This window comes from Sphingobacterium sp. UBA6320, from assembly GCF_002440335.1.
In the GTDB taxonomy this organism is placed as follows: Bacteria; Bacteroidota; Bacteroidia; order Sphingobacteriales; family Sphingobacteriaceae; genus Sphingobacterium.
The window spans coordinates 57,672-115,342 of record NZ_DJTA01000020.1 but is presented as its reverse complement, the minus strand read 5'-3'; the positions used below and the strand labels follow the sequence as shown (position 1 = coordinate 115,342).

The window sequence follows — 57,671 nt, the reverse complement described above, 5'->3', positions numbered from 1 at the left end:
AAAGATTCCAAGCCCGTCGATGTGCTATATAATTCTGGTGGAGGAGCCCTTTGGGAAGGAAATAAAGGTTATCGTATTACAAATAATGATTTTTATGATGTCATCAATCCTTTAACGATGGAATCTCAACCCTTCTTCAAACAAGGAACAAATCAATTATTTCTAAAGTACAATACGGCAGATGTGGGTTATTTCGTAAGTTTGGGAGGTGAATATAATCTAACATTAGGACGCTGGACAGTAGCTCGTAATCAAAATAATGTAGAGATGAGCAAGACCTCGACCATTACGGAAATAGAGCATGAAAAAGCGACAAAACTGGTGGAGCAATAGCTGATTATAGAATATTAAATAACAAAAGGCTTGAACAATCTGTTCAAGCCTTTTGTTATTTATAAGGAATTTTCTAAACTAACTTTAGGTGGAAAGTTTTTATGTTTTCTTTTGCTTATTTTTTCGATATTAACAGGTTGAGGTATTTTCACATAATAACCTGTACCATCATACGGACGCTTTAGTGGATCTTCTTGACAAGCTGTTGAACAACAGCCTTCTAGTTTTTCTCCGCATTCGTCGCATTGTGTAAAGTGCTCATTACAACTTGGACTAGCACAATTGATCATCTTGGGAGTTTGTTTACCGCAATTTTTGCAAGTAGATACAACCACTGGATTTATCGAGTTAACATCAACGGTCACTCTATTATCAAATACATAGCACTTCCCATCAAAATCTTTACCACCCGCTTCTTTACCATATTTGATAATTCCGCCATGTAGTTGGTAAACATCTTCAAAACCCTCGGCTAATAATAGCGCTGAAGCTTTTTCACATTTTATACCACCAGTACAATAGGTTAAGATTTTTTTTCCTTTGTATTGTTCCAGTTCTTTTACTTTTTCTGGAAATTCTCTGAAATTTTCAATATCCAATGTCACCGCATTTTTAAAGCGACCCACATTGTGTTCGTAATTCGAGCGAACATCGAGCACAACAACATCATCACGATCTTTCATTTCCATGAAGTCTTTCGGTTCAAGATGAATCCCTGTTTTCAGTGTTGGATCGATTATTTTTGGATCACGTAAACCCGAGTGTACAATTTCAGTTTTGTAACGGCAGTGCATCTTGATAAAAGACGGTTCTGTTACATCATCAATCTTGAATTCGGTATGATTAAATCTACCATCGGCATAGATAGCATCCATGTAGGCTTGACAAGACTCAGGTGAGCCCGAAACCGTACCATTTAGACCTTCGTCAGCAACAATAATACGTCCAACTAGGTTTAATGATTTACAAAATTCTAAGTGATCCGCCGCAAATTTTTCTGCGTCAGCAATGGGACTGTAGCAATAGTACAGTAATGTTTGATAGTGTGCCATAGTTTTCATTGATACCGCTGCAAACGGCGTTTAATGCAAATGAATTATAGCGCAAACTTAGTTAAAAATTGGAAATTATGCAATTTTTAACATTTTCTCATCAGTCCATGAAGAACAAATACCATGATAAAATAAAAAAATATGATTGAAATAAATGATATTCGTTACCTTTTCTTCAAAGGGTCCAATAGATATTCCAATCCATTTAATTTTATCTCATAAAGAGTGCCCAATTGAATTCCCAACTTTCCTGCTGGAAAACCCTTTTGGTGAAACCACACTAGATAAGGTTCGGGAAGATTACATAACGTATAGCCTTGGTATTTTCCAAAAGGCATTTTTACTGTTACGAGTTCTGTTAATATTTCAGGATTCATCATTAGTCTGCGGGATTACCATTTTTGATACGATATACAATCATTTTGAAAGCAATGACAAGGTGATTAAATAGATTGGGAATCGTACCATAATATTTTTGAAAGATTTCAAAACGTTCCTTTAAAGATTCTCGATGCCTTTGTTTGGACATGCCTCCGACCAGATAGCGAGCGACATGCTGATTGGCATTAACACATATATTAGCTTTCTTAGCAGCTTTTATTACCCAATCAATATCTGCACATAAGGTATACCGGAGATCATAGGGTTCGGCAATGGTACGCTTGACATAAATTGCTTGATGACAGATGTTCATGCCGTAACGAAAACTTTTCCAATTAAAATGTGCAGGAACTTGATGTCTACGTTCACCAATGATTTCACGTTGATCGTTTATCAAAAAGGTTTCACCGTATAAGATATCAGCACCTTCACTTACTTCAGCGATATTAGCCAATGTTTCTTTGCTGTACAGTTCGTCCCCCGAATTTAAAAAAAGAACATAATCCCCAGTTGCACGTGCTAGACCCTTATTCATCGCATCATAAATTCCTTTATCTTTTTCGGACACAAGAATAGCGATATTTGATTTGTATTTTTCGATCACATCCAAGGTACCATCGGTAGAGACGCCATCAATGACAATGTATTCGAGATGTTTATACGTTTGGTTAACAACGGATTTGATGGTATGTTCGATATCCCGTACATTGTTATAAACGACTGTAATGATGGAAAACGTAGGATTGTTATACATACTATTTTTTTAGTTCGTTGATTTTCTTTTTGGCAAAACGGATTCCTCTTTGCAAGAGTGAACCTTTTCTATGGGCATAAAAATACTTAATTGATTCATAAGCTTGTGTATGCTCTTTTATTTCTAGTGGAAATTCCGTTATTTTTTTATCAGCAAGTACCACCCTGTAGGTATTCTCGGCTGCGGTATGTGTACCAGAACCATCATTGCCAATATTTTGGGTTAATGAATTTCTGGGATAGAGTACCAAACCATTCTTTTTAAAAACAGAGGCATACCAGCGGATTGCCCAAGAATTAATCTTTCCCGCTTTAAATTCCTGCACCTGTTTCCAGAAATTCTCCTTTCCTTCTATACTGAATTGATGAATTTGTTCTATCGTAAAGTCATCGGTCAACTGATGAATATCGGCGTTGAAATGTTTCCAAGCACGATCCCATGTGGCCCATCCCCAACTATTTGCCACCCTGAAGAAAAATGTTTCAGGTAGATTCTCTAAATCTTTCAAGGGGTAGCCGTATCCTGATATTTGCATCACACGCTCTTCATCCTGATAACGATCCAGAGCATCGTTAAAATAGCTGAGCGCGAATGGGGAAGTGGTGAGATCATCCTCTAGAACGATAATCCGACCATACTGCTTGACAATCTTGGAGACGCCATCAATTACATTGGCTGCCAGCCCGCAATTTGTATCGCGGAAAATGAGGTGTATTTTTTTAAACTTCCAATCGCTATTGATGATCTCCCTCACCTGATCTACGGCAGGTTTTGATTTTTCATTCTTTGGAGCATCCGAATAGATAAACAGTTCGGAAGAAGAAGCTAAATCATTCTTCTCTAGAGCCTCTAAGGTACGTAATGTGTGATCCGGTCGATTGTATACAAATAAGATAATAGGTGCTGTTGACATTCTTATATTCCTAAGCAGTTATTTTCTTTATAAAATAGAGAGGTTACCTTTCTATGGATTGCACCTATTGCAATTCCTGAGAAGGGGATGTGTTTAAATCCTTGTTGTAGCAGATAGTCTATAGCGGGCTGATAGTGTTTTCTTTCCGCATCGTCTAATATGAGGACACCGGTATCATTTAATCTCTTAATAGCGTTTCTGCAACAAGATATTCGTTTCCTGCCATCAACAATAACGATGTCAAAAAGCTGATCTTGTTGTAGGATTGCATGCACATAATCATCTGCCTCTAAGTCAATATTTTTTATTGTTACATTTGCAGGCATTTGATTTTTAATACGTTCAAACCAATTTTCATCATGTTCGACAGCGGTCACATTTTTGACATGCTTTGCATAAAATAAGGTGGAATTACCTGCACCATATTCAAAAAGTAATAATTCTTTATTTAATCTACCATCGATAAAGTCTAAGAAAGAATAGGTTAACCAAGGAATAGGATTACCGTTGGGATCTAATGATTCTTTTTTTAAATAGGAGTTTGTCCAGCCTGTTTCTACGAAATATCCTTTAAAAGCCAAAGAGAGCAGGCCTTTTATGAGTTTGCTATTCAGTAAGGATCGATAACTACCTGTTTTTTCCATATTTTTAAGTTTATAGTAGAAATAAACTTAACGATTTATTTTTAAAAATTTATCTTTTACAGTAGATAATAATCCCAGTAAAAAAAGTGATCTGATCATCAGAATCGCATTTGGCCGAGTTCTCTTAATGAATAGTAAGAAAAAAGTAGAAGCAAAATAAGCGATTAAAGTAGCATAAGCCGCGCCAATAATTCCAAATTTAGGAATTAAGAAGTAGTTCAATACAACATTGATAAGCGCTCCGAATGCCGTGCGGTAGAGGGTGATTTTGGTAAGCCCTTCAGCAATGAGAAACTGTGCGCTCGCTGTGCCTAAGAATGTAAATACACCTGCCCAAATATGCACTTGGAGCGTATGTAATCCTTCTCCATACTCTGGAGCATAATAATATTTAAAAAGAAAAGGTGCAAGTAATGTAACTACCAAAGCAACTGATAAACTGATAAATACCATGAGCTCGTATAAGTTACCCAATCTTTTCTGGTATAATTCAGGGCTTCCTTTCCTGGCGTTCATAATAGCAGGAAATAAGGATGTAGAAATTGCTACAGGCATGAAATACCAACTTTCACTGAGACTTACTACAATAGAATAAACCCCTAATGCCGATTTTCCCAATAGAGCGTCGATCATGAGTTGATCTATCTTCATATAAAAGGTGATAAACAAGGACGAAAATGCTAGTGGCCAACCTAGTTTGATCAGCTCTCTAGCAGTCGCTTTATCATATTTCCAGGATGAAATACGATGACCAAGTTTACGGTAAAGCGCTAGATAGCCAATCTGTAAAATAATGACATCAAAAACTAGTGTCCAGATGAAAGCATCTAAAGGAGCTTTTACGAGGATGAGTATCAATTTTATTGCAGCAGAAAGTACATTACCTCCAACTTGTACCATCATAATCATTTTTCCCTTTACCTGTGCCTGAAAAAAGCTATCGATGATCTGTACGGCTTGAATAATACAGATTAATGATACAAGTGCAACCTGTTTGAAAGAGGCCGCAGGAGCTTCTGGTGCAAAATGAGCGATGAGGAAATAGGTGAGGTAAACAAGTGGCAAAACTAAAAAACCAGTTATGATCCGAATGCGTAGGGCAGAGCCCAAGAGTACATCTTCTCTTTCTGGATGCTGTAATAGTTGCCTCGTGATCAATCCATCGGTACCCATGGTGGCGATTCCAGTAAAAAAGGCCAATAAGACCAGAGGATAATTGTAAGTACCAAAGTTTGCACTTCCAAGATAGGAGGGCAAGGCAAATGAGGTCACCAACATTTTGACAAAAAGAGATCCAACACGGGCTAACAACAGCCAACCTGTGTTTTTGAAATATTTTTCGAATGCTTCTGGATTAAATCCTGGTAATGCTGGTATTTTCATTATGATGCAAACCTACTGATTTTTTTTAGAGGTTTGCAGGAGAATATAGTCGTAAATGATTAGAGTACATTAATAGCACTCTTGAATTCAGATAGACTAGGATGTTCTGGATCTAGATCTGTGACAAGATAATTGACATCATGAAGGGGTACCACTTTCATCTTTTGAACCGAGTTCAATTTTTCTGCAATACTGAGGATCACTAATTTACTGGAACATTTAATCATTGCTTTTTTGATCTGTACAACTTCCCAATCCGAATCTGTTACGCCATCCTGCGTGGAAAGGCTATTTGTTCCTAATAAACAAATGTCAACTTTAATATCAGACAATTCGTTTGTTACTTGGGATCCTGATACAATATTCGTATTTCTGGATAATTTGCCACCAATTAAAATAACCTCTAAATTTGGCTTTTCTGCTAGCTCTAAGGCCACTAAGGGGCTGATGGTGAAAATAGTACATTGAAGACTATCTGGAACAAGTCGAGCCAACTCGATCATAGTTGTTCCACCCCCAGCAAGAATTGTCATTCCATTTTGAAGTAGAGAAATGGCTTTTCTTGCAATTTCTTTTTTAGCTTCTTTTGCATATACATTTCCATCTTGAAATGGAAATTGAAAAGACTTTGATAATGCACCTCCATATACCTTTAGTACTTTTCCATTTTCTGCCAATTCATTTAAATCACGACGGATTGTATCTTCAGAAACATTGAGCTGAATGCTTAAGTCTGACGATAATACTTTATTATGTAAATTGATTTGGTGTATAATGAAAGCTTGTCTTTCCTCTTTTAACATGACAGATAGTTTATATAGTCGAAATTATTTATATACAAATGTAATTAAATGAAGGTATAAAAAATAAATGTTTTTTTAATCCGTATCCTTATTTTTTAATTTCGTCACCCCAGCTTTAAAACGAGGCTTAAATCCGGCAGGTTTGCTGCTTGGTTCTGTCGGAAGATCAGCTGCTGTTTCTTGTGCTGCGGTATTGGATGCATCAGTTGGATCAGGTTGTGCTTCGGCCTGTTGACCAACAGATGTTGTATCCTGTGCTGCTGTCGCCGGTTTGGTTACTCCAGCTTTAAAACGAGGCCTAAATCCAGCAGGTTTGCTGCTTGGTTCTGTCGGAAGATCAGCTGCTGTTTCTTGTGCTGCGGTATTGGATGCATCAGTTGGATCAGGTTGTGCTTCGGCCTGTTGACCAACAGGTGTTGTATCCTGTGCTACTGTCGCCGGTTTCGTTACTCCAGCTTTAAAGCGAGGCCTAAATCCAGCAGGTTTGCTGCTTGGTTCTGTCGGAAGATCAGCTGCTGTTGCTTGTGCTGCGGTATTGGATACAGCAGTTGGATCAGCTTGTGCTTCGGCCTGTTGACCAACAGGTGTTATATCCTGTGCTGCTGTCGCCGGTTTCGTTACTCCAACTTTAAAACGGGGCTTAAATCCGGCAGGTTTGCTGCTTGGTTCTGTCGGAAGATCAGCTGCTGTTGCTTGTGCTGCATTATTGGATGCAGCAGTAGGATCAGGTTGTGCTTCGGCCTGTTGACCAACAAGTGTTGTATCCTGTGCTGCTGTGGCCGGTTTGGTCACCCCAGCTTTAAAACGGGGCTTAAATCCGGCAGGTTTGCTGCTTGGTTCTGTCGGAAGATTAGCTGCTGTTGCTTGTGCTGCATTATTGGATGCAGCAGTAGGATCAGGTTGTGCTTCGGCCTGTTGACCAACAGGTGTTGTTTCCAGTGCTGCTGTCGCCGGTTTCGTTACTCCAGCTTTAAAACGAGGCTTAAATCCGGCAGGTTTGCTGCTTGGTTCTGTCGAAAGATCAGCTGCTGTTGCTTGTGCTGCGGTATTGGATGCATCAGTAGGATCAGCTTGTGCTTCGGCCTGTTGACCAACAGGTGTTGTATCCTGTGCTGTTGTGGCCGGTTTGGTCACCCCAGCTTTAAAACGGGGCTTAAATCCAGCAGGTTTAGCTATGTCCTCTTTAGTGGTTGTCGATTCATTAGCTTTTTCAAGAGTACGTTCTGGATTTTCAAGTTCTTGAGGTATGCTATCCTTTGCTGTTACGGGAGCTTTAAAACGAGGTTTAAAGCCTGTAGCTGTAGTAGTTGCAGGACTGGCTTCTGCTTTCACAGACTGCTGTTCTTTCTCACTAGCTGGTTGCACTTCTTTTTTTTCGACAATCGTTTCTGCTAGATGATAACTTTTACGGAGCCTATTAAACCAAAATTTCTTGGTATGATCAAAACTTTTGGCCCCCATAGCAACATAATGTTTTTTAAATTCTTCATATAGTGATTGATCTGCTTTTTGTAAAGCAGCTAAGTCAATCTTTTTTTTAGCGAAAAATTCTTCAAAAGTCATCCTGAAAACATTTAGTCTACTACAAATGTATAGTATTTTATTAATCTTTAATAGCCTCAAAAGGATTAAAGCTAAATTTTTGGCATAAAAAAAGAGCTTTACGCTCTTCTTTGTATTATAATAAGTTTGTACTTATGCCATGTTGTGGTAGACCGCTTGAACATCATCATCCTCTTCGATTTTGTCTATCAATTTTAACACATCAGCCGCATCTTCTTCCGAAATATCAGTGTGTGATAAAGCGATGCGTTCTAACTTGGCAGAAGAAACCGCAATACCTTTTTCTTCCAATAAGCGTTGCATATTTCCAAAATCTTCAAATGAAGTTTGAACAACTACAACATCATTTCCTTCCTCATCGGCCTCTAGATATAATTCTTCAAGACCACCATCGATAAGTTCTAGCTCCAGCTCTTCAATATCCACATCCTCAGTTGCGGGGAATCTGAACAAAGATTTACGGTTAAAAATAAAATCCAAAGATCCAGTTTTACCCAAGGTGCCACCAGCTTTGGTGAAGTAGCTGCGTATATTGGCAACAGTTCTATTGGTATTGTCAGTTGCTGTTTCAATTAAGATCGGTACACCGTGTGGACCGTATCCCTCATATACATATTCTTCATAGCCTTTAGAATCTTTTTCAGAAGCTCTTTTGATAGCCGCTTCTACGCGATCTTTAGGCATATTTACAGCTTTCGCATTGTTTATCGCTGTACGTAATCTAGAATTTGACTCTGGGTGAGGACCACCTTCCTTCACCGAAATTGCAATTTCTTTACCTAAACGCGTAAATTGGATGGCCATTTTGGCCCAGCGTTTAAATTTACGTTCTTTTCTAAATTCGAAAGCTCTTCCCATGTTATAGTTTGTTTGTTTTAAGATTCTCAATCATATCGGCAGTAAGCTTTGCTAAATCAAAAGCAGGCTTCCAATTCCAATCCGCTCTCGCTGGAGAATCTTCAATACTAGCAGGCCATGAATCTGCAATCGCCTGTCTAGGATCATTCTCCGAGTAAGTGATTGCAAAATTAGGAAGAATTTTTTTAATTTCTTCAGCAAGTTCTTTTGGAGTGAAACTTACTCCAGTAAGATTGTAACTTGAACGAATCGTTAAACTTTCCTTTGGAGCATCCATCAGTTGCAAAGTGCCACGAATCGCGTCATCCATATACAGCATCGGTAAAGCAGTATCTTCCGATAGAAAACATTCATAACTACCTTTCTTCAATGCATCATAAAAAATATGTACAGCATAATCGGTCGTTCCACCTCCTGGTTCCGCTTTCCATGAAATAATACCTGGATAGCGAATACTGCGGATATCCAATCCACGGTGCTCTTGATACCATTCGACAAGTCTTTCGCCTGCCAATTTACTAATACCGTAGATCGTGTTTGGATCCATGATACAATATTGATCTGTATCTGTTTTCGGAGAATGTGGTCCGAATACTGCGATTGAACTTGGCCAAAAGATTTTTTCGATCTTATATTCAACAGCTAGGTCTAACACGTTCAAAAGACCGTTCATATTGAGATCCCAAGCTTTTTTTGGATATATTTCACCAGTTGCCGATAGCATTGCGGCCAATAGATATACTTGTGTGGGTTTATATTTTTGAAATAAGGATTCTATCGCACTTTTATCAAGTACATTTAGGGGCTCGAAAATTTCCCCGTCCTTTAAATTTTGAGGTTCCCTAATGTCGGAAGTAACGACACTTTCAGTACCAAATTTTTCTCTTAAAGCTGTAGCCAATTCAGTTCCGATTTGGCCATTTGCACCGATTATAATAATGCTTTCTTTCATCGATGCAAATATAGTATTTTTATTATCCTAATCAATGTTTCAAAAGTAGCTTATAATCTTCTTTTTCCAATACTAATTGTTTGGTAAAGTATTTATTATCAAACTGTTCTTGTGCTGTTGTTTGATGTTTTACACCCGTTTTCCGGACCTTTTTTTAATCGAATTTATTGATATTTTTTTCATTTTCTTTCTTGACATTACAAAGCAATCGATTGCTTTTTTTTCATTAAACTTGACCAGATTTATCAAATCAATTTATTTCGTTTTTAAATCTCCGATTTTACCTTATTGTTATACAACTTTAATAGTGTGTTGGATGCATTTTTTATGAATTTTTTTTGGACCTCTTATTTGTGATCATAATTCTCATACCATTACTACCCCGGGTCAAAAGATGATATCCGTTAAGAAGCTCTTTGAAGTGTTGCTCCTCTTGATGAGCGCGATGCCTATATATCCGCTCTTAAAGGAGCTTTGTTGATTACTAGTTTGACTTTTAAATACCGCATTGTTTTAAGATATTTTATTAAAATCGTTTTAACTTATTGATATTAATATCTATTTCCCTATTTTTTTGCAATAATCATCAAATATTTAGCTCGAATTTCGTAAGTTTGAGAAATAACAATATTCTATTTAGAATATTTATAGAAAAATTTCATAACAAATTAAAGAAAAAGTAACAAGATGAAAATCGCAGTAGTCGGCGCAACAGGCCTTGTAGGTACTGAGATGCTAACAGTGTTAGCAGCGCGCAATTTCCCAGTTTCAGAATTAATTCCAGTAGCTTCAGAGCGTAGTAAGGGTAAGGAAATTGATTTTAAGGGAAAGAAGTATAAGGTGGTTACACCATCTGAAGCTATTGCTTTAAAACCTGATGTTGCTTTATTCTCGGCAGGAGGTGGTACATCTCTTGAGTATGCGCCATTATTTGCCGCTGCTGGAATAACAGTTATTGATAATTCATCTGCTTGGCGTATGGATCCGACTAAGAAATTAGTCGTTCCCGAAGTGAATGCACATGTCTTAACTGCCGAAGATAAAATTATTGCAAATCCTAATTGCTCTACAATCCAGATGGTCGTTGCATTAAAGCCGCTTCATGATAAATATAAAATTAAACGTGTTGTTGTTTCTACATACCAATCTGTAACCGGTACGGGTGTAAAAGCAGTTGATCAATTGATGAACGAGCGTGCTGGTATAAAGGATGGCGAGAAAGCATATGCATATGAGATCGATTTAAATGTCATTCCTCAAATTGATGTATTTCAAGAAAATGGATATACCAAAGAAGAAATGAAGATGATTTTGGAAACAAACAAAATCATGGGAGATGATTCGATAAAAGTAACGGCAACCACAGTGCGTATTCCAGTAATTGGAGGACACTCAGAATCTTTAAACATTGAGTTTGAAAATGATTTTGATCTAGCAGATGTTCGTGCAGCTTTATCCGCGCAAAGCGGTGTCATTGTAGTAGATGATCCATCTAATTTGCAATATCCAATGCCAAAGGATGCACATGGAAAAGACGAAGTTTTTGTCGGACGTATACGTCGTGACGAATCACAGGCAAATACATTAAACATGTGGGTGGTTGCGGATAATCTTCGTAAAGGTGCTGCTACGAATACCATTCAAATTGCAGAAACACTGATAGAAAAAGGATTAATTTAATTCTTAATGGATATAAGAAAAGGAGCTGTAACACCTGTTATAGCTCCTTTTTGTTTTCTCATCTTCCAGTCGATCGGATGCTGAACGGTGCCCTGGGTTTCTCGTTGCTCAAGCTGTTGCTGATCTTTTGACGACTTATAGCTTCGTTCCCAGTTTTTATGATGACGAGTATATACTAGTAGACCATGATTGCGGTTTACCAAAGTTTGTAAGTAAAAAAGGGTTTGTACCATATGATACAAACCCTTTTTTACGTTTAATAAACGTGAATTATTTTACTGGAACAAATTTCCAAGTATCATAGTATTTGTTTGATCCGTTTTGACCTGTAGTTACATAGCCAACATTGTCGATTCCGAATCCAACAGCATCTTGTCTAGCCTGACCTTGGAATACTTGATTGTCAGCATTCCAAACATCAGTTGTAGGGTTATATTCCCAGATTGTGTTTATAACCGTTTGTTTTACACCACCTACGACATAAGCTAAATTGTTTAATACAAAAGTAGCTGTATTAGAACGTGTTAGATTGTATGTGTATGAGTTGTCATTGCGGTTTAAATTATTTAATTTAGTCCATTTAATACCGTCATATTTGAAGAAGTCTTCAGGATATGAGCTATTATCAACACCACCACCTACATAAGCAATGTTATTGATGACAAAAGCAAAACCATATCTTCTGTTCGATTCTAATGGGCTATCTACAGCTGACCATTCATTTGTAGTAGGATTATATTTGTAGAAAGATTTTACATTATTATCAGTATTATTTCTAGAGCCTGTACCTACGTATCCAAATCCTCCAATTGAAAATGCAACAGCACCAAATCGTGCTTCAGCAGGAAGATCTGCAATTTTCGTCCAAGTATTATTTTTAGTATCATACTTATAAAAGTCAGATAAAGCATTAGATCCATCATAACCTGTACCTACATAACCATTGTCACCAATAGCAAAAGCAACAGCGTTGTTACGCGGTGCACCTGGAAACGCAGCCTTTTGAGACCAAGTTCCTGCAGATGGGCTGTAGGCCCAAGTATCTGTTTTACGAACATCTACTTGTCCTTCTTTTGAAAGACCTGTAGTTACGTAAGCAATATTGTTAACTAAGAAAGATACTGCTCCACTTCTTGCATCACCATCGAAAGCAGACGCTCTTGTCCATTCTACTACTTCGTCTGCATCATTTTTATCTTTCGATTTACAAGAGTAAGTAGAGAAAGTTACGACGCACGCTAATATGATAAGTAGCCAATTTTTCTTGTTCATAAACTGTTAAAATTTAGTATATAAGATGTTTAATTTTATTTTTGGTTTGTTATTTGCATCTTTTGCCACAATAAGTCGATCTGTATTTGAGAATAATCCTGTTGTCGGTAAACTCAAAAATAGTGAAGATTTATAATAGCTGTCTTTTTTAATATTATTTAGATATTCGATCAAATTGAACGTATATTTTGCATTTGCTCCAAAGTCATTAGCTCCAATATAGGTCGCTTGTTGTACTGTTGTTGAAAATGGTGAATTTACTATACTCATCGGATTGCCATATCCATTGGCCACCATTAATATCACACTTGATGGTGAGTTAAAAAATGAGTTATGGTATTTACTTTCTGTCTCTATAACGAGTTCTGCCTTATTGATTGCTACAGTTGGATCATTAACTAAAGCCAAAAGTGTCGGAAAAGTTATTTTGACCACAGCTCCTGTGCTACCTTCCAAGAAGACATCACCATCTGTCACACTACTAGTGAGTTCTGGATTTGCGATACTTAAAGCGCTGAAAGCTGTTCCTGTGCGGTCTGCTTCGATATTATTAAATTGATAAGCCTTATCTGCTAAATTAAATTTAGCAACGCCATTCACTTTAAAACCTTGCGCATTTACAAAATTATAATGGATTTGCATGCTTACCGTATCTTTATAACCGATAATGGCTGTATTATTTTCTCCTGGTACAATTGCAATACCTTTAAAATAATCAATAAAATTTTGATTTGAAGAAATTGTTGATCTTCCTTCTTTTATCATGGAAAATAAAGTACTACCTAAGTTATCGTCCAATCTAACGGCTAATGAATCTAATCTTTTAACAAAAGGTCTGAACGATAAGGTTCCTAATGCATTAGGATTATAGGCAAACTTTTGATTATTGTAAATAGCTGCACCACTTACAAACACAGGTCTTTCATTGATATCAGAACCCGAGTTGATCTCTTTCAACGTAATTTGCTCTTTTACTTCGTGAACAGCTATTGTCTGCGTTTTCGTGGTATCTCCGTAAAAATATTTATTGGGTTTTAAAACAAACGTGATGGAGTCGTATTGCGCTGCAGTTGGAATAGAAGCAGTCGTAATATTTCCAATTCCAAGACGCATATAAGAAGTTGAACGAACTGATCCCGTAGTTGTATTGCTGTTTTTTCCAACGAGGATCACTCCAGTTCCTGATGTGGGTACATCATCGAGTTGATAAGTAGATGCATTCACTTGAATCGAATCAACAGGAACGATGCCCATAGATTCATCTCTTGAATTGTCTAAAGAGAGCGAAATATCTTTATTACAAGCTGAAATGCCTATCAGTAATAACGCTGAGAATAAAAATTGAACACTACGTCTCTTAAAGTTTCTTATCATGCTTAAAAATTGAATAATGCAAATGTAATCAATGCGCATTGTTAATCAGTGTTATATTTTGTTAAATATGGTTAATTACCAAGGCGAATGCAAATCTAGTAATTTAAATTTGTTTTTAATTATGGCAAATAAGTTTAAATTATTGATAACACTTTCGGTATTAACCGGTATCGGAATGATTAGCATTCTGGCGATCTGGTTATACGGAAGCTATAATAATCGCCTTGAGCTCTTTCTTTCTTCAGCGGAAAGAAGCATGTTTAATGTAGTTCAAGATGTCTATCAAGCGCATAGCAACGATATCAAAAGGGAGCAAGGAGGGGCATTAGGTACTTTGCGCAAAAATCTGAGATCAAAATATACGGATGCTGAAATTGATACCCTTTTTAAAGATTTGGTTTCTAGCTATAAAGGTCGTCCATTGCGCGGAGATGCTGACATGCACCAGGATTATAAGCAAAAGCACCTCAATGGTAAATCTGGCGGCGAACTGATGGCTCCTTATTTATTTTCACAAATTAAGATCTCTGATGCTTTGATTGCTGAGATAAAAGAAAAGTTTCATTCGGCACTTGAAGCGAAGGGGGTGCGTGCCGATTATGAAATTACCACTGAGTTATTTCCGCGTGATAGCCTTTTCGCTATTCGGAAGGAATATAGAGCCAAAAAATTATCTTGGACACGGCCCATCATGATCGACGCGGTCGAAAGTAAATTTTTGATCGTCAAATTTAAGCACGTTTGGAAAAATCTCCTGTTTGATCTTGGCTGGCAATTGGGTATTGCTATTCTTTTGGTCAGTATTTTTATAGGTTCTTTTATCTATCTTTTTAAGACCATCTTTCGGCAGAATAGACTGGCAGAGATGCAAAAAGCATTTGTTAACAATATGACACACGAATTAAAGACACCTGTTTCTACCGTGATGACCGCTATTGAGGCAATACAACTGTACGGCGTAAGGCATGATCATGAAAAGATGGACCGCTATTTGGCGATTTCCAGAAATGAGCTTGATCACCTCTCTGATATGATTGATCGTGTTTTACAGTTAGATGTAGACGAACATACTGGGCTGAAATTGGATAAAAGTCAAGTGGATCTGATTCAAGTTTTGAAAGATGCGGCAAACACTTTTGGAATTAATGTCAATAAACAAGTGCTCATATCTTTGGATCTGGATATCCCGTTTTTATCGATCAATGCCGATATCTCCCACTTGAGAAATGTCATTAATAATTTATTAGAGAATGCCGTTAAATATTCTGGAGATCCTGTCGATATTAAAATTGCCGTGCAAGAATATGCTGATCATGTTGAATTTACAGTTTCTGATCAGGGTAAAGGCATCGCTCCAGAATATCAGAAAGAGATTTTCGAGATGTTTTTTCGAGTACCCGAAGGAAATTTACATCAGGTAAAGGGGTTTGGGATAGGCTTGGCCTATGTGCGTCAGGTTATTGTGCAACATGGAGGAAAAATATCCGTGAAAAGCAGTTTAAATAAAGGTAGTACCTTTATCATTAAATTACCAAAATAATAGCATTATGATTGATATCTTATATGTAGAAGATGAACCTAGTTTAGCTCTTATTGTTACAGATAGTTTGGAAATGAATGGCTTTTCTGTCAGACATTGTCAGGAAGGGCAGACTGCTTTACGATCATTCGAAAAGGAAAAGCCTGATATTTTGTTGATTGATGTGATGATGCCAGTTATGGACGGTTTTACACTGGCGACTCATATTCGAGAGCGCGATAGTCAAATTCCGATTATTTTTCTAACTGCTCGCGTACAAACGGATGATGTGGTAAAAGGCTTTCATCTAGGAGCAAATGATTATGTGAAAAAACCTTTTCGCATCGAAGAGCTTGTTGTGCGTATTCAATCGTTATTGAAAAATAGTCCAAAAATGCAGTTTAGCCAAAATTTGATGATTGGCGATTATGTGCTGGACAGTCTCAAGCAGACATTGAGTTACCATGGAGAAGCGATTAAATTGTCTTACCGAGAAAGTGAATTATTGCGAAGCTTATATGAAAATAGAAATCAAGTCGTACCAAGAGAAGATATCATGAAAACGTATTGGAGTTATGATAAATATTTTTCGGGTAGAAGTTTGGATGTTTTTATCAGTAGGATCCGTAAATATCTAAATAAAGATGCCCGCATCAAGATTACGAATATAAGAGGTATCGGTTATATGCTATCTGTCGATTAGGAAAGATTTATAACTTATTTTTTTAAATAAATTGCTCGTTTATAGTGGTTTAAAATGTTTTTATATTCAACTTAGATAAATTGGATATAAAATACAATTTATCTAAGTTTGTATGCAGTAAAAGAATTGTAAAATGAAAGATAGTGTATTGAGTAGAAAAGAGAAAATTATTCGTGAGGCTTTGAATTTATTTTCTGAGCAAGGATATGCAGATACCTCTACCAAAGCTATCGCTCAAAATGCTGGTGTGTCTGAAGCCTTGATTTTTAAACATTTTGGCAATAAAGATGCCCTATTGGTGCACCTGATTAAGGCTGGTTATCGCAAAGTGCTTACTCATCACAAAGGGATGATGACTTATGTTGATTCTAAAGATTTTTTGCGTAAGATGATCAATCTCCCTAGTAAATTGGTTGCGGATGAACCTATTTTTTGGAAACTTCAGGAACGCCTTTCTCATCATCCTTTTTCGAAACAGCAACATGAGCAGTTCATGAAGCCTGTTCAGGCCATTATTGTACGCGCTTTTAAAGAACTGGGGTATAAAAACCCAGATTTAGAAACGGAACTCCTATTAATAGTCATCGATACCCTTTGGAAAAAAGAAGCTAATGGGGAACTTGATCATGCCATGGAGTTGGCTATTCTCCTCGAAGAAAAATACGATTTGATGTAATTTTTGATCTGTTTTTTTGAACGATCGTTGCAAGTTTGTGCATGTTTTATCAAATTTGTTGCACAAACTGTTTTTTATTGTGTAAAAAATGTCCGTTCTTAGTACTCTATTTTATACAAACTAATTATGTTAAAAAAACTAGCTCTAGTTGTCGTCACATTGACATCATCTATCTCTTTTTCACAAGCACAGGACAAAAAAGACTTTGTCAAGTATATCAATTCACCCCACAGTTGGGTAGATTCTGTATTTAATACATTGACTCCCAAAGAGCGTATAGCACAATTATTTTTGGTACGTGCACATACCAATCTTGGGCAGCGTTACATAGACTCTGTTGCTCAGGTGGTTAAAAATGAGCAATTGGGAGGTCTTGTTGTTTTTCAAGGAGGACCCGTTCGTCACGTCGATATGTTTAACCAATATCAAAAACTTTCTAAAGTACCGTTATTGATTACATTTGATGGGGAGTGGGGGCTAGGGATGCGTTTACCGGATTCGACCTTATCTTATCCTTACCAAATGACATTAGGAGCCGTTCAAAATGATCAGTTGATTTATCAAATGGGGCAAGAAGTTGCAAAAGATTTTCACCGCATAGGTATGCATTTTAATTTTGCTCCGGTAGTGGATATTAATAATAATCCCAAAAATCCAGTGATCGGTTTTCGTTCCTTTGGTGACAATAAAGAGAATGTAACCCGAAAAGCGAAAGCGTATATGGATGGAATGATGAATGGTGGTATTATTTCGTCCTTGAAGCATTTTCCTGGACATGGCGATACGGATGTGGATTCGCACCATGATTTGCCTCAGCTTACTTTTAGCAAAGATCGATTAGAAGCTCTTGAAATGTTTCCATTCAAAGAATTGATCAAAGCGGGCGCACCTGCGATCATGGTCGCGCACATGAATATTCCGAGTTTAGATCCAGCACCTAATATTCCTTCTTCTATATCAAGACCTATTGTGACCGGTATATTGCGTGAAGAATTAGGTTTTCGTGGTCTTACAGTTACAGATGCTATGGACATGAACGGTGTCAAGAAATTTTTCCCTAATGGTGAAGCTGATGTTATGGCTATAATAGCTGGACATGATTTATTGGAAGTATCTGAAAATAGTAATCGTGCTATTGATCTCATCCTAAAAGCTATTCAAGAAGGTCGGATTAATCAAGCAGATGTAGATGCACGCGTTAAAAAAGTACTTGCCTCTAAATTATGGTTAGGTTTAGATCAATATCAAGCTGTCCATCCGACCAACCTTTATGGTGATCTGAATAGAACTTCTGCAAAGCAATTGATCGATCAGTTGGCTGAAGCCTCGGTTACTGTATTAAAATCAACAGATAAAATAAGAGCATTTAAAAAATCAGAAAAAACAGCAATTGTTAATATTGGATTAAAATCTCCAGCTGCTTTTCAACAGATTATGGCAGATGCTCTATCGGATGAGACAACGTATTATGTGACCGATGAAACAAGTCAGGATGAATTGAAAAAGATCATCAAAGAAGTTAAGAAAAATAAGCAAATCATTTTGGCAATTCATGATACACGTTCGCGCCCTCGTCCCCAATTGCCTGTCAATAAGGAAGTGGAAAATCTCGTTAAAAAGTTAGCTAAAAAATCGATTGTGACGTTCTTTACCAATCCATATGCGATCGATGGTTTTAAAGGTGTACACAAGAGTAAAACCATACTAGTGGCTTATCAGAATGATGAGTTTATGCAAAGAGCTGTTGCCAAAGCAATACTTGGGCAGTATGTGACAACAGGTAAATTACCAGTCACTATCAACAAATATTTCAAGTACGCTGCCGGAAAATAAGTCCTTAATCTACCTTTAATATATAAGAAAGGGGCTGATCAGTATTGATCAGCCCCTTCTTTTTCTTTATTCGATTTCTTACTTCTTCTCTTGTATGATGAAGTCTGTCATCACTTTAGCACTTTCCTCCTGTACAAAGTCAAACTCCATCTTAGGTTGAGGTTTTCCTTCTTCCCATAGCGGTAAGCCTCTTTGTTTCAATAATGCATTTACACGATCTCTATTTTTCTTTTGATTATCGTCACGTTCTTTTTTAAATTTATCAAGTTGCAATGGTATTTTGGTTTCTTCGTCACGTTTTTCAAACGTAGCAATATCTTCCAGTAAAAACTTGTACTCGGTTGAGTTTTTCATTCTTGCTTCATGCTCTTGCTCCAATTTTTTATTGATCTGCGTTAGATCGGCTACTTTTTTATAGGTACTTGATTTAATTTGATCCCATGGTAAAGCGGATGGTTCCGAACTTTCGCCAAATTTCTCTGCAGAATATTGTGTTGGAAAAGTCACATCAGGACTTACTCCTTTATGTTGCGTGCTGCTGCCATTTACACGGTAAAATTTACCTAACGTAATATTGATCTGACCGTATTCAGGTGCTCCATTTGGGGTGTCCGGATCTTTCTCTTGTTGTGCTTTCAATAATAATTTACTTGTAGGGCTGATCACGCGCGACATATCGACCGCAGACTGTACGGTACCTTTACCGTATGATTGCGAACCTAAGATGACTCCACGGCCATAATCCTGTATAGCACCTGCAAAAATTTCGGAAGCAGAAGCTGAAAAACGATTGATCATAACACCTAATGGACCATCCCATGATACACCTGCATTGCGATCCTCTTCAACATCAATTGAATTGCGGACATCACGTACTTGTACGACTGGTCCTTTGTCAATGAATAAACCGGTCAGGTCGATCGCCTCTGGTAGAGATCCACCCCCGTTAAATCGCAAGTCGATCAATACTGCATCTACTTTTTCTTGTTTCAGCGTATCCAATAATAACCGCACATCACGAGTTGTACTTTTGTAGTTTGGATCACGTTTGCGGTATGCCTCAAAATCCATATAGAACTTTGGAATATTGATGACACCAACACGATAAGTTTTACCATCTACTCCTTTTACATTTAAGATCTCTTTTTTAGCAGACTCCTCAGCCACGACGATGCGTTCCCTGGTTAGCGATACTATTTTAGGATGTGCGCCTATTGGTTGGCCAGCAGGTATAATTTTCAATCGTACAAGAGTTCCTGCAGGACCTTTGATTTTTGCTACAGCAGCATCCAATCTCCACCCAATGATATCTTCAAATTCACCGTCTTTTCCCTGTGCTACACCTACGATCTTATCATCTATGGCTAAGCTTTTATCTTTAAAGATAGGACCTCCAGGTATAATTTCACTGATAGTCACCATTTCATTGTCAATCGTCAATCGTGCACCAATTCCTTCAAACGTATTGGCCATGCCTTCATTAAAAGCTTGTGCAAAAGAAGGGTTGAAGTATGAGGTGTGCGGATCTACAGCATCTGTCAATGCAGTCATGATTAACTGAAATGCATCATTTGAATTTGTTTTTTTACCCTGAGAGATCAAATTGTTATAACGTTTACGCAAGGTCTCTCTTTGTTTGGTTTCCGTGCTATCTGTTTTTTTAGCAGTGGTCATTTCCAGATTCAACAAATCATATTTCACACGATGCTTCCATTGCGTGTCAGCTTCCGCCGTGTTTTTGAACCAGCCTAATTTCTCTCTGCTCGGAAGGAAATATTCATCCAATGTAAAATCTTGTTTAACATCCACTTGTTTGAGCGCATACTGCATGCGTTCCAAATAGCGCTTAGAGTACACATTGAAAATATGAAACGGAGCAGATAGATCACCATTTCTAAAATCTTGGGCGATCGTATTGCGATATTGTTGAAATTCATCGATATCGGATTGTAATAGGTAGTTTTTTCCTTGATCCAATGTCTTTATTAAATTGTCAAAAACAATCTTTGAAATGGAATCATTCAGTTGTACTTTTTTATAACTGGTAGATTCTAAGAGTCCTGCAACTTCTTTTGCGATGACTTCGTGTTGTGCGCTAGGCTTTAAACCTCCTTCTACTTCGGTTAGATTAACTCTCGGCTTCGAGCCACAGGAGACGATCGAAATAACAAAAAGGGTGAATATTAGCTTTTTAAACATATTTTCTATAATTTTAATAGTCATTTTTAATATATGAGATAGCGCTTTAAATCCAAAGAGCTAAATTTAAAGAATTTCAGTTCATAATTTTAACAAATCAACAAATTTATTTGATACTTTATCTGAAAAATCTCCACTATTTATATTTCTTGTAATAATAACTCATTTTAGTGAATTTAAGTATCTTTATCCAGTAAGCAATTTATGCTGTAATAATAATGTTATAAGAGGATCACAAGCTTCAGCTGGCTTATAATTCAATCGTATATGTGCCTAAAAGCATCTTCTGCTTACGACCAAAAAATGAATCAGAGTGATCTCCGTAGTCGTTATTTATGGGTCATAGCAGCAGTAAGGAATAGCTAATAGCAACACATGATCGGTTTAGAATCAAGATCGATACATGAACTAAACAAAATTGGATGTAAGATGTTCATTTCATACCACGATAAGGAATTCATACCTAATATAATCATATGAAAAATTTAATAATGACAATTCTATGTTTTTGCGTCACAGAGGCGAGTTTCGGACAGCTTAAAAACGTTCGATATCAAGATGGAGATCAAGTCTTAACCGGATTGCTCAATACCGATGCGGGCGAAGGTGCTCCTGGTGTCTTAATTCTTCCAGCTTGGATGGGTATCGATGACGAAGCTACTCAAGCTGCCGTTCAATTGAGCAAGGAGGGGTACATGACCTTTGTTGCTGATATCTATGGCGAAGGTAATAAACCGACTAATGCAGCTGAAGCAGGGCAGCAGGCAGGTAAATATAAGCAGGACTATCAAGCCTATCAAAGAAGGATTCGTCTCGCTTTGGAGCAGCTGTTGAAGGCTGGAGCAAGTCCACGTCGTCTAGCTGTTATGGGCTACTGTTTTGGTGGAACGGGAGCCTTAGAGGCTGCAAGAGCGGGCTTAGAAGTGCAGGGTGTTATTTCTGTTCATGGCAACCTGGGCAAAGGTAGCCGTCCAGATGGAGCACTTAACACTAAAATATTAGTACTTCATGGTGCAGCAGATCCCCATGTTTCCGATCAAGAAATTTCAAATTTTAGAAAGGAAGTGGAAACAGCTCATGCAGATTGGCAAATGATTTATTATGCCGATGCTAAACATGCTTTTACTAATCCTGCCAGTGCTGATTTTCATCCCTTAGCAGCACAGCGCTCATGGAAACATCTAATCGTTTTCTTGGAAGAAGTTTTGAAGTAAAGAGCTCTTCATCAAGCTGTAGTTCACTAATCTATAGCTTGATGAAAAGATGTCTTCAGTTTTGTAAAATCTTCATACGTATTTTCTGCTTCTTTATAGTCTTTTAGACGAATGTACACCTCCCCAAGTTTATCTAAAACAGCAAGTTCAAGATGTATATCCTTTCTTTCCCGTGCCATTAAAAGTGCTGACAAGAATTCTTTTTTTGCAATTTTGATATTGTTGTCTAAAAGTTTGGACGAAGCCAATACATATTCTATTGCAGCTAATTCATTGGTGAATTTTTTACTTTCTGCGAGTTGTTGCGCCTGCAGTAAAAACCATTGCGCTTCGGTAAATTTATTTTGATCAAAGTATACTTGTGCGAGTTGCTGCCAAGCCACGATCTTACCTTCATAAGCCTTTGATTTATTGTAAAGGGGTATGGCTTTTCTAATGATATCCTGTTCTGCGCCATCATAGTTTTTCATCCCACCTTTGGCCAAAGCAATTTGCATCCACGCATTTGCTTGATCATGATAATTTTTTGATAGGACAGCAGACTTCAGATTTTCCTGTGCAGTACGTTCCGCTTTTTCAAATTTTCCTGCATAAAGTAAGACAACAGCTAAATTCTGATTCAGTATCGTTTTATCTTGTTTATTGTTTGCTTTTGCCGCGATTTGGATCGCATTTTCAAAATAAGCGATTGCTTGATCAGTTAAATTTTTATTCACCGCAAATAAGCCAGCCTCATTGAGCAGTGTATAGTTTGCGATATCATCATATTGCACTTTGATCCGCGCCAATAGTTCATTCCATTTGTCTATATCTGCAGGGACTGGATGAATTAAGTACTGAAATTGTGCTTGATCTGTCACACTTTTGATTTGTTTGAGCAATGTTTTATACCGCAGTTCCTGAGCTATTTTTTTTGCAAAATCTTTTCTGGTACTACTGTCAAATAGCTCTATTAATTGTTCTGTTTTGCTCTTAGGAGGAGGGAGAATATAGACCTTCGGGCCTATACCTTTAAAATCACGATTATACTTGATGGTGGCATTCGTATTATCTGCGATTGATTCCTGAGCATACGACATGAAGCAACCTATCAAAAGGTAGGTACTGGTAAGAAAAGTAATTTTCCAATATTTCTTTTTAATCATGTATATCCCTGCTGTTAGTGAGGTTATTGCAAATATGGAGAAAAAATGTGTAAAATATCGTTAAAGGGATAACTAGAACGCTGAGTGTACCTGTTTTTTACGAAAAAATTAAATTTTCAAGATTTTACAGTGGGTTATAATAGACCAGTTTACGAGTCGGTCATAATCTTAAATCTCATATAAAGCTCATCTTGATATCCCGATTTGCTCCAAATCAGTGGATGAACTGGTACATGTCCGTATAGTTTTCTCCACACACTGTAACTTTTTTATCGTAGCAACTGATTTGCTTCCATTAAGTTCTAACTTTTCATATATCTTCTTTATTTTAGCTGCTGATCAATTTTCTAAACTTTATCTTTTTGTAAAATGCCATCAAAGAGCAATCTATAAATTTTTTTATATAATATCTTCATCCTAATAATAATTTTGGAAATCTATTCTCAATGATGCTTAAATCTTTGTGTACTTATTTCAACTATTTTTAATTTACAAGAGTAACAAACCATTAAAATGAAAAAACCAGCACTATTTGCGTTGTTTTTTGCGTTGAGCAGCATCGCAATAGCACAAAAGAAAAGCGATCGACCCAACATTGTCTTTATCATGGCCGATGATTTGGGATATGGTGATCTAGGAGCTTATGGGCAAAAGATCATGGAAACAAAACATCTGGATGCTTTAGCAAAAGAGGGCATGCGTTTTGATAATTTTTATGCCGGCACCTCTGTTTGTGCTCCATCCCGATCCGCTCTGATGACGGGTCAACATACGGGACATACGCCAGTCCGCGGCAATAAAGAATTAGAACCCGAGGGACAGCAACCTTTAGCAGACTCGGTGCAGACGATCGCGATGCTCTTGCAAAAGGCGGGGTACGCGACAGGTGCATTTGGCAAATGGGGATTAGGGATGGTGGATACTTACGGGTCTCCAAGCCGCAAGGGATTCGACGAATTCTATGGTTATAACTGTCAGCGACAATCTCATCGTTATTATCCTACTCATTTGTGGCACAATCAAGAGCGCATCGAGCTACAGGGAAATCATGGTCTGATGGCCAAAGGGCAGTATGCTCCAGAGCTAATCCAAGAAAAAACATTAGAATTTATTGAAAACAATAAGGATCGCCCTTTTTTCCTATATGTTCCGACAGTATTGCCTCATGCCGAATTATCAGGTCCTGATGATCAGTTTTATGCCCAATATGCCGATAAATTTGAAGAAAAAGGGCACAAGGGCAATGATTATGGTCCTGCAGCAACCATTCCAGGATATGCCTCTGTAGCTAAGCCACGTGCTACTTATGCCAGTATGGTCAGCCGCATGGATGCACAGGTGGGACAAATTGTTGCTAAGCTCAAAGCGTTGGATTTATTGGACAATACCATTATTGTTTTTACCAGTGACAACGGAGCACATCGTGAAGGAGGTGCTGATCCAGATTTCTTCAATAGTTCAGCTGGATTGCGCGGATACAAAAGAGACCTCTATGAAGGAGGCGTAAAAACTCCTTTTATCGTCTATTGGTCCGGAAAGGTGACTCCCGGATCCACTTCCAATTACTTAGGCGCATTTTGGGATGTGATGCCCACTCTAGCAGAAGTTGCGCAGGCAGGAAAACCGCAATATACAGACGGTATTTCGTTTGTTCCGACATTACTTGGAAAACCTAAAAAGCAAAAGCAGCATGATTACTTATATTGGGAGTTTCATGAAGATGGCGGCCGTCAAGCGGTGCGTCAAGGTGATTGGAAATTGATTTTGCAAAAAGTCAGAAGTGGAAATCCTGTTGCTGAACTGTATAATCTAAAGCAAGACCCTAAGGAACAAAATAATGTGGCAGCTAGTCATCCTCAAAAAGTGATAGCGTTGCGCAAAATTATAGTAAAAGCACATGTAGAAACGAGTGATTTTCCTTTGCTTAATAAGTAATGGAGTAAAAATAGTGACGGAGTAACGAAGTAGATCATTACTTCGTTACTTTTTACTAGTCACTACGTAACTGGTTACTATTTTACTATCTAATCATCACATGTGGCTGATTGTGATAGGTGTCGCTTTTGTAAAAGCGAATGAGAAAATCCAATGTTTCGCGCGTTAATGGATAGAAAAACTGCTCATTGATTTCCTTTTCGTACAATTCATAATAATGCTGTACCAATCCAACTGAGAAAAACTTCTGCACCAAGAGCTGCAGTAAGTTTTGCGCATAATTTGTTGGTTCATTTGGCTCTTCCACAAAAAATGGATTATTTTTCAAGGGAAAGATGTTTTCGATGCCACCAAAAAATTCTAGACCTATTTTCGGATTATAGAATGCGGTCACCGGAGTATCTTTTGATGCATTTGGATTCGTTACCTCTTCGATTAGCGGTAGCCCTACTTGCTCGCGGTATGCTGTGGTGAGTTCATGGATGTAACCCGCAATTTCAGCTTCCGTCATAAATGCCAGAAGACCCTCATGCTTTTCATTAAACAATGCTTTTACATCCTCCACTTGTTGTTCTGCCTTTTCGATATGCGTCCTTTTGCCCTTTAGTGCTTCCACCAAATACGCTTGATCTATTTCTTGATCAGCCGTCAGATCGATCTGATCAGCTTCAACAGCAGACATCATTCCTGATAGGTTCCAGGCATCTTGCCAAGGTACGATCTCCATATAGAATAATTGAGCAGCTTGGGGCTCTTGAAAGTTTTGAATCGAATTTTGATTGACAAAAAAGATTTCACCTGTTGTCAAGTGCTTCAATTGTAGACGCTCTTTCTCCAATTTTTCAAATTCAAAAAAGCTATCGATCCGTTTTCCGATATCGCGCACCTGCTCATATCGCGGATGTGCAGGTGATAGAGTCGAGGCAACAAATTCGCAAGATTTTAAGCCCAATAGATGTAAGCGGAAGAAAACAAAGTGATTGTCCCGCACACGGAAAGTCATTTGATTTAAGTACGCCGGGTCATGTTGATAGCGACCCAAGTCGGCGATATCCATATGTTGCATCAAACTGTTGTAGTAATAGCCTCCCGTGATATAATTGGTTGCGATCACCTTTTCAGCAAAATTGCGAACTTCCAGATAATTAGCATCCGCTGCCAGAGCGTATTCCTTTTGTAGTAAGGAGTTTTCCGGAGCGACCTCATAATGTTCCTCCAATACCGCATAAGCAAGATCTGTAACTAGGGCAAGTAAACGCCCTTCTTTATCTAAGAAAAGATGCGGATTACGTTCGCTGAAAAATAACCATGAAAGCACCAGTACATCCTGTGGATTGATATCTTCTGGATAATAATCTGTTAATTCCTGATCCTCAAAAAATGGAAGCATCTTGCCATATAGCGCTTTGTGCTCTGTCCTAAAGGCATCAAAAAGCTTTGTTCCAGATACGACATCCTCGAGGTAGCAGGTCAAATAAACGCTGAGCGTTTTTATAATTTCAGGTCTGATCAGAGCATCCGTTTCTTCTTCGTCAAACCATAATGTGCTTAGCGCATCGTGTATGTCATTGGCTACTTGTAAATAATAACGATCGGCATCCGATCTCCCTTGATAAGGATGTTGTCCTAGCCAATCTTGTATATAAATTCGTTTTTTGTTCATCAAAATAAATCGTTAATGAGTTTAAGTTCTTATTTCTATCCATGAGCTCTTTTTAGTCGGTTTTTATGAGTAAGGCGATGATACCGCCAGCAGGAATGCTGCTCATCTGGTTTCAAAGAGTAAGGTTACTGTTGAAGGTCTCCTATATAAAATGCTCATCCAAAAATAGCCAAATTTTTGAATTCCATAAATTGATTGTGAAGTAAATGAACAATTGCTAATATCTTCTTACTTTTGATGTATGGCTACACGAATTCCACTGGCAGAGCGCATGCGTCCCAAGAAATTGGAAGATTATGTTGGACAGCAACATATTATCGGTCACGATGCGGTTTTATATCATGCCATTCAACAAAAAAATATTCCTTCTATGTTACTCTGGGGCCCTCCCGGGGTTGGAAAAACGAGTTTGGCACTTTTGATGGCCAAAGAGCTGGGGCGCCCATTTTTTTCTTTAAGTGCGATTCAGTCTGGAGTCAAAGATATTCGTGACGTCATTGAAAAAGCGGAAAAGCTGATGAATATCAATCAGGAGCAACCTCTGATGGATTTTAATCAAGAACAGCCCATTTTGTTTATTGATGAGATTCATCGTTTTTCCAAATCACAGCAGGACTCGTTGTTGGGTGCTGTGGAAAGGGGACTGGTTACCCTTATCGGAGCCACCACAGAAAATCCATCATTCGAAGTGATATCGGCTCTATTGTCTCGGTGTCAAGTCTACGTGCTTGAACATTTAAGCAGCGAAGATCTGATCGGCCTGATCGAAAAAGCATTAAATGAAGACGAATACCTCAAAACATTAAACATTGAGATTGAAGAATACGAGGCCATTTTAAGATTATCTGGGGGAGATGCACGTAAGCTTCTCAATGTACTCGAATTGGTCAGTAATGCCGCAGTCCTGCATCATGAACCCATTACCAATGCGTTCGTATTGAAACAGGTGCAGCAGAATATGGCTATTTACGATAAGACAGGCGAGCAGCATTACGATATCATATCTGCTTTTATCAAATCGATCCGCGGATCAGATCCCAATGCCGCTATTTATTGGCTGGCACGTATGATCGAAGGGGGGGAAGATCCTTCTTTTATTGCTAGGCGATTGCTGATTCTAGCATCTGAAGACATCGGCAATGCCAATCCCAACGCCTTGTTATTGGCCAATACTTGCTTTCAGGCCGTAAATGTCATCGGCTGGCCCGAGTCGCGGATTATCCTGGCGCAAGCAGTAACTTATTTGGCAAGTTCACCTAAAAGCAATGCCTCTTACGAAGCCATTAATAAAGCTCAGGGAGTGGTGAAGCAAACGGGCGATCTTTCTGTACCTCTTCATTTGCGCAATGCACCTACAAAATTGATGAAACAGCTGAATTATGGTGCGGAATACAAGTATGCACATGCATACCCAGGTAATTTTGTGATCCAAGAATTTTTACCGGATGAACTGAGCGGTATGACCTTGTACGAGCCCGGTAAAAATCCGCAGGAAGAAAAGTTAAGGCAGGGCTTACGCGACAAGTGGAAGGAGAAGTACAGGTATTGATTTCATTTTAAATCTCAAGGGATATTGTTTACCTTTGCTGGGATAGGAGTAAGGCATGACATCAGATTTAACATTTACAGCGATAGATTTTGAAACAGCAACAGGGCATCAAAATAGTGCCTGTGCAGTTGGTATCGTGACCGTTGAATCGGGTATCATTACCAATGAATTTTATTCCTTGATCCAGCCTCCACGTAATGAGTATATGTGGCAGACGACACGTGTCCATGGTATCAAACCTCGAGATACGCAACATGCACCAACATTTAAGGAATTGTTTCCATCCATCAAAGCTTTATTGGCAAATAAATTAATGATTGCGCACAATGAGCTGTTCGACCGCAATGTCCTGCGTAAGACGATGCTTTATTATGGGCTATCTTATGAAGAACTCCAATTGGCCGAAATGTGGGAGTGTACCTACAAGATCTATCGTAATAAAGGTTTTAAACCTGCCCGTCTAAACGCTTGCTGTGAAGTGTTGGGCATCACGCTCAATCATCATGAGGCATTATCCGATGCCAAAGCTTGTGCCGAACTTTATCTGCGCCACCCCCATGTGGCAACGCTGGTAGAGAAATTGGGGGAATAAAAAATTAACCAACGAAGAGATCTGCCTATTACTCGATTACTGAGTCATTGACCAGTCCTTGTCACATCACTGCCCACCGTATTGCTGAGCTCTGTATTTAATCTTCTATAGTCAATTTTTAATCTTTAGGTTAAGAGATCATCAGCGTAATTGTGTGTTTTTTTTCTTATGCTTGCATATGACATTATATTGTCCTATTTTCTTTATAAAGCTTTTGATCATTCGTTTTTATACTGTTAAACCAGCTATTTGCCACGTTGTCTCTTTTTTGTCCCCCTTTTGTCCCCTTTGTAAAATTGGTACTCGATTACGTAAAAATTATATTTGCCTTCGAGTTTTTAGAAGTTTGATCATCTTCTAAGGAATTAAATATCTGTATTTTTTATTTTAAATTAATATGTTTTACATCTTTGTTTCTATTGCTGTTTTGATTCTTTTTGCTGGTTTTTATTTTTGGAAGAGATTCAACCTATCCCGACAATTTTTAGATCGTGCTTCATTGACATTGCAATATCGATTTTATCCTCTAGAAAGTGATAGCTCCCCATCGGGCAAATCAAAGAATGGTGCACTTTTATTTTTAGTGAAAAGAATAAGTCTAGATACACGTCATATTGTGATCAAAGAAGTAAAGCTGGATCATGCTGTTATCCATGTGAGTTTAGATCAGTTGATCATGATTACATTTCCCGCAGAATCAAATCAAGCTTACGAAGCTTCAATTCGTTTTCGCATTCGAGGACAATCGCGCCCATCTGATTTGATGAACCAGCGTCATGCTACCGTCGTAGGTTATATCACTTCCGAGTCAGCAGGTCGTATTCCTTTTAGTATTCAGATTCCTGTTTCACAATTTATAGAGCAAAGTGAGCAGGTTAGAGGATAAATCGCGGTGTCCAACGATTCGCTCGGAATGTTTTAGCAGTTTACTGCATGAGTGATTAGCTTGTATTGTTTTATGTTATATTCCTAGTTAGGATAAGGCTTATTCACCATCTACCCAAGTTTTATTCTTCATGCCCTGATTCGTCAGGGCATTTTTTATGCTAGATTACTTCTATTTCCATTTGCTTTTAACTAGATCTTGCAGGAAATTATCTACCACGCTTATTTCTTTTAGAAACAATCGTCACATAGACAGGTCATCACCTATTAAGTTCTATTTTATGCATTTTGCGATCAATATCAACCCTAGATTGCAATCAGGTGTCATATTGAGGATCAAATTTGCGACATACGCTTGTTGCATATAAGCTTCTATTTATATAAGTTTGTATATCTTATAGATTTAAATATGAAATTATTTTCAATGCAAATTTTAGAGAAAGGATTATTTTTTTCTCTGGTTGCACTTTTTTTTATTAGCTGTAAAAAGAATAATCCACAGCCAGAGCCCGAACCAGAGCCCGTAGTACGTACGAGCGATCAAATGATTCGGGACAGTATCTACTACTACTATAAGCTATACTCGTTATGGGCAGATCAGTATATTCCCCAATATGATAATACTTTTGAATTTACAGATCAATATACGTCTGCCGATGCTGTTTTACTCGGACTGAAGAGCTTGACCCCTGCTTATCCCAATTATGCTAGTTATGGTGGTTTTCTCGATCGTTTTTCCTTTCTCGATGGGCTCAATAATTATCATACCGGAACACAGTCGCGATTGAGAATGGATAGAAATAGCGGCTATGGTTTGTATATTTCTATGGGTACTGCCGACTCCAAAGTCGCCAGACCTGTTATTTATTTTGTTGAAGGGGGATCACCTGCAGATAAAGCGGGTTTAAAACGTTCAGATATGATTACCTCCATTAATGGAGATAATGACTTTGCTGTTGCAGTTACCTGTGATGCTTCAGGATGTAAACCCGTTGATCAAAACGCGCTTAACCAGATGAGAACTCGGGTATTAAATGCATTGGAGGGCGGTGGGCTTCAACTTGAATTGTTGCGTCAGGATCAGTCCACCTATAGTCAAAAGCTCGCCTATACTTCTTATATTATTGATCCACTTTATCGCGACACTGTGTACCAATACTCAACTAAGAATGTCGGTTATCTTGCCCTATCTTCTTTTGAAGAAATAGAAAATAATAATGACAATCAGCAAAAAATTGATGCTGCATTTCAGGGTTTTGAAAACAAACATATTGAGGACCTGATTGTCGATTTACGCTATAATACTGGCGGATATGTCGATGCAGCCGTATATGTGGCCAATAAAATCGGCGGATCGGTTGCAGCAGGAGAGCTGATGTTGACCTATATTTGCAATGCCTATATGGACAAAACACATAAGGGAACGAACGGCATGTTTAGCGATACCTATTATAGAAAGACAAGTAATCTGAACCTGCGTAAAGTTTATTTTTTAGTGAGTGAGACAACTGCCTCAGCAGCAGAAATGCTTATTAATGTACTGAAGCCTTATCTTGATGTCCAGATTATCGCTACAGGTACACATACCTACGGCAAACCAGTTGGTTTCTTTGAGCAAATTATTGAAAATAAGGTATCTTTTTGGCCAGCCTCTTTTCAGTTGAAAAATGCCGCTGGCTTTTCAGATTATTGGGACGGTCTTCTGGCAGACAGAAGAGATGTCACCGATTATATCTTTTTAGAATCCGGAGATACGCAAGAAACCATGTTAGAGACTGCTTTGGAAGATGCTGTACCAGGCAGTAAAAAGAAGGCTAATGCTCGAAAATCGACCAATCAAATTGCACCTCGCATGCTGCAGGATCAGCAACAGATCAATCGAATCCCCGAAAAAGGGTTATTGAAGAGTCAATAAGAACGTATTCCTCTAGCAGATCCTTTGCCATCGTGATTTTCTGTACGCTGTTCACCATTAGAAATTGAGCGAGCTGTAGGCAAAGTCTGGGCTAGCCTCTAGAATAAAAGATCAAAAAAAGCTAGGAGCTTTTGTCTTTGCTTTATTGTTGAGGGCAACACTTCTTTACTAGACAGCGCTATCAAAAATACGTTCGTGACACAGCTCAGCTGCAGCCTGATCCGGTAAGCATTTCAGAAAACCCACTTGTACTTTGCTTATTACTTTTTCGAGCGTTGTATTCATTTCGGCAAAAAGATCTTTGTTCCATCGGATTGCTGTACAGCTGGGCAATACCGCAATGAAACCCTTAATGCCTGGCATTAGGTCGAATTTATTTTCAGGAGCCTGCTGCAGTCGTACAAAAGCTTTTAATACAATACTTTCATTTTTATAACAGGGTGTCTTACCGCTCCAAGGTGTTCCGTAGATCAAGACACCATCCTCCTTGATCCGTATCGCAGGATTATCATCGTTGAGCAACGAGGTTTCCGGGATATGCGATAGCCAAAGGCGACTATGGGTACTTTTGCCTGTTCCGCTCTTCCCCAAGAAAACAATACCCTGCCCATTTAGATTAATAACCGACCCATGGATCATGATGACCTCATGCAATAGAGCAGCCTGACCAAATAGCATCATTAACATCCAGCAGATCACCGTACTTTGCTCGTACGCGCTACTTTGAGGAATATAAATAGTCGATTGTGCAAAATCGCGGTCGCTATAGAGATACCACATGCCATCCCCCTGTTCATTTACGATGGTGGTGATATAGCCTTTTTCCTTTTCATAAAAACAGAAGCGGTCGCCCCAGGAAATGGACAAGTCACTGCGAAGAACCCCCAGATCTGCGACCTCCGGAGCTTTATCTGTACTCAAATTAACTTGGATTGCGGCCTGATCTCCCTGCTTGTACCACTCAAAATCTCGGAATGTCGGCAAGAGCTTCTCCAGATCCAGATCCGTTGTATAATTGATCTGCAGGGTCAGATCTGCTATTTTATATTGTTTTTTTATAGTTTCAGTTGATGTTGTCAAAGTCATAGCGTGTTCTTTAGTCCAAGTATAGGCGTTGTTTGCATATATTGGCCAAGGTTAAGTCATGTGTTACAAAAAGGCATAATTTATTTTCCCCATAGTCCAGCAGCCTATGGATCAGCGTATCGGCTGTTTTACGATCTAATGCAGAGGTTACTTCATCAAATAACCAGATATCCCCGTCGTGCATGAGCGCACGTGCAATAGCAATGCGCTGTGCTTGTCCTTCCGATAGGCCCATTCCAGACTCGCCCACGACCGTATCGATCCCCTCAGGCAGTTCCATCACAAATTCGGCACAGGCCACCCACAATGCCTTTTGGATATCGATATGTTCAGCCTTTTGCACATGCAGCATCAGGTTTTCCCGAATAGTGCCACTAAAGAGGGAGTTGCCTTGTGGTATATAGGCAAAATTGATGCGGTGAGCAGCAGAGAGCGGTCGCGTACCCGCTCGATCTGTTAATAAGATCTGCCCCTTTTCCGCTTTGATCAGCGCTAGCAGCAAGCGGATCAGGGTGGTTTTTCCTTTTCCGCTAGGTCCTACGACAGCAACGGGTTCGCCAGCACGTAAAGATAGATTAAGGTGATCCAAGACCCATTTATCCTCATATCGAAAAGACAAATTCTGGATTTCTAGAGCAGCTATACCCCGCAGGCGTTGCTGATCCATCTGAGATTCAATTTCCCCAGACTTCAGTTCCAATAGCCGATCTGCCGCAACCCGGAATCGCACGAAACCAGGGATAAAGGTGATGAGCGCTAAGATCGGTGTCTGGATCCGGGCGACCAATTGAAGAAAAGCAGTCATGGTACCAAAGGAGATCTGCCCACTCTGCAGTCGGTAGATTCCCCAGATAAAGGTCAGTAGATAGCCCGCATTGATGCTGACTTTCATGACACTCTGTGTATAAGTCGAAAAGTTGAGCTGTTTCATTTTAAGTCCAAAGAGGTCCCGTTGGCTGTCGGTCAGTTTTTTTCTTCTCTTTGGGAATATGCCCATTGCGCGGATCAGCAAGCGAAACCGCAGGTTTTCTTGCAGGATATTGGAAAAATTACTTTCTTCACCCTTAACTTCCTGACTGAGCTTGCGCATTTTCTGAAAATAGATTTTTGAAAAAAGGAAGAGCGGCGACAGTGCCAATATCATCAGCGCCAACATCGGATCCATGTACCACAGAAAAACCATCGATGCCAGCAGCTGTATAGCTGTGAGTATAAATGAAAGCAAAGTCTTCGCTATCATATTGGCCACTTCCTCACAGTCCGTTTGAATACGGACCTGTATATCACCAGTATGCCAGTTTTTGATGAGTCTCCATACCGATAGCATTTGTGCATCCAGCATATTGCGCTGCAGTTCGAACGTGAGCATCATTTTAATGCGTTCATTGAGCCAGCCCGTATAAGCACGTATACCAAGGCCAACACCTACAGTTGCCACAATCCCGATCAAGGTCCATCTGAGCGGAATATCTGTCGGAGAGATCGCCATATCCACCGCTTTTTTGGAGAGGTACACAAATAGCAGCGAGAGCGCAATAGCAAGCAACTCCAATACAAAATAGAGGAGGAGTTTAGATCGGTATCCCTGGCTGATGGACCAGGCCCAGCGGATATGATGTTTCAGGTTGTTATGCGTCATCAAAATAGCGGACTCTTGTGGTCTTTATTTCTCCAATAATCCCTGCTGTTCGAAATCCTGGATAAGGATCTGAGCATCTTTATGTGCTTGTTCGGCAGTCACATCATATTCTTCACAAAGAAGATCGACCACTGTCGCTTGAGAAAATGCGGTTCCCTGTAATTGTTCCCAAAGCCATGCTGCCGAATCATTAAGGGTATATACAGTAGAGAGGTCAACCATATCCTGACCTGGATCCACAATCATGTGATCCGAACCAATTGTTCTTAATACTAAATCTGCTCTTAATTTCATGCTGTAAGGTTTAAAAAATAATTACTATTAGGTTTAAAAAATAAGTATAATCAAAGTTAATCATTCATATTCAGTATAGAAAATCAGCTTAAAATCCTTCGTTTTAAGCTGGCAAATAGGCGTCTTACCATGCGCAAGTGATACCATATCATTCCTCTTAATCGAGGCCAGCGGCTGTTGATATTTCGCGTGGTATCACTGTTATTAGGGTAGTGTAAAGTCGCAATCGCCAAGATATGCGGAGCAGATACATATTCTTTCAAGACCAGATTGCCATCTCCAGCAAGAACAAATTTCCCATTTTTTTTTCCCACATATCGGTGAAAAACAAATTTCCCCTCATATTGAGCTAAAATAGGAGATCCCAATGGTAAAACAGTGCCAAGATGAGCTACCACGATGACTCGATCGCCATTTTTGATAAAAGGCATCATGCTGTTTCCCTTCACACGGATACAAACCTCCTTACCTTCCTTCAGTAGTCGCTGCACTTCTTCAAAGTAAAGATCATTATTGACCATCCGCGATTGTGTCTTGTTCATTGTGCTTAAGTTAAGGAAGTTGGGTCATGATTTGTAGGGCAAGTTGCAGTTCGACATCTTTTAAGAGCACTCTTTTCATACCATCTAACAGATAGATCGTCGGTGAGGCCTTCGTGTCGTAAAGTCGTTGACGCTGAATTGTGCTGTTGTTATCAAATCCGTTAATCCAGTTTTTCGCCAGATGAGGTTGGTAATTGATCCACCTGTCACGATCACCCCAAGGTTCGATCGTGACAATCTGGATTTGCTTCTTCTCAAATAGATCCGTCACCTCAGGCGTATCTTGAAGGAAAGCGATTATTTGTTTACAGTGGGCACATTCCGTGTCGTAAAATATGAGCAATATATATTTGGCATTCACATCGGATAATTTCTGAATATGACCATCATAACGTTCAAAGCTGAAATCCTCCGCGACTTTCCCCATTTTATTACGCTGTACCAATTTATAAATAGGACGATAAGCCTCTTTTTCCAGATCCGTCAATTGATCTGACTTGATCAGGTATCGGAGCACCGATTCATAGCGTACATCATTGCGCATAGGGGAGTTTCCATCGTACAAATAATGTTCATATAATTTGATATAATAATCGAAACTAGTTTTATTTACTTTTGCCCTATCCAGCATGTTGGCAATAGCATGATCAGCAGTTGAGTCCGAAGTGCCGTTCAATGCGTTGAGAAAATCCGCCAATTTCTGTTCACCCATGCTTGGATCTTTTATTTTTGCCGTATCCTGCATATCCACCTGGTCCCAATAATGTAGTGCTTCAAGATCTGCGGCAGTATATACCGTTGCGGTGGTATCGGTTGTAGCCATATCTTGTTTAGTCGATTTGTTGCGCTGGTTGCACGATATCAATAACCAAGTTGTCGCGCCAAAGAATAACCAAAGTTTAAAAGGTGAACATTTCATTATAATTGAGATTATGACAACAAACTTAAATAAATTGAACTTGATATACAATATCATTGAGGTGAAGTTAAAAATAATTGTTGCATGTAAATTTTTCAGCAGGACATACCGCTACTCATTGATTTAATTTGAAGCATCGTCAAAGAAAGCCAGGGAGGTCCATCCACATGCTTCAATTCAATAATTAGTTTGACGAGAACTTTTCATCACAGCTTTTGTTTTATAAATAATAGCTATCTTTGAGATAGCTAAAAAAGGAGCTTAATTAATTTATTTTTGTTTTAAATATGATTACAATACCTGCTAAAGAAATGCGTATTGGCATCACTTTCAGTGCATTTGATCTGCTTCATGCCGGTCATATTAAGATGCTCGAAGATGCTAAGCGTCAGTGTGATTATTTAATCTGCGGATTGCAGACTGATCCTACATTGGATAGACCAGAGAAAAACAAACCAACACAAACTGTTGTGGAGCGCTATATTCAACTCAAAGGCTGTAAATATGTTGATCAGATCGTGCCTTATGCCACTGAACAAGATCTACAAGATGTCTTGCGCTCCTTTAAGATAGATGTCCGTATCGTTGGTGACGAATACCGCGAACGTGACTTTACCGGACGTCAATACTGTGAGGAATCAGGTATCGAGCTCTATTTTAATAGCCGCGATCATCGTTTCTCCAGTTCCGGATTACGTCGTATCGTCGCCGAACATGAAGTTGAAAAAGGATAGAAAGTAACGGAGTGACCAAGTTAGAAAGTAACGGAGTGACCAAGTTAAAAAGTAACGGAGTGACCAAGTTAGTTATTAAATTAAAAGAATAGAAGACGTTTACATGAAAATAGGAATTACATTTGGTGTATTTGATTTATTGCATGCTGGCCACATTATGATGCTGGAAGAGGCGCGTCGCAATTGCGATTATCTGATCGTTGGGCTCAATACCGATCCTTCAGAAGTGTCACCAGAAAAATCAACACCTACACAGACAGTCGTTGAACGTTATATCCAATTGGAGGGATGTCGTTATGTGGATGAAATTGTTCCATACGAGACCGAACAGGATTTAATTGATATCATCAAAGCATTGCCCATTCAAGTACGTATCATTGGAGAAGAATATCGTGATATGGATTTTACTGGAAAGAAATATTGCGTTGAAGAGGGTATTGAGATTTACTATAATAAACGTACACATCGTTTTTCAAGCACAGGCTTGCGCAAAGAAGTTGCAGCAAAAGAAGCAAAGAAAGTTAGTCAGTAAGTAACCAAGTGATCAAGTGATCAAGTAACGAAGTGACCAAGTAACTGATTTACATGGGTATTAAGTAAAAAAAAAGATTTATAAAAAAACAGAATGAGCAATATCGTACATGTGATTTTATCGGGTGGAGTGGGGAGCCGTTTATGGCCTTTATCTCGGAAAAGCTACCCCAAACAATATCTTTCCCTATTTAAAGAGGGATCGTTGTTTGAGATGACTGTCAACCGTAATCAGGGACTCTGCAATCAGGTGATTGTTGTGGGCAATAAAGATAACAATCAATTAAGTCGTGAGGTGATGGAAAGCAACGGTGTGGAGTATATCGATATTGTGGAGTCTACGCCTAGAAATACAGCAGCGGCGATTGCATTTGCTGCGTTTGCGGCCCAACCCGACGATATCTTGGTCGTGACACCCTCGGATCACGTTATCGTAGGTGACCAAGGCTATACAACAGCAATCCAAGAAGGTATTGAAAAAGCCAATCAAGGCTATATTGTCACCTTTGGTATTCAAGCGACCAAACCGGAGACGGGTTATGGGTATATCGAATACAAAGGAGACCAAGTATTATCGTTTCGTGAAAAACCAAATAAAGAAACAGCTGAAGATTTTATCGAGAGGGGTAACTTTTTATGGAACTCCGGTATGTTCTGCTTTCGTGCAGATACGCTTTTGCATGAGCTGCAGCAATTTGAACCTCGTGTCTACGCGACGGCATTAGCCGCATGGCAACATCAAAAAGATGGTATTCTCGACGAAGCACTATCAAAAGAGATTCCTTCCATCAGTATTGATTATGCTGTGATGGAACGCTCTAAAAAGATCCGTGTTGTAGCGACAGACTTTACCTGGTCAGATCTCGGTTCATTTGAGTCGATGTATGACTACTTGAAGGAAACTGGACATCCTACCGACGAAAATGGTAACATGGTGATCGGAACAGATGTCTATAGTGCATTTGTCGGTCTCCGAAATACCATTTTTGTCTATACAAAAGATGCCTTTTTGGTATTACAGAAAGAAAGTTCACAAGACGTCAAAAAAATATACAATACTTTAGAAAGACATCAGTCCAAACTGATTGATTAATAGCATACCGCGTTGTTATTTGCTGCTTACTAAGAGATCAATACTAAAAAATAAGCGCTGCACATGCAGCATAATATATCAAAAGAAAAGGAATTGGAACTTGAGTAGACCTAAGATCCAATTCCTTTTCTTTTTAAGCGCTTTGTTCTTCGCCATGCCTACGCATTAATTCACTAATGTTCAACTGGGTATGTCATCTTTTCTTATTACTTTTTCTGCTTTAATAGAGCCAGTTGCAGCAAATCCCTATCGCTGAAATGATCACGATTTTCAGTAGGGTATCTGGCATATCTTCATATTTTAAATAAAATAAACACTGGATTAAAAAAATTTCGAGGGATAATCCTACATTTGCACATGCATTACAAAATACACTATGCGACTATCTTATTGCTAGTGGTATTTATTTCCTTGTGCTCATGTATGAAGAAAGATTTATATCAGGGTGAAACCAGGCCTTCAAAAGATCATGAAGTTAACCCCGTTGGTTACCTTTACCCATTTGGCAAAGAGGCCCAAGGGATAGAAGCCGAGATCAGCCTGAATTTAGCACCAGATGCACAGATAGGAGCAGATTTAATCGCCTCCATACCCGCATTAAAGTACAACAAGAGTTTACTATTCTTGTTAACACAGGATGACTGTAAGCAATCTGCCTTTAGCATGACTTGGGCTGCTATCCATGGAAAACCGATCGATATCTCCGATCCCAAAAGAAAATACTATTATGATATCGAAAATCTGGAGGCCGATGATTTACCACCCAATGCCTATACATTAGGCAAAACATTGGGAAACACAGATGGTTTTGGAAATGAAGTCCGGTTTCATTTTACAACGACACTGGCTCCAGAATGGGATTTTATGAATGAGCCTACTTCTGGCCGGGTTTTACACAGAATTATTACCGTTTCTATATGAAATCCGGTCTGCGCTGGAACAATGTTCGCGAGCTGTTAAATACAGGCAATGCCATTGCCATTCATGATGTCAAGACATTGGCTGTAAATGATGTCGATTCTTTAGTAAAACACTTTGGTATTGCACAGCAGATCACGCAACAAGCCCTAGCAGGGCGGAGAGTGAAATTTCTTGCAGAACCCAATGGCAACAAAACTTATCTAGCTGCTGCGATGCAGTTTCCAGATATTCAGACCATTACCGCGCAGTCAGGTGCATCTGTACTGATTCCTTATCAAGTCGCTAGCGATCTTCATAAAACAACTTTAGAACGTGTTTTTGTTAACCATCCTACGCAAGCAAAAGATCTTGTTCTTCGTGCACAATCGATGGCGCCAAAAGATCGTCCTGCTGTGCATCTGGGCGTACATGAGACCGATCGCGAATGGGCCGAATTTCTCTTGTGGTTAAACAATACGTATGGCAAAGATGGTCAAGATAACATCTGGTTCCCCTCACAAGAAGAGTATTATGAATATCATTATTACAGACAACATTGTGCTATAAATGTGAGCAGGCAGGGAGATGAGATAAAAATAAAGGTGAAATTTCCGAACCAACCGTATTTTTATTATCCAGCCTTGACATTAAATATCCCAGGTTTAAAAATGAAGATGATCAAATCCGTGACTTCCAATGCTTCCGTAACTGGATTATCCTATGGCGATTTTGGTGATGGTATCAGCATTAATTTGGATGCGCGGCAGCATCTCTTTACGCACGCCGACCATTATGTCAAAAAGTACCTCTCCAAAAAATCGAAAAGTAGTCTTGCTGATGCGTACTATCATATTGGTGCTTTGAAAAATAATGAGCAGAAACAAGAATTGCTAAAAATGTTGCCCTAAATAAAAACGCCAAAGTGCAGATCTCGATTGCAGGGCACTGGGTTTAAACTTGAGTATCCCGAGTCTAGGTGTTGGTTTATTTAGGCAATCATCCTTGGCCAAAAATAAGGCTTGAGCAAGCTATGCACGATGGACTTTATAGCACCTCATGTTTTCTTCAATAGCACTAAATTCATTTCATATGTATCATGTGATTCCACAGTTAGGAGTGGTGCTGACGAGTGATGGAGCATCATCATTTTATGAATTGAAGTCAAGCCATTTATGTAGCCGATTGATTGTAGTTGTAGCGCTACAACTTTTGTAAAATATTATACTAATCCTTCTATTTTTTATCGTTGTGAATGAAATAAATTATAACTTTGTCATAAACAGTTTTAATATTATAATCAATTACTTACTTAAGACATAAAGAGCGGGTTTATTATTTATCCAAACTGTTTATATTAATCTATTATGTTATGTATAAAGGAAAAAGATTTCATCTCTTTTTAGTTAGTTTGGTTACTGTTTCGGTTATGGCGTCAAGTTGTTCTAAAGTAAAGGACTTGTATACTGAAACTGATACTTCACCATCCACGTTATTTCCAGATGGGGGCAATGTTCCCTCAGGCTTCACCTGGAATTCGGCGAAGTCTATGGATATCCGTGTAGCTATCGATGACAAGTTCGATGGTCAGTATTTTTATCGCGTAGAAATTTTCGATAACGATCCCTTACTTGGAACAGGAGCAAATTTATTGGCTGCAGGACAAGCGAAAAAAGGGCAAGATTTTGTCGGTCAGCTCATGTTGCCAACAATGGCCAAGTATCTTTATCTAAGAGAAACGTCGCCTTTAGGTATTGCTTCTGTTACGATGATCGCAGTTGATGCCGCTAAAAGCAGTATCAATGTAACACCTGGCTCGACAACTTCAAGTCTAAATTCCAATAAAGCGAGTGTAGCTCGATCTGCAGTTCGTACAACGATTTCAAATACGAATTCCTCTTCAGTAAGTACTTTTGCCGGACGTGCTGTTGTCGTTCCCAATGATGCTATTGAAATCAGCGGAAACGGAACAATATCGGTTGCTGACAATAAATCGTACGTGATCAAATCTGGAGTCACCTTTACCGGTAAAATTGACGCCAACAATGGCACAAGCAATGTAAAGATCTATGTGCAAGGTAAATGGAAAAATTCAAGCTTTGAATTCAATTTAGGTAGTAACAATGGTCTTTATATTACGGATGGAGGATCGCTCGAATTGATCAATGTGACGCAAAATACCAATGGCGGTTTTGTCAATTATGGTTCCGCAAATCTATCGAAGATGGAGACCAAAAACAATACGTCCTACGTAAACTACGGTACTTTAGATGCTGATAAAGCAGATATTACCAATGGTAGCTTTACCAACTATGGTGTCGCCACGATTCAAAACTTAAGTAGTACGACCAATGGCACAGTGATTCGCAATGAAGGTACCCTTACTGTCAAAAATGCGACATTAACAAATGCGACATTAGAAGCTGTTTGTCATACCACCATTCAGTCGTTGACAACAAATGGTGCGACGATTTCGATCTCGTCAGGAGCTTTGTTAAGCTTGGATAAATTGGATGCAGGAGGTACTAAATTTAATTTAGCTTCTTCTTCTATCTTAGCCGTTACTACATTGGCCAAATTCAATAGCCAGGCAAGTACGATGCGAGGACCAGCGTCTGGACAGGCATTAGCTCGTTTGAAGAAAGTAGATGTCAACAACCAGTACATGGCTATTACCTATTCAGGTAATTTAGAAATTGCTTGTTCGGATCATACTCCAAATGGAGAGTGGAATACATTTTATGTCTTGAACAGTCCAGCGAAGTTAGTTCCTTATAACAAGTCTACCGTTGTGATTGCAGGTACATCTTGTAATGCGGGAGGGAATAATGCGCCAGGAGGTAATCCAAACGACCAAACAGTGACCGAAGTCAACTTAGGTACATATTCGTACGCTTTTGAGGACAACTGGCCATCATTTGGAGATTATGATATGAATGATTTTGTTATGGATGTTACCATTACCAAAACTCAGAATTCAGCTAATAAAGTGACTAAAGTAAAACTGACAAGCAAATTACGCTCTGTGGGAGCGACAAGACGTCTTGCTGCGGCGATTCAATTGGATGGTGTTTTGGCCAATAATGTGAAATCTGTTACTTATTCTAAAGAAGATTTAATTGGGACCAACTTACCACTAGCTTCCAATAAAGTTGAGTCCGGCCAAAAATATGCCGTATTGCCAATTTGTGATGATGCACACAAAGCATTCGGAATTTCTGATACTAAATTTATTTCTACGCAAAATGGAGGATTTCAACCCATAGACGTTGTGATAACGGTAGAGTTCAATACGCCAATAGATGCATTTACGCAATTGAACCTGAATTCATTTATCATTACAAATGGATATAAAACAAATAGCAGAAATGAAGTACATATGGTCAATTATAAGGCCACCGATAAAATGAATACTACACTTGTAAGTTACCAAACGGACAAGGTTCATCAACTCGCTGTAGGTGACCCATTCAAATCCACGGATGGATATCCTTGGGCATTATGTGTTCCTGGATCCTTTAAATATCCAAGCGAAGGAAAAAATATTGTCGGTGTTTATTCAACATTTAAGCCCTGGGCATTAAGTGGTGGTACACAAAATACAGACTGGTATCTAAATAAATGATAGCTTTTACCGCCTAGTTTAACACTCGTAACTGATGTACTTCTGCTTCTACAGGAGTACATCAGTTATTTTAACAATAAAAAAAATAGAGATACATCATATCGTATTTCTTTAACAATTCACTTTTCGTATAAGCCCTAAATGAAGAAAAAAATACTCGTAATTGATGATAAGCCAGCCATAGGGCAACTGATCACCTTATATTTAAATGCGGATTATGATTTTCATTATTTTGCAAGTGCGATGGATGCTTATAATTGGCTTAAGGAGGGTAATAGAGTTGATTTGATCCTTTCTGATTACACCATGCCCGGAATGAATGGATACGAATTGTTGGTGATGATCAAGCAAAATGAATTTTTGAAGGATATTCCTGTAATCATACTTTCAGGCGAAGATAATACCAATACAAGGATCAGCCTACTCGAAGCAGGGGCTGAGGATTTTATTTTAAAACCATTTAATCCGCTTGAACTAAAATTACGCATAAAAAAAGCCTTAAAATAATGCCGAAATATAGTGATTATATTTATTATGGCCGTAGTCGAGAAAATTTCGAACACTTTCAATCTCAATTGCAAGAAACTTTTGGGGTAGAATTGAAGTATTTCGATGATTTCGAGACCTTGTATAAATATTTTCAAGAAAATATAGGTCATTTTCTATCGGTTATCTTTTATGAGCAAAGTCCGAGCTTAATGACGGATTTAAGACAATTGACCAAATTGAATTCTTATGATAGAGAAAAGCTGCTATTTTTGGTCGGAAAAGGATTTTCTTTGCTCGAAAAGAAATCATATTTCGAAGCAGGAGTGACCAATAGCATCAACTCCAATGCAAACAAAAATGTGTTCGAATCGATAAAAAAGTATATCCGTTTATACCTAGAAGCGAGATCACAGACCGAACAATTTAAGACACCAGCATCATTATTTCCTAAACTTCGTATTCCGATAGGCAAGCGAGTGTTTGATATCGTCGTTTCATCATTATTAATTCTGATGTTATCACCTTTGTTGATCACCGCTTATTTGGCTATTATTATCGAAAGCAAAGGACCAGCGGTATATCGTTCCAAAAGGATAGGAGCTGGATATTATATGTTTGATTTCTATAAATTTAGGTCCATGTATGCGGACGCTGACAAACGGCTCAAAGAGTATATGATGCATAACCAATATGCCAAACAAGAAACAGTGGAGACCAGCAATGCTCAATCCTTTGCCAATGCCGATATTCCCCAGTTTACGATGGATGAGCTACGGGATGTATTGATCGATGACGACATCGTGGTCAAAGGTACAGATATGACTAGTAAGCAAAAGAAAGCAGCTTTCTTTAAACTCGAGAAAGATCCACGAGTCACCAAGGTGGGCCGTATCCTGAGAAAATATAGTATTGATGAGTTACCGCAATTGTTCAATACCCTGTTTGGTGATATGTCTATCGTCGGAAATCGACCACTTCCATTATATGAAGCCGAAATGTTGACTACCGATGACAGTGTCGAGCGTTTTATGGCGCCCGCAGGGATTACCGGATTGTGGCAAGTAGAGAAAAGAGGCGACAATGGAAGCATGTCCGATCATGAACGTATTAAGCTCGATATTGATTATGCCAAAAACTATTCCGTATGGATGGATATTAAGATATTGTTTAAAACGTTTTCTGCTTTTATACAAAAAGCAGATGTATAGCTATATACAAAAAAAGTATTCAACTTGACTATTATTATTTAACCTTAAATTTTCCACCGCGATCGCTCATATAAAACTTATTTGTGTGTGAAATGTGCTATATTTATGTAATTGCAAGACATACTTTGATTAAGATGAGAATTACGAGTTGATGAAAAATTATCGAATGAACACATATATCTATTTTAACACTTTCCTAAATAGTTATTTAGGAATAAAAAAAATGATCACATTATTTTTCTTTATCGCATTTTTCAGCCATGCGAGTTATGCGCAAAGTGTGATTAAAACGGCACAGGAGATCGATTATGCGCAACTTGTATTGCCACCTCTGGAAGATCTATTTGAAAATGCCAAGAAAAGTCCGAGTGTAGAAATGTTTGAATCCAAAATGATGGAGCAAGACAATCTTCTCAAATCAGAGAAAAGAAGCTGGTTAAAATATTTTAAAGTTGGGGGAACATGGCAATATGGTAATATCGGTGTAAACTCCATGTTTACTGATCAGTATACGCCATTATTTTATCAATATTCGGGTGCGACACAGAATTCATTTTTTGTTAATGCCGTAGTCGCAGTGCCTATAGATGATATATTTGATCGTTCTAATCGCGTTAAAAGACAAAAAATGCAGCGTAAATCTACTGAACTGGAAATGGAAAAGTGGTTAGATGAACAAAAAATGCGCATTATTGATTCTTATGTGAAAGTTCTGAATGCCGTATCGTTATTAAAGAAAAAAACTGAAAATCTGACGCTGACCGAAGCGCAGTTGAAAATCGTCGAATCCGATTTTGCCAATGGACACGCAGCGATCTCAGATCTCAATGCGGCAAAGAAAATGGAAGTTGAAGCTTTTGAAGCCTTTAAGTTGACCGAAAGTACCATTATGTCCGAACTATTACATTTAGAGATCTTAAGTAGAACAAAAATTATAAGTAAATAACAATGGGTATTATAATTTATATTATTAAATCTTTATACAGATTTAAATGGTGGTTAATCTTATTACCCATTTTAGTGACGTGTATCGTGATCTATTCGACTAGAAAGATGAATCGATATTATGAGTCGGACATGACCATTTATACCGGTATCATCTCTACCAATGGCAATGATCTTTCTCAAGATGGTAAACAAGATTGGAATGTCCTTAAAAATTCGTTGTTGAATGTAATCAATACGATTGGTTCTAAAGAAACGATGCGCGTCGTATCGTTAAAGCTTTTTGCTAGAACGATGATTAATGGAGATCTGACTAAAGATAATACCTTTATTTCCAGTGAACATTATCGTGAATTACTTAATATTACACCCGAAGCTGTCCGCAAACTTATTGATAAAACCTCAGAAGAACGTACGGTAGAAAATCTTAAGAAGTACGAAAAAATCGATGCCAAGAACTTTGTGTACGGATTATTTAATTGGAACCATCCCTATTTTAGTTATGGAGCGTTAAGTAAAATTGATGTTAAGCAAGTTGAAAACAGTGACATTCTACACGTTACCTATGAAAATAACGATCCTGGTATTACCTTCCAGACCCTCAGTATATTGAGTGAGGTCTTTGCCGATGAGTATCGAAATCTTCAGTTTGGCAATACCAATAACGTGATTAAATATTTTGAGTCTGAGCTTGCCCGTATTGGAAAAGATTTATTCCTGAAAGAAGATTCCCTGACCAAATTCAATGTCGATAATCGTATTATCCATTATGACAAACAAACCGAGGCGGTGACCATTCTAGACAAAGATTATGAAATCAGAAAACAGGATGCTTTGTCAGCACGAAATAAAGCGCAGGCAAGTATAGTTCAATTAGAATCAGGAATTGATGCCAATATTAAAAGTATTAAAAATAATGCGCAATTTTTATCAAAACTTAGGGATATATCTGATTTGAATTATTCTATTTCTCAAATTGAATCTTATAAGCCAGACTCGTTGGGAGTGGTCAAAAATGCTTCTTCAGCATCCACTTTAAATGATCTACGTTCATCACTAAAAAGTAAGGAAAAAAACTTTCGCGATTTTATCGAGGATTATTCGGCACAAAAATTCACCAAAAATGGCTACCCAAATGCCAATTACGTCACACAATGGGTGGATGAATTGCTAAAATTACAGCAAGCACAAGCTGATATCTTGGTTGTCAATGATTTTAAAACAGAACTGGATAAAATGTATTCTCATTTTTCTCCAATAGGATCGTTGCTCAAAAGACAAGAACGCGGTATCAATTTTACAGAGCAAAGCTATTTATCTGTTTTAGGAGGTCTCAATGCAGCACGTTTACGACTCAAGAGCATTGAGATGAGTTCCGCAACACTTAAGGTCATCAATCCTGCGACCTATCCATTAAATTCCAAACCAACAAAACGTAAGATGCTGGTAGCAGGTTCATATTTCGGTACTTTGGTGTTTTTGTTGGGCTGTTTATTACTGCTGGAATTGTTGGATAGAACCTTGCGCGACAAGACGAGGACAGATCGTATCACCAAGGGGCAAGTTGTTGGTGCATTTCCTAAGAAAAAAAGTGGACGTTATCAAGATCAGATTATTAAAATTGCTTCGCAAGCGCTCGCCAATCAGTTATTTGTCTACCATAGGCTAGATAACGACAGCAATTTTATTAATATATTAAAGTTTGATTCCACAGTAGCAACCCGAGAGGTGATGCACCATGTATTGGAGGAATGGAAAAGTATTGGACTTCGTGTCGACATCTTGCAAGAGGGAGAAGATTTTAATGCCCGATCAAGAGCTTTTCTGATCGAGTATGCACTATTAGAGCAGATGAAACAAGCGGGCAATGATTATACGTTAGTAGGGCACACCAACCTCTTCAATGTCCCTATACCCACTTCGTATCTGACGCAAGCTACCGTCAATGTCGTGATGCTTAGTGCAGAGTCGACTTGGAAAGAAGAAGATGAGGAGCTATTTCAGGATCTTGTAGAAAGAAGCGGGGATGTACCTGTAGTCATTTGTCTTGTCAATGCAGATCGGTTTGCCATTGAGACCTTTACAGGACTACTGCCACCGTATAGTTTCTTGAGAAAATTAGAGTACAAATTTTCGCAACTTGGTATTACGGCTTCTAAAGCGTAAGGGGTTAGATATGTTTGACAAGGAGGTATTAAAAGGTATTTTTTTTGAAAAGCTAGTATTGAAGATCATTGCTCTCGCGAGCTGTCTTCTACTCGCTTTTCTAGCGGTCTCTGGTGGTCTCTTGCCTCTTGTAGGTTTTGCGCTGATACCGTTTATTTTTTGTTTTCTAATCGTTTGTGTCAAAAAGCCGTTTATTAGTTTTCTTTTTCTATTTACCGTATGTTTTTTCATCATGGGGGTATTGCGCTACGTGCGTATTCCTATGCCACCAAGTCTTGTGGTAGATTTAGCGATTTTATTCAATTTCATTGTTTTAGCACTCCATCACCTTTATCAAAATTATAACGCAAAATTCAAATTACCGGCATTCTTCTTTATTTCTTTATGTTGGACTGCCTATTGTTTTGTAGAGGTATTCAACCCCATTGGTACCTTTGGTAATTGGTTAGGGACGATACGTGCTACCGGTATCTATATCATTCTTTTTCAGTTCTTAGTTTATTACATCTTTAAGGATGCTAAGAAGTTAAAGATGTTTCTTGTTTTTTGGGCTATATTAACCTTACTTGCTGCGCTCAAAGCCGTAGGGCAAAAGTATATCGGTATGGACGTCAATGAAAAAATATGGCTTTATACACTTGGAGCCCATACGCATGTGATCTACAGCGGGATTCGTTATTTTTCTTTTTTTACCGATGCAGCAAACTTTGGTTGCCATATGGGCATGGCGATGGTTGTTTTCTCGATTTTATTTTTGTATGAAACGAATAAGGGTATTCGATATTTTTACCTTATTGTTGCTATTTTTGCCCTTTACGGTATGATGATATCCGGGACCCGATCGGCCATGGCCATACCTGTTGCTGGCTATGCTTTTTATATTATATTGCTCAAACAGTGGCGTTTGATTGTGGTTGGATCAATTTTATTCATAGCCGTTTTCGGTTTTCTATCTTTAACAAGCATTGGTAATAGCAATGCAGATATCAGACGTATGCGTACAGCGTTCCAATTCAAACAAGATGCCTCTTTCAATTTGCGTAAGGAAAACCAGCAACGGATGAAATCATTTATGGGAAACTATCCCATAGGTTTAGGACTTGGATCGGCCAAAAATGCAGGCGAAGGTGACCTCTTGCATGGTCTGCCCACCGATACCTCCTTTGTTTTTATTTGGGTCGAATCTGGAGTGATCGGTCTTGTGCTTTATATCTTTATTTGGATCTGTTGTCTGGTATCGTGCTTTTACTTTGTTTGGTTCAAATTAAAGGATCCCATGATTCGAGGTATTTGTAGTGCCTGTGGAGCTGGTATTGCGGGTATGATGGTGGCGGGTTACGGCAATGAAGTCTTGCACCAATTTCCAACCGGAGAAACAATTTATATATTGATGGCCATCGCCATGTTGTGCCCTTATTTAGATAAAAATAAACAAAATGAAGTCCAAGTCACATAAAGTTTCTTTTATAACCGTTAATTATAATGGGATTGTGCATACCGATCATCTGTTGCAAACCATTTTTGAGAAGGACTTTATTTTTGACTTTGAAGTCATCGTCATGGACAATGGATCTCAAGACAATGAGTTTGCGGTACTGCAAGCAAGATACCCACGCATCAAAGGAGCCTATCTGATAGAAAATTTGGGTTTTGCAGGTGGCAATAATCGTGCTATAGAGCAGGCCAGCGGTGACTATTTATATTTTATCAACAACGATACATTACTGCCCGAAGATGCCGGAAGTCAGATCGAATCCATGATCAACTTCTGTTCAGCCCACCCTCAAGTTGGAGGTCTTTCACCAAAGATCATGTACGCAGTACCCGAAAATTTAATTCAATTTGCCGGTAGCAGCCCATTAAGCGCTATCACATTAAGAAATCAGCAGCTGGGTTATCGAGAGCTGGATCAAGGTCAATATGATCAAATCCGTCAGATTCCTTATTTCCATGGCGCAGCCATGTTTGTTCCCAAAATTGTGATCGATCAGGTCGGTGTCCTGCCCGAATGTTATTTTTTGTATTACGAAGAATTGGATTGGTCCTGCACGATAACCAAGCACTTTGAACTGTATTATTTTCCCCAAGCCTTTATTTATCATCTCGAGAGTGCGTCCACGGGTATCGAGAGTCCATTTAAAATATTTTATCTCACGCGCAATAGAATCATTTTTGCCTATCGGCAGCGCCGGCAGGTCGTGAGACTACTCGCTTTATGTTATTTAACTTTTATCGCTTTTCCTAGTAATATCTGTATATATTTGTTCAAATGTAAATTACAGCACTGTTGGGCAATGGTACGTGGACTAAGCTCAGCGTATCGTTGGATCTTAGGCTTAAACCGTGATATATGAACATGATGCTTGCGCTTTTTTGGTATATTGATTTTTTATTTTTCATCATTTTTAGTTTATGGGTACTATATGTTTTCGTATTTGCATACGCATCGCGTATACCCAACAGGCATATTTACCCCGGTACGGACAAAAAATTGCGCTTTGCGATCTTATTTCCTGCCTATAAAGAAGATCGTGTGATCATAGAAAGCGTACTTCACTTCAACAAGCAGCACTATCCAGATGACCGTTATCAGATTGTGGTGATTTCAGATCAGATGAAGCCTACTACGGACCACAGGCTAGGGCAACTGGGAGCTATTATCGTCCATCCGCAAGGACTAAAACGCTCCAAAGCTTCCGCTCTTCATACTGCGATGGACCGACTGGATCCCCAACATTTTGATGCCGTAGTCGTGATGGATGCAGACAATATTGTTTACCCTGATTTTCTCGATCAGCTCAATAATGCTTTTGTCGCTGGAGCTAAAGCGGTACAGACACATCGTACGGCTAAGAATAAGGGAACGAACGCAGCTGTTTTGGATGGTGTCAGTGAAGAAATCAACAATTCTATTTTTCGATTAGGGCATACGCGTCTGGGCTTACCAGCAGCATTGATCGGTTCGGGTATGGCATTTGATTTTACTTGGTTCAACGATCGTATTCGCCGCATCGAATCCATGGGAGAAGATAAGTTTTTAGAATATTACTTACTCTTGGATCGCATCGATACTGCCTATTTAGAAAGCGTGATGGTACTCGATGAGAAAATTCAAAACAGTAATGACTTTTCGCAGCAGCGCAGACGTTGGATTGCGTCCCAAGTTGATATCTTCAAAGTTGCTGCAGCGCAATTTAGAAATGCGATCCAGACGCATAACTGGGCTTTGGTAGATAAGATTTTCCAATGGTCTATGCCCCCTCGCATCATGATGCTCGGACTCCTTCCGTTGATCTTTATCGGATCGCTTTTTATTGTTGCAGTCTCTTCTTTAAAATGGTTTTTTTTAATTATCTTGTACATGGCAGGATTAGCTTTAGCAATACCGGCACGATTGTATTCCAAATCCTTACTCATTGCCGTGTTCAGCATACCACGTATGTTTTTCGCGATGTTGAGTAGTATTGTGCATTTCCGCTCTGGCAGATCGACATTTATCCATACCAAGCATGGCGATTCAGTGGACCATGACCATAAAGACCTATAGTTGTATCCATTAAGTAAGAAAAAGAATACCCTGATTATTATGGCCTTAAAAGATAAAATCAAAGCATCACCACGTCTTAAAAAAATCGTTCACAGTCTGCTTATGCATCCCGTCAGAACACGTCCTCGATGGTATATTCGTTTATTCCAGTTTTTATACGTGCGCAGGGGTAGGGGCTCCGTTATCTACTGTAGCGTGAGGCGAGATCTCGTCCCGTTTCGCAAATGCGAAATAGGCGCATACTCCGTGGTCGAATCTTTTTCTTTACTCAACAATGCGGTTGGAGATCTCTTGATTGGTAGCCATTCGCGCATTGGTGTAGGCAACACCATTATTGGTCCCGTCACCATTGGTGATCACGTGCATATCGGGCAGCATGTGTTGATCTCAGGTTTAAATCACAGCTACGAGCAGGTTGATCTGAAAATCTCCGATCAAGGCGTCACCGTCAATCAAATATGTATAGACAGCAATGTCTGGATCGGGGCAAATGTCGTCATCCTTCCCGGTGTCCATATTGGAGAGCATAGCGTGGTCGGCGCTGGATCAGTCGTGACAAGAGATGTTGCTCCCTTTACGGTAGTCGTAGGAAATCCAGCCAGGTGTGTAAAAAAATGGGATCCCGTACAGCATAAATGGATTAAAAATGGATAAGAGCCGTCCTGCAATCAGTGTGATCATGCCCGTCTATAATACAGAGGCTTATGTTGATCTGGCCATCCAGAGTGTCATGGCACAAACATTTCCAGATTTTGAATTGCTGCTCATCAATGACGGATCCACAGACAATAGCTTACCTATTTTGCAAGATTGGTCTCGCAATGATACCCGTGTCAAGATCTTTTCACAAGAAAACCAAGGATTATCTGCCGCACGCAATACAGGTATGATGCACGCATCCGGCAGCTATATCTATTTTATGGATAGCGATGATCTGATCATACCTACTACATTAAGTTCATGCTACGCCATTTGTGAAAAACAAGAATTAGATTTCGTGTTTTTTGATGCCGATGTTTTTGACAGTGATCTCGAAAATCCAGCGTTACTCAGTAACTTTAATTATCAACGCAAGCACTTTACACCCCACAGGGTTATGTCTGGAAAGGCAGCCTTTGATCATCTGCTTCACAATGGAGAGTTTTTTTCATCCGTATGTCTGTTATTTATACAACGCGATTTTTTAAATCAGATTAATCTAACCTTTCAAAAGGGTATCGTTCACGAAGATCAATTATTCACATCGTTGTTGTTTCTCAAAGCCAATCAAGTGGTCTATATTCCCACAGCATTTTTTTTACGTCGTGTTCGTATGGATTCCATCATGACGGCTCCATATGCCATGAAGAATATGCAAAGTTATTGGGTTGTCGGACATCAGTTATTGCAGTATGCTAAAAAAAATAAACCGATTCAACCTCTTGTGGATCTTTATGTGAGGGGCATGATTGACGCTGCCGTGTGGAAGGCCTACCTTATGCCTTTAAAAGATAGGCTTCGTATTTTTATAGTTTGTTTACGAGACTGGAGACCTTACGTCAAGTGGAAGACCTTGATGGTTTTATTGTTTAAGAAATATAAATAGGTCTATGAAAAGTACCCAACAACAAGTGCTATCCGGAGTTTTTTTTACGGCTGTAGCTAAATACTCCAATTTAGTGATCTCGCTTGTCGTCACCGCTATCCTTGCACGACTTTTATCACCAGATCAGTTTGGGGTCATCGCTATTGCTATGGTCATTATCGCGTTTTTAAATTTAATAGCAGATATTGGTCTTTTTCCAGCGGTCATCCAGTATAAAGATTTAGATCGCAAAGACCTGGGGCAACTATTTTCTTTATCCTGTTATTTGGGGCTTATCATTGCATCTGCCTTAATTTTTACTTCCCCATGGATTGCCCATTATTACCAGCAGCCTTTACTTAAAAATGTCATCAGGCTCTTGGCGATCGGTTTATTTTTTACCGCAAGTTCAGTGGTCCCCAATGCGATGTTCTACCGAGAGCGGATGTTTAAATTCATTGCGATCAGGAGTTTTGTTATTCAGGTCATCCTTGGGGTCATTTCCATTACTGCAGCACTATATGGAGCTGGTATCTATGCCTTATTGATCAATCCCATTCTGTACAGCATCCTTATTTTTATAGTATCGTGCATACACTTTCCCTTGCCCTTTCGCTTTAAGATCTCTTTAGATGCCATCAGGCCCGTATTAAGGTACTCCAGTTTTCAGTTTCTGTTTAATATTGTCAATTATTTTGGTAAAAACTCAGATACGCTGTTGATTGGCCGACATTTGGGGGTGGGCTTGTTGGGTTATTATGACAAAGCTTATCAACTGATGTCGCTTCCCCTGCAAAATATTACGCAGGTCATCACACCTGTTATCCACCCCATACTTAGTCAAAAAAAAGGCCACCCATCCCAGCTGGTTTCCGCCAGCGAAGAACTGGTCAAGCTCTTGGCACTCATCGGATTTCCCCTTACCGCATTTCTATATTTTTCCGCAGGAGATCTGATATTTTTATTCTTCGGTCCACAGTGGGATCAAGCCATTCCGGTTTTTAAAATATTGAGCCTCACCGTTGGTATTCAGTTGATCTTGTCATCCTCCGGTTCTATTTTTCAAACAACAGGCGATACCAAAAGCATGTTTTTCTCCGGACTCTTTTCCGCCGTTTTAAATGTATCCGGCATATTGATCGGTATATTTTATTTCAGATCCATTCTTGCCGTCGCCCAATGTTTGACGGTGACCATCAGCATGAATTTTATTTTTACTTATCTGTTGATGTATATGCATATTTTTAAGAGAAGCATTTTATATTTTTTTATGCCACTCATCAAACCGGTTATTGCAAGTTTATTTTTAAGTTTAGTACTTTATATATGTACCCTAGTTTTTATTTCAGATATCGTCTGGTACGCATTAGCGATTAAGAGTATGGTTTCCCTACTTTTTTTTATCGGCATGGTCTGGTTCGGAGGCTATCGATCTTATGTAGAACTGTATTTAAAAAAAAAATAATAAAAAATAAGCAAGTATTTTTAAGATATATGGATCGTATCGTGTTTTAGTGTTATGGGTTTAAAAATTTTGTTTCTCGTTTTTCATGGTTTTAGTGCGCACAATGGTATCAGTAAGAAGATATTTGGCCAGGTCAAAGGTTTTCAGGACTATGGAGCCGATGTTAGGCTTTGTCATTACGAGGTGTTGGAAAATAACCACCGTGCTTGGTTGGTAGATGATCAACTGATTGTCGATTTTGGCCAAGGTAGTTGGGCTAAATTGAAAAAAAGATTTGATTTCTCAGCCCTGGTTCAGTATGTCCAACAAGAGCGGTTTGATTTAGTTTACATGCGATCCTATCACAATGCAAGTCCGTTTTTGAACGATGCGGTGCAGCAGTTTCGTCAATCGGGAGCCCAAGTTGTGATGGAAATTCCGACCTATCCTTATGACCAAGAATATATCCGTCTGCTGGACAAAATAGTGCAGTGGCCAGATCGTATTTTCAGAAGATCTCTGGCCGAGCGCCTCGATGCTGTCATTACATTTGCTCAAGATGAGCAGATCTTTGGACAAAAGACCATCCGTATTTCCAATGGCGTTGATTTCGATTCACTGCCAGTCCGCGTCCCCACTGCTCGTGTAGCTCATGAAATCCACCTTTTGGGGGTTGCCGAGATCCATTACTGGCATGGTTTTGATCGCGTGATCAAGGGCTTGGGCGATTATTATAAAAAGCATCCCCAGACGAAAGTATTTTTTCACATGGTGGGCAACCTCAGTGGCAAGGTGGAGCAAGATGCGATATTCGACGCCATTAGCGCAGGTGATGTCAAGGATTATGTGTTTATGCATGGAGCCCTGTGGGGTGAAAAGCTGGACAACATGTTTGACCTGGCAGATTTTGCCATCGGCAGTTTAGCAAGGCACCGCAGCGGAATCACCTACATTCGGACTTTAAAAACCCGAGAATATGCGGCACGCGGTATCCCATTTATTTATTCCGAGATTGATACTGATTTTGAAGGCAAACCCTATGTTTTAAAAGCAACGCCAGATGAAACGTCCCTCGATATTGCGCAAATAGTAGACTACTGCTCTACATCGACCTTATCCCCCCAAGACATTCGAAGGGATATCTATGATCTATCATGGAGTAATCAAATGAAAAAAGTGATTGATAGTTTAAAGCTAAACTGATGGCAGCATATTTAAATAAGATTAGAGACAAGATTCGATATAATGCAATTATCGAATGGTACAATTTATTATTCTTAATCACCAATAAAAAGCAGCAGATTGTACCCAAAGTGTCCACGATTGAAGCAACTATTGAAGAAATTATTGCTACCCGCTGTTCCGTTAGTCGATTTGGCGATGGAGAGCTGCTTTTGATCGGTGGAGAGGGCATTCGCTTTCAGCAGCGTGACGCCAAGCTGGGCGAGCGACTAGCTGAAGTATTGTTGAGCGATAAGCCCAACCACAAAGTATGTATATCCGATGCTTTTACAGATCTCAGCAGATACAACAGGAGAGCACGCAGGTTTTGGCGAGCACATTTTTATCTCTACGGTTATCTGTGGGACAGATACCTCAATAAAAACAAGACCTACGGCAATACTTTTATCACACGTCCCTATATCGATTTTGATAATAAGAGTCTTTCAGCGCATTGGTTTTCACTTTTAAAGCACATTTGGCAAGGACGTGATGTCGTTTTCATCGAAGGCGAAAAGAGTCGACTAGGCATGGGCAATGATCTTTTTGATCAAGTCAAGAGTATTAAGCGTATTCTCTGCAAGTCAAAGGGCGCATTTGATCAGTACGATGATATTATCCACGAAGCACTTAAGCTGGATCAAAGTACCCTTATTTTAATTGCATTGGGACCAACCGCGACCGTACTTGCTTACGATTTGAGTCAGTATGGCTACCAGGCCATTGATGTCGGCCATATTGATATTGAGTATGAATGGTTTAAAATGCGCGCTACGCATAAAGTCAATATTAAGTCCAAATATGTAAACGAAGTGCATGGCGGCGACCAGGTGATCGTCCAAGACGAAGAGCGCTATCAAAGTCAAATTCTAAAAAAGTTGGTATAACGGAATGAAAATTTTATATTATCTGCCCTCTCTTTATCCTGCAGGAGGATTAGAAAGGATCATTATTTTCAAAGCAAACTACTTTGCCACACATTTTCCAGATTATGAAGTCGTCATCATGACATCGGAGCAACGTGGTAAGCCCACTTTTTACCCTTTATCCGACCAGGTCAAACACATCGACTTGGATGTCAGCATCGATTATCCATTTGATCAGTCTTTGTTAAAAAAATTTTTTCTTTTTCCTTTTCGCTATTCTACCTTTAAAAAAAGATTTATAAAGGCAATTGAGCAAGAAAAGCCAGATATTGTTATTTCGACCATTAGACGGGAGATTAATTTTTTACCCTTATTGAGGGACGGGAGTTTCAAGATCGCAGAATTGCATGTGACAAAAGAATTTTATCGTCCCAATTTTGATAGCAATTTAAACAATTGGTTGCAGCAGCAGCGCGATCGGAGCAGAGCAAGTAAACTTAAAATGATGGATGCGGTTGTTTTTTTGACCCATCAAGAAAAGTATCTGTGGCCAGAACTTCAGCATGTACATGTCATTCCCAATCCGCTGGTTTTCAGTGCTACGACCATTTCAAGTTGTACCGCAAAGCAAGTGATTGCAGTCGGTCGGTATGTACCACAAAAAGGTTTTGATTTGCTGATCGCTGCCTGGGCCATCGTGAACGGACGTCATCCAGACTGGGTATTGAAAATTTATGGAGAGGGTACAGGTGTAGACCTGCAGGGCCAGATCGACCGATTAGCATTGTCCGATGTTTGTACCTTACGACCCACCACCAGTGCCATTGAAGAAAAGTATGGTGAAAGCTCGATCTTTGTGCTATCATCGCGTTATGAAGGTTTTGGGATGGTATTGGCCGAAGCCATGTCTTGTGGCTTACCAACTGTCGCTTTTAACTGTCCCTCGGGACCTAGTGAGATCATCAAGCATGAGGTAGATGGCTTTTTAGTAGATAATGGCCATATTGCACAGCTGGCCGATCGTATTTGCCAGTTGATTGAAGATGAGGCCCTGAGAAAAGAGATGGGGAT

Annotated in this window: 52 protein-coding genes (2 of these 52 cut by a window edge); 31 read left to right on the top strand and 21 right to left on the bottom strand. The window is 39.0% G+C overall.

Annotation, left to right across the window (positions count from 1 at the left end; genetic code table 11):
* Positions 1-333, top strand: the 3' portion of a protein-coding gene (locus B3P23_RS12790) for a DUF5689 domain-containing protein (protein ID WP_094771685.1). It extends 1,191 nt beyond the left edge of the window; only the last 333 of its 1,524 coding nucleotides appear in the window; its start codon lies beyond the left edge, outside the window; its stop codon occupies positions 331-333.
* A 59-nt stretch (positions 334-392) separates the two neighbouring features.
* On the opposite strand, the gene B3P23_RS12785 is transcribed toward B3P23_RS12790, so the two are convergent.
* The 10 genes from B3P23_RS12785 to B3P23_RS12740 all read right to left on the bottom strand — a co-directional run bounded on the left by B3P23_RS12785 (position 393) and on the right by B3P23_RS12740 (position 9,636).
* Entirely contained in the window at positions 393-1,385 is a 993-nt protein-coding gene (locus B3P23_RS12785; protein WP_045755715.1) for a rhodanese-related sulfurtransferase, read from the bottom strand.
* A 164-nt stretch (positions 1,386-1,549) separates the two neighbouring features.
* The gene (locus tag B3P23_RS12780) at positions 1,550-1,765 is read right to left on the bottom strand and encodes a DUF3820 family protein (RefSeq protein WP_045755159.1); all 216 of its coding nucleotides are present in this window, start codon (positions 1,763-1,765) and stop codon (positions 1,550-1,552) included.
* Complete coding sequence (locus B3P23_RS12775; protein WP_293926588.1) at positions 1,765-2,520, bottom strand: glycosyltransferase family 2 protein; 756 nt, start codon at positions 2,518-2,520, stop codon at positions 1,765-1,767. Before B3P23_RS12775 ends, B3P23_RS12780 begins: the two co-directional genes overlap by 1 nt.
* A gap of 1 nt (position 2,521) precedes the next feature.
* Complete coding sequence (locus B3P23_RS12770) at positions 2,522-3,433, bottom strand: glycosyltransferase family 2 protein (protein ID WP_293926586.1); 912 nt, start codon at positions 3,431-3,433, stop codon at positions 2,522-2,524.
* A 2-nt stretch (positions 3,434-3,435) separates the two neighbouring features.
* A complete protein-coding gene (locus B3P23_RS12765) occupies positions 3,436-4,077 on the bottom strand; it encodes a hypothetical protein (protein ID WP_094771684.1) in 642 nt (213 codons plus the stop codon).
* 27 nt (positions 4,078-4,104) lie between these two features.
* The gene (locus tag B3P23_RS12760) at positions 4,105-5,460 is read right to left on the bottom strand and encodes a flippase (protein ID WP_045755163.1); all 1,356 of its coding nucleotides are present in this window, start codon (positions 5,458-5,460) and stop codon (positions 4,105-4,107) included.
* 59 nt (positions 5,461-5,519) lie between these two features.
* Positions 5,520-6,263: a DeoR/GlpR family DNA-binding transcription regulator gene (locus tag B3P23_RS12755; RefSeq protein ID WP_045755164.1), complete on the bottom strand. Its 744-nt coding sequence runs from the start codon at positions 6,261-6,263 to the stop codon at positions 5,520-5,522.
* A 75-nt stretch (positions 6,264-6,338) separates the two neighbouring features.
* Positions 6,339-7,826, bottom strand: coding sequence for a hypothetical protein (locus B3P23_RS12750; protein WP_293926576.1), 1,488 nt, complete (start codon positions 7,824-7,826; stop codon positions 6,339-6,341).
* 132 nt (positions 7,827-7,958) lie between these two features.
* Complete coding sequence (locus B3P23_RS12745) at positions 7,959-8,684, bottom strand: YebC/PmpR family DNA-binding transcriptional regulator (protein ID WP_045755492.1); 726 nt, start codon at positions 8,682-8,684, stop codon at positions 7,959-7,961.
* A 1-nt stretch (position 8,685) separates the two neighbouring features.
* Positions 8,686-9,636, bottom strand: a complete 951-nt coding sequence (locus tag B3P23_RS12740) for an NAD-dependent epimerase/dehydratase family protein (RefSeq protein ID WP_045754060.1) — start codon at positions 9,634-9,636, stop codon at positions 8,686-8,688.
* Positions 9,637-10,323: 687 nt separating this feature from the next.
* On the opposite strand from B3P23_RS12740, the gene B3P23_RS12735 reads away from it, so the two are divergent.
* The gene (locus tag B3P23_RS12735; RefSeq protein WP_045754059.1) at positions 10,324-11,316 is read left to right on the top strand and encodes an aspartate-semialdehyde dehydrogenase; all 993 of its coding nucleotides are present in this window, start codon (positions 10,324-10,326) and stop codon (positions 11,314-11,316) included.
* On the opposite strand, the gene B3P23_RS12730 is transcribed toward B3P23_RS12735, so the two are convergent.
* From B3P23_RS12730 to B3P23_RS12720, 3 genes are read right to left on the bottom strand one after another with little or no spacing between them, the layout of a single operon-like run.
* Entirely contained in the window at positions 11,313-11,549 is a 237-nt protein-coding gene (locus B3P23_RS12730; protein WP_293926572.1) for a hypothetical protein, read from the bottom strand. The genes B3P23_RS12735 and B3P23_RS12730 overlap by 4 nt on opposite strands.
* Before the next feature lie 37 nt (positions 11,550-11,586).
* Positions 11,587-12,588 carry a Kelch repeat-containing protein gene (locus B3P23_RS12725; RefSeq protein WP_094772758.1) on the bottom strand — a complete coding sequence of 334 codons (1,002 nt, stop codon included), beginning with the start codon at positions 12,586-12,588 and terminating at the stop codon, positions 11,587-11,589.
* Positions 12,589-12,594: 6 nt separating this feature from the next.
* Entirely contained in the window at positions 12,595-13,962 is a 1,368-nt protein-coding gene (locus tag B3P23_RS12720) for a DUF4270 family protein (protein WP_293926570.1), read from the bottom strand.
* A gap of 121 nt (positions 13,963-14,083) precedes the next feature.
* Here B3P23_RS12720 and B3P23_RS12715 point away from each other — a divergent pair, with 121 nt between their 5' ends.
* The 4 genes from B3P23_RS12715 (at position 14,084) to B3P23_RS12700 (ending at position 18,693) form a co-directional block, all read left to right on the top strand.
* Complete coding sequence (locus B3P23_RS12715; RefSeq protein ID WP_293926567.1) at positions 14,084-15,502, top strand: sensor histidine kinase; 1,419 nt, start codon at positions 14,084-14,086, stop codon at positions 15,500-15,502.
* A gap of 7 nt (positions 15,503-15,509) precedes the next feature.
* Complete coding sequence (locus B3P23_RS12710; protein WP_045754055.1) at positions 15,510-16,184, top strand: response regulator transcription factor; 675 nt, start codon at positions 15,510-15,512, stop codon at positions 16,182-16,184.
* 133 nt (positions 16,185-16,317) lie between these two features.
* Positions 16,318-16,860 carry a TetR/AcrR family transcriptional regulator gene (locus tag B3P23_RS12705; protein WP_293926564.1) on the top strand — a complete coding sequence of 181 codons (543 nt, stop codon included), beginning with the start codon at positions 16,318-16,320 and terminating at the stop codon, positions 16,858-16,860.
* 126 nt (positions 16,861-16,986) lie between these two features.
* Positions 16,987-18,693, top strand: coding sequence for a glycoside hydrolase family 3 protein (locus B3P23_RS12700; RefSeq protein WP_260947703.1), 1,707 nt, complete (start codon positions 16,987-16,989; stop codon positions 18,691-18,693).
* 78 nt (positions 18,694-18,771) lie between these two features.
* Here the strand turns inward: B3P23_RS12700 and B3P23_RS12695 are convergent, their stop codons facing one another.
* Positions 18,772-20,892, bottom strand: coding sequence for a carboxy terminal-processing peptidase (locus B3P23_RS12695; RefSeq protein ID WP_094772755.1), 2,121 nt, complete (start codon positions 20,890-20,892; stop codon positions 18,772-18,774).
* 476 nt (positions 20,893-21,368) lie between these two features.
* On the opposite strand from B3P23_RS12695, the gene B3P23_RS12690 reads away from it, so the two are divergent.
* On the top strand, positions 21,369-22,106 hold the full coding sequence (locus B3P23_RS12690) for a dienelactone hydrolase family protein (protein ID WP_045754051.1): 738 nt from the start codon (positions 21,369-21,371) through the stop codon (positions 22,104-22,106).
* 26 nt (positions 22,107-22,132) lie between these two features.
* Here the strand turns inward: B3P23_RS12690 and B3P23_RS12685 are convergent, their stop codons facing one another.
* Positions 22,133-23,251: a tetratricopeptide repeat protein gene (locus B3P23_RS12685; RefSeq protein ID WP_293926555.1), complete on the bottom strand. Its 1,119-nt coding sequence runs from the start codon at positions 23,249-23,251 to the stop codon at positions 22,133-22,135.
* A 513-nt stretch (positions 23,252-23,764) separates the two neighbouring features.
* Between B3P23_RS12685 and B3P23_RS12680 the strand changes: the two genes are divergently transcribed.
* Entirely contained in the window at positions 23,765-25,186 is a 1,422-nt protein-coding gene (locus B3P23_RS12680) for an arylsulfatase (protein WP_293926552.1), read from the top strand.
* Positions 25,187-25,271: 85 nt separating this feature from the next.
* Here the strand turns inward: B3P23_RS12680 and B3P23_RS12675 are convergent, their stop codons facing one another.
* Positions 25,272-26,849, bottom strand: a complete 1,578-nt coding sequence (locus B3P23_RS12675) for a DUF3843 family protein (protein ID WP_293926549.1) — start codon at positions 26,847-26,849, stop codon at positions 25,272-25,274.
* Between the two features lie 241 nt (positions 26,850-27,090).
* Between B3P23_RS12675 and B3P23_RS12670 the strand changes: the two genes are divergently transcribed.
* From B3P23_RS12670 to B3P23_RS12655, 4 genes are all read left to right on the top strand, one after another.
* A complete protein-coding gene (locus B3P23_RS12670) occupies positions 27,091-28,398 on the top strand; it encodes a replication-associated recombination protein A (protein WP_248755209.1) in 1,308 nt (435 codons plus the stop codon).
* Between the two features lie 55 nt (positions 28,399-28,453).
* Positions 28,454-28,990 carry a 3'-5' exonuclease gene (locus B3P23_RS12665; RefSeq protein WP_045754045.1) on the top strand — a complete coding sequence of 179 codons (537 nt, stop codon included), beginning with the start codon at positions 28,454-28,456 and terminating at the stop codon, positions 28,988-28,990.
* A gap of 397 nt (positions 28,991-29,387) precedes the next feature.
* Positions 29,388-29,876 carry a hypothetical protein gene (locus tag B3P23_RS12660; RefSeq protein ID WP_293926544.1) on the top strand — a complete coding sequence of 163 codons (489 nt, stop codon included), beginning with the start codon at positions 29,388-29,390 and terminating at the stop codon, positions 29,874-29,876.
* Between the two features lie 408 nt (positions 29,877-30,284).
* Positions 30,285-31,790: a S41 family peptidase gene (locus tag B3P23_RS12655; protein ID WP_293926541.1), complete on the top strand. Its 1,506-nt coding sequence runs from the start codon at positions 30,285-30,287 to the stop codon at positions 31,788-31,790.
* A 168-nt stretch (positions 31,791-31,958) separates the two neighbouring features.
* On the opposite strand, the gene B3P23_RS12650 is transcribed toward B3P23_RS12655, so the two are convergent.
* From B3P23_RS12650 to B3P23_RS12630, 5 genes are all read right to left on the bottom strand, one after another.
* Entirely contained in the window at positions 31,959-32,876 is a 918-nt protein-coding gene (locus B3P23_RS12650) for a hypothetical protein (protein WP_248755212.1), read from the bottom strand.
* 10 nt (positions 32,877-32,886) lie between these two features.
* A complete protein-coding gene (locus tag B3P23_RS12645; protein WP_293926748.1) occupies positions 32,887-34,515 on the bottom strand; it encodes an ABC transporter ATP-binding protein in 1,629 nt (542 codons plus the stop codon).
* A 24-nt stretch (positions 34,516-34,539) separates the two neighbouring features.
* Positions 34,540-34,809, bottom strand: coding sequence for a PqqD family protein (locus B3P23_RS12640; RefSeq protein WP_293926538.1), 270 nt, complete (start codon positions 34,807-34,809; stop codon positions 34,540-34,542).
* Positions 34,810-34,892: 83 nt separating this feature from the next.
* Positions 34,893-35,351 carry a S24/S26 family peptidase gene (locus B3P23_RS12635; protein WP_248755214.1) on the bottom strand — a complete coding sequence of 153 codons (459 nt, stop codon included), beginning with the start codon at positions 35,349-35,351 and terminating at the stop codon, positions 34,893-34,895.
* Positions 35,352-35,361: 10 nt separating this feature from the next.
* Complete coding sequence (locus B3P23_RS12630; protein ID WP_293926533.1) at positions 35,362-36,270, bottom strand: DUF5106 domain-containing protein; 909 nt, start codon at positions 36,268-36,270, stop codon at positions 35,362-35,364.
* Between the two features lie 287 nt (positions 36,271-36,557).
* On the opposite strand from B3P23_RS12630, the gene B3P23_RS12625 reads away from it, so the two are divergent.
* From B3P23_RS12625 to B3P23_RS12535, 19 genes are all read left to right on the top strand, one after another.
* Positions 36,558-37,004, top strand: coding sequence for an adenylyltransferase/cytidyltransferase family protein (locus tag B3P23_RS12625; RefSeq protein ID WP_021188618.1), 447 nt, complete (start codon positions 36,558-36,560; stop codon positions 37,002-37,004).
* Positions 37,005-37,107: 103 nt separating this feature from the next.
* Positions 37,108-37,536: an adenylyltransferase/cytidyltransferase family protein gene (locus tag B3P23_RS12620; protein WP_094772745.1), complete on the top strand. Its 429-nt coding sequence runs from the start codon at positions 37,108-37,110 to the stop codon at positions 37,534-37,536.
* A 93-nt stretch (positions 37,537-37,629) separates the two neighbouring features.
* Entirely contained in the window at positions 37,630-38,628 is a 999-nt protein-coding gene (locus B3P23_RS12615; RefSeq protein WP_248755216.1) for a mannose-1-phosphate guanylyltransferase, read from the top strand.
* A 423-nt stretch (positions 38,629-39,051) separates the two neighbouring features.
* Positions 39,052-39,549 (top strand): hypothetical protein, encoded by a 498-nt coding sequence (locus tag B3P23_RS12610; protein ID WP_293926524.1) that lies wholly within the window; start codon positions 39,052-39,054, stop codon positions 39,547-39,549.
* Positions 39,546-40,436, top strand: a complete 891-nt coding sequence (locus B3P23_RS12605; RefSeq protein WP_293926520.1) for a hypothetical protein — start codon at positions 39,546-39,548, stop codon at positions 40,434-40,436. Before B3P23_RS12610 ends, B3P23_RS12605 begins: the two co-directional genes overlap by 4 nt.
* 461 nt (positions 40,437-40,897) lie before the next feature.
* Positions 40,898-43,150 (top strand): LruC domain-containing protein, encoded by a 2,253-nt coding sequence (locus B3P23_RS12600; protein WP_293926517.1) that lies wholly within the window; start codon positions 40,898-40,900, stop codon positions 43,148-43,150.
* A gap of 141 nt (positions 43,151-43,291) precedes the next feature.
* Positions 43,292-43,657 (top strand): response regulator, encoded by a 366-nt coding sequence (locus B3P23_RS12595; protein WP_293926514.1) that lies wholly within the window; start codon positions 43,292-43,294, stop codon positions 43,655-43,657.
* The gene (locus tag B3P23_RS12590) at positions 43,657-44,847 is read left to right on the top strand and encodes a sugar transferase (protein ID WP_293926511.1); all 1,191 of its coding nucleotides are present in this window, start codon (positions 43,657-43,659) and stop codon (positions 44,845-44,847) included. Before B3P23_RS12595 ends, B3P23_RS12590 begins: the two co-directional genes overlap by 1 nt.
* A gap of 223 nt (positions 44,848-45,070) precedes the next feature.
* Positions 45,071-45,793, top strand: coding sequence for a TolC family protein (locus B3P23_RS12585; RefSeq protein WP_293926509.1), 723 nt, complete (start codon positions 45,071-45,073; stop codon positions 45,791-45,793).
* A 2-nt stretch (positions 45,794-45,795) separates the two neighbouring features.
* A complete protein-coding gene (locus B3P23_RS12580; protein ID WP_293926506.1) occupies positions 45,796-47,958 on the top strand; it encodes a hypothetical protein in 2,163 nt (720 codons plus the stop codon).
* Positions 47,959-47,968: 10 nt separating this feature from the next.
* On the top strand, positions 47,969-49,414 hold the full coding sequence (locus B3P23_RS12575; protein ID WP_293926503.1) for an O-antigen ligase family protein: 1,446 nt from the start codon (positions 47,969-47,971) through the stop codon (positions 49,412-49,414).
* Positions 49,395-50,312 (top strand): glycosyltransferase family 2 protein, encoded by a 918-nt coding sequence (locus tag B3P23_RS12570; RefSeq protein WP_293926501.1) that lies wholly within the window; start codon positions 49,395-49,397, stop codon positions 50,310-50,312. Before B3P23_RS12575 ends, B3P23_RS12570 begins: the two co-directional genes overlap by 20 nt.
* Positions 50,309-51,505 carry a glycosyltransferase family 2 protein gene (locus tag B3P23_RS12565; protein ID WP_293926499.1) on the top strand — a complete coding sequence of 399 codons (1,197 nt, stop codon included), beginning with the start codon at positions 50,309-50,311 and terminating at the stop codon, positions 51,503-51,505. Before B3P23_RS12570 ends, B3P23_RS12565 begins: the two co-directional genes overlap by 4 nt.
* A gap of 195 nt (positions 51,506-51,700) precedes the next feature.
* Positions 51,701-52,159, top strand: coding sequence for an acyltransferase (locus B3P23_RS12560; RefSeq protein ID WP_293926497.1), 459 nt, complete (start codon positions 51,701-51,703; stop codon positions 52,157-52,159).
* Positions 52,152-53,090 carry a glycosyltransferase family 2 protein gene (locus B3P23_RS12555; RefSeq protein WP_293926494.1) on the top strand — a complete coding sequence of 313 codons (939 nt, stop codon included), beginning with the start codon at positions 52,152-52,154 and terminating at the stop codon, positions 53,088-53,090. The genes B3P23_RS12560 and B3P23_RS12555 overlap by 8 nt, the downstream gene beginning before the upstream one ends.
* Before the next feature lie 4 nt (positions 53,091-53,094).
* Positions 53,095-54,534 carry a lipopolysaccharide biosynthesis protein gene (locus B3P23_RS12550; protein ID WP_293926491.1) on the top strand — a complete coding sequence of 480 codons (1,440 nt, stop codon included), beginning with the start codon at positions 53,095-53,097 and terminating at the stop codon, positions 54,532-54,534.
* Between the two features lie 54 nt (positions 54,535-54,588).
* Positions 54,589-55,716 (top strand): hypothetical protein, encoded by a 1,128-nt coding sequence (locus tag B3P23_RS12545; protein WP_293926488.1) that lies wholly within the window; start codon positions 54,589-54,591, stop codon positions 55,714-55,716.
* The gene (locus B3P23_RS12540; protein WP_021188942.1) at positions 55,716-56,621 is read left to right on the top strand and encodes an SP_1767 family glycosyltransferase; all 906 of its coding nucleotides are present in this window, start codon (positions 55,716-55,718) and stop codon (positions 56,619-56,621) included. Before B3P23_RS12545 ends, B3P23_RS12540 begins: the two co-directional genes overlap by 1 nt.
* 4 nt (positions 56,622-56,625) lie before the next feature.
* Positions 56,626-57,671 carry the 5' portion of a glycosyltransferase family 4 protein gene (locus B3P23_RS12535; RefSeq protein WP_293926481.1) on the top strand. It continues 94 nt past the right edge of the window, so 1,046 of the gene's 1,140 nt are visible here — the first part of the coding sequence; it begins with the start codon at positions 56,626-56,628; its stop codon lies beyond the right edge, outside the window.

Excerpts from the sequence above, each read along its gene's own strand:
- B3P23_RS12785 (WP_045755715.1), bottom strand. The coding sequence starts at position 1,385 with ATGGCACACTATCAAACATTACTGTACTATTGCTACAGTCCCATTGCT.
- B3P23_RS12780 (WP_045755159.1), bottom strand. The coding sequence starts at position 1,765 with ATGATGAATCCTGAAATATTAACAGAACTCGTAACAGTAAAAATGCCT.
- B3P23_RS12775 (WP_293926588.1), bottom strand. The coding sequence starts at position 2,520 with ATGTATAACAATCCTACGTTTTCCATCATTACAGTCGTTTATAACAAT.
- B3P23_RS12770 (WP_293926586.1), bottom strand. The coding sequence starts at position 3,433 with ATGTCAACAGCACCTATTATCTTATTTGTATACAATCGACCGGATCAC.
- B3P23_RS12765 (WP_094771684.1), bottom strand. The coding sequence starts at position 4,077 with ATGGAAAAAACAGGTAGTTATCGATCCTTACTGAATAGCAAACTCATA.
- B3P23_RS12760 (WP_045755163.1), bottom strand. The coding sequence starts at position 5,460 with ATGAAAATACCAGCATTACCAGGATTTAATCCAGAAGCATTCGAAAAA.
- B3P23_RS12755 (WP_045755164.1), bottom strand. The coding sequence starts at position 6,263 with ATGTTAAAAGAGGAAAGACAAGCTTTCATTATACACCAAATCAATTTA.
- B3P23_RS12750 (WP_293926576.1), bottom strand. The coding sequence starts at position 7,826 with ATGACTTTTGAAGAATTTTTCGCTAAAAAAAAGATTGACTTAGCTGCT.
- B3P23_RS12745 (WP_045755492.1), bottom strand. The coding sequence starts at position 8,684 with ATGGGAAGAGCTTTCGAATTTAGAAAAGAACGTAAATTTAAACGCTGG.
- B3P23_RS12740 (WP_045754060.1), bottom strand. The coding sequence starts at position 9,636 with ATGAAAGAAAGCATTATTATAATCGGTGCAAATGGCCAAATCGGAACT.
- B3P23_RS12735 (WP_045754059.1), top strand. The coding sequence starts at position 10,324 with ATGAAAATCGCAGTAGTCGGCGCAACAGGCCTTGTAGGTACTGAGATG.
- B3P23_RS12730 (WP_293926572.1), bottom strand. The coding sequence starts at position 11,549 with ATGGTACAAACCCTTTTTTACTTACAAACTTTGGTAAACCGCAATCAT.
- B3P23_RS12725 (WP_094772758.1), bottom strand. The coding sequence starts at position 12,588 with ATGAACAAGAAAAATTGGCTACTTATCATATTAGCGTGCGTCGTAACT.
- B3P23_RS12720 (WP_293926570.1), bottom strand. The coding sequence starts at position 13,962 with ATGATAAGAAACTTTAAGAGACGTAGTGTTCAATTTTTATTCTCAGCG.
- B3P23_RS12715 (WP_293926567.1), top strand. The coding sequence starts at position 14,084 with ATGGCAAATAAGTTTAAATTATTGATAACACTTTCGGTATTAACCGGT.
- B3P23_RS12710 (WP_045754055.1), top strand. The coding sequence starts at position 15,510 with ATGATTGATATCTTATATGTAGAAGATGAACCTAGTTTAGCTCTTATT.
- B3P23_RS12705 (WP_293926564.1), top strand. The coding sequence starts at position 16,318 with ATGAAAGATAGTGTATTGAGTAGAAAAGAGAAAATTATTCGTGAGGCT.
- B3P23_RS12700 (WP_260947703.1), top strand. The coding sequence starts at position 16,987 with ATGTTAAAAAAACTAGCTCTAGTTGTCGTCACATTGACATCATCTATC.
- B3P23_RS12695 (WP_094772755.1), bottom strand. The coding sequence starts at position 20,892 with ATGTTTAAAAAGCTAATATTCACCCTTTTTGTTATTTCGATCGTCTCC.
- B3P23_RS12690 (WP_045754051.1), top strand. The coding sequence starts at position 21,369 with ATGAAAAATTTAATAATGACAATTCTATGTTTTTGCGTCACAGAGGCG.
- B3P23_RS12685 (WP_293926555.1), bottom strand. The coding sequence starts at position 23,251 with ATGATTAAAAAGAAATATTGGAAAATTACTTTTCTTACCAGTACCTAC.
- B3P23_RS12680 (WP_293926552.1), top strand. The coding sequence starts at position 23,765 with ATGAAAAAACCAGCACTATTTGCGTTGTTTTTTGCGTTGAGCAGCATC.
- B3P23_RS12675 (WP_293926549.1), bottom strand. The coding sequence starts at position 26,849 with ATGAACAAAAAACGAATTTATATACAAGATTGGCTAGGACAACATCCT.
- B3P23_RS12670 (WP_248755209.1), top strand. The coding sequence starts at position 27,091 with ATGGCTACACGAATTCCACTGGCAGAGCGCATGCGTCCCAAGAAATTG.
- B3P23_RS12665 (WP_045754045.1), top strand. The coding sequence starts at position 28,454 with ATGACATCAGATTTAACATTTACAGCGATAGATTTTGAAACAGCAACA.
- B3P23_RS12660 (WP_293926544.1), top strand. The coding sequence starts at position 29,388 with ATGTTTTACATCTTTGTTTCTATTGCTGTTTTGATTCTTTTTGCTGGT.
- B3P23_RS12655 (WP_293926541.1), top strand. The coding sequence starts at position 30,285 with ATGAAATTATTTTCAATGCAAATTTTAGAGAAAGGATTATTTTTTTCT.
- B3P23_RS12650 (WP_248755212.1), bottom strand. The coding sequence starts at position 32,876 with ATGACTTTGACAACATCAACTGAAACTATAAAAAAACAATATAAAATA.
- B3P23_RS12645 (WP_293926748.1), bottom strand. The coding sequence starts at position 34,515 with ATGACGCATAACAACCTGAAACATCATATCCGCTGGGCCTGGTCCATC.
- B3P23_RS12640 (WP_293926538.1), bottom strand. The coding sequence starts at position 34,809 with ATGAAATTAAGAGCAGATTTAGTATTAAGAACAATTGGTTCGGATCAC.
- B3P23_RS12635 (WP_248755214.1), bottom strand. The coding sequence starts at position 35,351 with ATGAACAAGACACAATCGCGGATGGTCAATAATGATCTTTACTTTGAA.
- B3P23_RS12630 (WP_293926533.1), bottom strand. The coding sequence starts at position 36,270 with ATGAAATGTTCACCTTTTAAACTTTGGTTATTCTTTGGCGCGACAACT.
- B3P23_RS12625 (WP_021188618.1), top strand. The coding sequence starts at position 36,558 with ATGATTACAATACCTGCTAAAGAAATGCGTATTGGCATCACTTTCAGT.
- B3P23_RS12620 (WP_094772745.1), top strand. The coding sequence starts at position 37,108 with ATGAAAATAGGAATTACATTTGGTGTATTTGATTTATTGCATGCTGGC.
- B3P23_RS12615 (WP_248755216.1), top strand. The coding sequence starts at position 37,630 with ATGAGCAATATCGTACATGTGATTTTATCGGGTGGAGTGGGGAGCCGT.
- B3P23_RS12610 (WP_293926524.1), top strand. The coding sequence starts at position 39,052 with ATGAAGAAAGATTTATATCAGGGTGAAACCAGGCCTTCAAAAGATCAT.
- B3P23_RS12605 (WP_293926520.1), top strand. The coding sequence starts at position 39,546 with ATGAAATCCGGTCTGCGCTGGAACAATGTTCGCGAGCTGTTAAATACA.
- B3P23_RS12600 (WP_293926517.1), top strand. The coding sequence starts at position 40,898 with ATGTATAAAGGAAAAAGATTTCATCTCTTTTTAGTTAGTTTGGTTACT.
- B3P23_RS12595 (WP_293926514.1), top strand. The coding sequence starts at position 43,292 with ATGAAGAAAAAAATACTCGTAATTGATGATAAGCCAGCCATAGGGCAA.
- B3P23_RS12590 (WP_293926511.1), top strand. The coding sequence starts at position 43,657 with ATGCCGAAATATAGTGATTATATTTATTATGGCCGTAGTCGAGAAAAT.
- B3P23_RS12585 (WP_293926509.1), top strand. The coding sequence starts at position 45,071 with ATGATCACATTATTTTTCTTTATCGCATTTTTCAGCCATGCGAGTTAT.
- B3P23_RS12580 (WP_293926506.1), top strand. The coding sequence starts at position 45,796 with ATGGGTATTATAATTTATATTATTAAATCTTTATACAGATTTAAATGG.
- B3P23_RS12575 (WP_293926503.1), top strand. The coding sequence starts at position 47,969 with ATGTTTGACAAGGAGGTATTAAAAGGTATTTTTTTTGAAAAGCTAGTA.
- B3P23_RS12570 (WP_293926501.1), top strand. The coding sequence starts at position 49,395 with ATGAAGTCCAAGTCACATAAAGTTTCTTTTATAACCGTTAATTATAAT.
- B3P23_RS12565 (WP_293926499.1), top strand. The coding sequence starts at position 50,309 with ATGAACATGATGCTTGCGCTTTTTTGGTATATTGATTTTTTATTTTTC.
- B3P23_RS12555 (WP_293926494.1), top strand. The coding sequence starts at position 52,152 with ATGGATAAGAGCCGTCCTGCAATCAGTGTGATCATGCCCGTCTATAAT.
- B3P23_RS12550 (WP_293926491.1), top strand. The coding sequence starts at position 53,095 with ATGAAAAGTACCCAACAACAAGTGCTATCCGGAGTTTTTTTTACGGCT.
- B3P23_RS12545 (WP_293926488.1), top strand. The coding sequence starts at position 54,589 with ATGGGTTTAAAAATTTTGTTTCTCGTTTTTCATGGTTTTAGTGCGCAC.
- B3P23_RS12540 (WP_021188942.1), top strand. The coding sequence starts at position 55,716 with ATGGCAGCATATTTAAATAAGATTAGAGACAAGATTCGATATAATGCA.